Origin of the sequence: Streptomyces sp. NPDC021080 (assembly GCF_044333225.1) — a bacterium.
Lineage (GTDB): Bacteria > Actinomycetota > Actinomycetes > Streptomycetales > Streptomycetaceae > Streptomyces.
Map to the genome: position 1 here is coordinate 1 of NZ_JBIRQM010000007.1, position 56,075 is coordinate 56,075.

A 56,075-nucleotide genomic window follows, 5' to 3' on the forward strand; every position below is an offset into this window, starting at 1 on the left:
TCCCGCGGCGCCCGCAACGCGGTGTGCAGCACCGCCCGGTCCTCGGTGACGTTGATCCTCTCGCCCCGGAACATCGCGTCCCGCAGACCGGACACACCGGTGGCGACGGCGAGTTCCTGGAGCAGGGCCAGGGTCTCGTCGGTGATCAGGTGCTTGGAGTAGTCGACGTGCAGATCGCCGACCTGGAGCGAGTAACCGGAGCCGCGTCCGGGATCGGCCGCGAACAGGTCGCGCAGATGGGTGCCGGCGAGTTCCTCGCGATGCTTGGCCAGAGCGGTCCACTGGGGTGTCTGGTTGAGCCTGGTACGGCTTTCTGCGTTCATCTCGGACTTCCGCCTTCTTTCCTGCCTGTGCGCTTGCGTACCTTGCCCCGCTGCCGGTCCCAACCTAATTGATCAGGGCGGGACGCGAGCTGTCGTAGTGCGTCCACCGGCTCAACAACAGATACGTTCCGCCGACCCGCAGGTGTCAGCGCGATGACGACGAGAGGGGGACGAGAGCGGGCAGTGCGTGCGCGAACAGGGCCGGCGCAGTCGGCCCGCGGGCCGCGCCGTGCCCGCCTCCGGGGCAGGGCGCGGGGCAGGGCACACGGCAGGACGCCGAGCGTGGCTCCGGGGCCGCGACCGCGCGGATCGCCCGGCCAGCGGGGCCGGCGCGAATTCCGGCCCGCACTGCTGCATCGGCGTGACCGGGCCGCCACTCCGCCCCGGCTCCCCACCGCACGGCACCGGGTGGCACCGCACGGCACCGGCCTGCGGAGGTGGCACGAGAAGCCCGGCACGGCACCGGGCCGCGGGCGCACGACCGGACTCGGCACGGCACGAGGACACGGGCGCACGACGGGACTCGGCACGCGGCAGGACTCGGCACGCGGCGGATGGACCGGGCCGGGGCACGGGTGTCCGAAGACCGGCGGGCACGGCGGACCGTGCGGGATTCCGGGCACGACGGACCGGCGACGGGGCGGGCGGGATTCCGGCCGCGAGGTCGCCGTGAGACGGTTCCGGCCGGACACCCATGGGATGCCCAGCCGGCTTTCAACTCCTAGATCTCGCCCCGCAGTTTGGCGAGCGCCTCGGCGAGGATCGCCTCGCCGTCCGCGTCGCTGCGCCGCTCCCGCACGTACGCGAGGTGCGTCTTGTAGGGCTCGGTGCGCGGCGGGTCCGGCGGGTTGTCCCGGTCCTGTCCGGCGGGGAAGCCGCAGCGCGGGCAGTCCCAGGTGTCGGGAACCTGCGCGTCGCTGGCGAAGCTGGGCTGCGTCTCGTGCCCGTTGGAGCACCAGAAGGAGATGCGCAGCCGCGGCGCGGACTCGCCGCGCTCGGCCTCGCCCATCGGCCCCGCCCCGACCCGGCTTCCTCGGATCGCGTTGCCACTTGCCACGGTCGTAACTCCCTGCGTGATGGTGCCGCGAAGCGAGTCGGCGTTTCGCTTCGTTGCGAGCGCCTCAGTCTACGTAAGGCCCAACGCGCGTCCAGTGATTGGAGTTACATCCCCACCCCTAGACGCAAGCCCCATGATAGGCGGCGCCTGGAGGCGCGTACCGGACATGGGGCCATACGTGCGGAATGTACTTGCGTGATGTGCAGTTGTGCTGTCGTACCGATGTCGATCGGTGATCAGTTGTTGATCTTCATCAGGACGCCGAGCACGACAATGCACGCGAACCAGAGCAGACCGATCATCAAAGTGATGCGGTCGAGGTTGCGCTCGGCGACCGAGGAGCCACCGACGGACGACTGCATGCCGCCACCGAACATGTCGGAGAGGCCGCCGCCCTTTCCCTTGTGCATCAGCACCAGCAGCATCAGCAGCAGGCTGAAGACGATCAGGGCGATCGAGAACCCCAAAACCACGGCTGGACCAACTTCCTCGGAACTGGATGGACGACGGGGGTCCGGCGCGATGGCACCAGACCCCCGCAAGGGTACGACGAATCGCCGCTACCGCATACTTACTGGTCGCGGAACCGGACGATCTTGACGAACTCGTCGGCGTCCAGCGACGCGCCGCCGACCAGAGCGCCGTCGATGTCGGGCTTCGCCATGATCTCGGCGACGTTTCCGGACTTCACCGAGCCGCCGTACTGGATGCGGACCCGGTCGGCCAGCTCCTGGGAGTACAGCTCGGCCAGCTTGGCGCGGATCGCGGCGCAGACCTCCTGCGCGTCGTCGGCGCCGCAGACCTTGCCGGTACCGATGGCCCAGACCGGCTCGTACGCGATCACGACGGACTCGGCCTGCTCGGCCGGGAGGTCCTTCAGGCCGCCCTCGACCTGCGCGAGCGTGTGGGAGACGTGGTTGCCCGCCTCGCGGACGTCCAGCTCCTCGCCCACGCACAGGATCGGGGTCAGGCCGTGCTTGTAGGCGGCCTTGACCTTGGCGTTCACGATCTGGTCGGTCTCGTTGTGGTACTGACGGCGCTCGGAGTGGCCGACGGCCACGTACGTGCACTTCAGTTTCGCCAGCATCGAGCCGGAGATCTCGCCGGTGTAGGCGCCGGAATCCTGCGCCGACAGGTCCTGGGCGCCGTACTTGATCTTGAGCTTGTCGCCGTCGACCAGGGTCTGCACGGAGCGCAGGTCGGTGAAGGGCGGCAGGACGGCGACCTCGCAGGCCTCGTAGTCCTTGTCGGCCAGGGCGAAGGCGAGCTTCTGGACGTGCGCGATGGCCTCGAGGTGGTTGAGGTTCATCTTCCAGTTGCCCGCCATCAGCGGCGTGCGCGTGCTCATGTAGGTCAGTCCTCCAGTGCGGCGAGGCCGGGGAGCGTCTTGCCCTCGAGGTATTCGAGGGAGGCGCCGCCACCGGTCGAGATGTGGCCGAATGCGTTCTCGTCGAAGCCGAGGGTGCGCACCGCGGCGGCGGAGTCTCCGCCGCCGACGACGGTGAAGCCCTTGGAGTCGACCAGGGCCTGGGCGACCGCCTTGGTGCCCTCGGCGTAGTCGGGGTGCTCGAAGACGCCCATGGGACCGTTCCAGAACACGGTCTCGGCGTCGGCGAGCTTGGCTGCGTACAGGGCACCGGCCTTCGGGCCGATGTCGAGGCCGAGCTGCCCCTCGGGCATCTTGTCCGCGTCGACGGCGGTGTGCTCGGTGGGCGCCTTGGCCTTCAGGTCCGGGAATCCGGGGGAGACCACGACGTCGACCGGGAGCACCAGCTCGACGCCCAGCTTCTCGGCGCGCTCCATGTACTCGGTGACGGCCGGGATCTGGTCCTCCTGCAGCAGCGAGGCGCCGACCTCGTAGCCCTTGGCCTTGAGGAAGGTGAAGGCCATGCCGCCGCCGATCAGGATGCGGTCGGCCTTGCCGAGCAGCTGGTCGATGACGGCGAGCTTGTCGGAGACCTTGGAGCCGCCGAGCGCGACGACGTAGGGGCGCGCGACGTCCTCGGTGAGCTTCTTCAGGACGCCGACCTCGGTGGCGATGAGGTAGCCGGCGTAGTGCGGCAGACGGGCCGGCAGGTCGTACACGGAGGCGTGCTTGCGGTGGACCGCGCCGAAGCCGTCGCCCACGTACACGTCGGCGAGGGCGGCGAGCCGGTCGGCGAACTCGCCGCGCTCGGTGTCGTCCTTGGACGTCTCGCCCGCGTTGAAGCGGAGGTTCTCGACGACCGCGACCTGGCCGGGCTCCAGACCGTCCACGGCCTCGTGGGCGGCGGGGCCGACGGTGTCCTGCGCGAACGCGACCGGCGCGCCGAGGAGTTCACCGAGCCGCTCGGCGGCGGGAAGCAGCGAGAAGGCCGGGTCCGGGGCACCCTTGGGGCGGCCCAGGTGCGAGGCGACGATGACCTTGGCGCCCGCGCCGGCCAGCGCCTTGACGGTGGGCAGGACGGCGCGGATGCGGCCGTCGTCGGTGATGAGGCCGCTCGCCAGCGGCACGTTCAGGTCGGCGCGGACGAATACCCGCTTGCCGGCCACTCCTTCGGCGAGAAGCTCGTCGATCGTCTTCATGAAAGGGACTCCTGGGGGAAGGCTCTTCGGATCCGCGAGGGGTGACCGATCCGGGCTGATCGATCACTACGTGGCACAGGGCCCGGGCAGCGCGGCGTCGCGCTGCCCGAGCCCTGGCTCACATCGAGGTGCCTGCTCTGGTGATCAGAGCTGGCCGCCGACGAAGACCGTGAGGTCCACGAGGCGGTTGGAGTAGCCCCACTCGTTGTCGTACCAGCCGAGGATCTTCACCGTGCTGCCTTCCTGGACCATGGTCAGGGAGGAGTCGAAGGTGCAGGAGGCCGGGTCGCTGACGATGTCCGAGGAGACGATCGGGTCCTCGGTGTACGCCAGGAAGCCCTTGAGGGGGCCGTCCTCGGAGGCCTTCTTGAACGCGGCGTTGACCTCGTCCTTGGTGACCTCGCGCTGGAGCGTGACGACCAGGTCGGTGGCCGAACCGGTCGGGACCGGGACGCGCATGGCGATGCCGTCCAGCTTGCCCTTGAGCTGCGGGAGGACCAGGGCGGTGGCCTTGGCGGCACCGGTCGTGGTCGGGATGATGTTCTCGGCGGCGGCGCGGGCGCGGCGCAGGTCCGAGTGCGGGAAGTCCAGGATGCGCTGGTCGTTCGTGTACGCGTGGACCGTCGTCATCAGGCCCTTGACGATGCCGAAGTTCTCGTCGAGAACCTTGGCCATCGGCGCCACACAGTTGGTGGTGCAGGAGGCGTTGGAGATGATGTCGTGGTTCGCCGGGTCGTACTGGTCCTGGTTGACGCCCATCACGATGGTGATGTCCTCGTCCTTGGCCGGAGCCGAGATGAGGACCTTCTTGGCGCCGCCGGCGATGTGCTTCTCGGCGTCGGCCTTCTTCGTGAAGATGCCGGTCGATTCGACGACGATGTCGACGCCCAGCTCGCCCCACGGGATGTCGGCGGGGTTGCGCTCGGACAGGACCTTGATGGTGTGCCCGTCGACGGTGATCGTGTCGGCGGTGTGGGACACCTCGGCCTTGAGGCGGCCCAGAATGGTGTCGTACTTGAGCAGGTGGGCGGTGGTCGCGGTGTCACCCAGGTCGTTGACAGCCACGATCTCGATGTCAGCACCCTGCTCCAGCAGCGCGCGGAAGTAGTTACGACCGATGCGGCCAAAGCCGTTGATGCCTACGCGGATCGTCACGAACCGATCTCCTCGTTAGGTACGCCGACTCAAGTGTCGGCGAGTTTGTATGGGATGTCCCCGACCGCCTCCGACCCTACCTCCCCCAAGGCCCCTGAGTGACATCGACCACGGCCATACACGACAGGGCGATCCGTACCCGTCAGTAGGGGTACGGATCGCCCGTTCTGTTCATGCGATGGTCACGCTCGGTCAACCGTCGATTGCCGAAAGCGCCTTTCCGATCAGGGCCGCACGGTCGGCCGCCGTACCGACGTGCTCCAGGCCGAAGCCCAGCAGCACGGTGTCGTCCGTGGTGACCGCCCCGTACGTCCTGAAGAGTTCTCCGGTGCGCGCCCAGTCACGCAGGACGGCCGGGCTGCCCGCGGGCGGACCGGCGACGCTCCAGGGACCGAGGGAGGACTCGAAGTCCGCCGTGTCCACGGCGTTGCCGCCGGCCACGAGCGAGGTGTCGTCGAGAAGGAGGCCGTGACCGCCCGTGCTCGGGTCGGTGATGTAACTGAACGAGACCTCGATCGACTTGCCCGCGTACGCGCTCAGGTCGAAGGCGACCGGCTGCCAGCCGCTGGACGCGCCCGTGAAGCTGTTCCACCGTCCGCTGGAACCCGTGGCGGTGCAGCCCGCCGCGCTCACGGTCAGGTAGTGCTTGATCCACGGGTGTTCCTGCGCGAGGAAGCCGGCCTCGCACTCGGCCGGGACCGCGGCCGAGGTGGCACCGCCCGCCTCGGGGAGCGTGGTCCAGTCGTCGGCGCCGGTCGTGTGGACCTCGAGGACCACGTGGTCGTAGCCGGGCTCGGTGTCCCAGAGCATCTGGGAGCGCAGCGTCGGCTTGTCGGCGGCTGTGACCCCGGTGAGGTCGACGGTGCGGGTGAGGCGCTTGTAGGCGTCGTCGGTGTGCACCGCGGCGGCCATGTACGAGCCCCCGTACGGTCCGTACGGGTTCGCGGTCCCGCTGAACCGTCCCGCTCCCGCGCTGGAGGCGAACTGCGGGTACTGCGCCCCGGCGAGCGAGTCGGCGGTGACGCCGTAGGTGCCCGCCGCGTTCAGCGGGTTGCCCGGCGCGTCGCCGAGCGTTCCCGTGGCGCCGTCGAGTCCGCCGGAGCCGGTGAAGCCCTTCGCGCCGGGCGTGGACGTGCGGGAGTAGGCGCCCAGGTAGTACTGGCTGAAATCGTTCGAGAGGGTGCCGCCGCCGAGGTCGACGCTGCCGCCGGCCAGTTCGCCCGCCTCGACCAGCTTGCCCCCCTCGTTGAGGAAGGCCCGCAGCTGGAGCTGGGTGGCGTTGCCGGGCCGCAGGGCACCGGTGTAGTGGACGACCGTGCCGAAGTGGCCGAGCACGCCGAGCGCGTCCGGGGCGCCCTGGGTGGCGACGTCCCAGACCAGGGCCTTCCTCCCGGCGGCCTTCAGCGCGTCGACGTAGGTCTGCGCCTGCGTGGCGGCCGCGCCCTCCTCGGCGACCACGAGCACGTCGGCACGGGGCCGCTGGGCCACGGTGTACGTGAAGTGGCTGCTGGAGGTGGGCTTCCCGCTCCTGGTCCCGCCGGTGAACCAGACCTCGACCTTGGCGCCCGGCCCGCCGTCGCGGACCTTGGCGCGGTACTCGTCGAAGTAGAGGTTGTCCGTGCCGCCGTAGGTCTCGCCGCCCCGCCAGGGCCTGAGCGCCACCTCGTGCGTACGGCCGCCGTCGACGCGGTACTTGAGCCGCTTGTCACGCACGGACCTGCGGACGACGACGGAGACCTCCTGGTCGGCGCCGCGGGAGTACGACGTCGTGAAGGCGGCCGGGGTGAAGTCGGGCGCGTCGAGGCCCACCGAGGAGGACGGCCGGTCCGGGTGGGCCGCGGTCTCGGCGACGGAGAGCGCGAACGGGACGTTCTTCTCGAACTCCTGCTCGATCAGCTTCTCGTCGTCCGGGAAGGTGAACACCGAGGCACAGTCCGCCGCGTTCCAGGCGTCGTTCGGGTCGAGGTCCGAGGCGGTCTGACAGGTCGACATCTCGGGGGTGAACATCGCCATGCCGTTGACGTTGCCGGCATGGCCGTCCGCCTCGCCGTTGGTGGTGTAGAGCTCCGAGGAGACCTGAGGGTGGTAGCCCGGGATCGCGGATTTCTCCGGGGTGCCGGCGAGCGCCTTGTAGAGCACGTCGTCCGGGGTCGGCGTCGCCACCTGCCAGCCCACTCCGTAGAGCAGCAGTTCGGCGGCCGAGTGGTAGTTGATCCCGTACGTGAAGCCGACGCGCTTCTCGAAGGCGTCGAGCGCCCTGGTCTCGGGCTCGGACTCCGGGCTCGCGCCCCGGTAGGTCTCGCTGGTGGGGCTGGGGGACGAACCCTCGTCGTCGTAGCCCCACTTGTAGGCGAAGTTGCGGTTGAGGTCGACTCCGTCACCGGTGGAGATGACGCCGTCGCCGTTCACGTCCCGCAGGTTCTTGCGCCACTGGCGGGTGTCGGCGTCCTTGAAGGTGTAGTCGTAGCCGTCGGGGTTGGCCGACAGGACGAACCACAGCTCGGTGGAGTCGACGATCTTCTTGACGCGCTTGTCCGTGGCGTAGTTGTCCAGGTAGTAGTGCATCAATCGCCGGGTCATCTCGGGCGTGATCCACTCGCGTGCGTGCTGGTTGGACATGTACAGCACCGACGGCTTGGAGCCGTCCTTGGTCTTCCGCGCGCCCTTGGTCAGTTTGAGCGCGAGGATGTCCTGGCCGTTCAGGGTCTTGCCGATGGAGACGACCTTGGTCAGGCCGGGGTTGGCCTGACCGGTCCTGATGATCTCCTCCTCGAGGTTGCCCTTCCCGCTGTACGGGCGGAACACCCCCTGGGCGGCGGACGCGACCCGGTTCTCGGCCCTGGCGGAGAGCGTGTGCTCGGTGAGGTCGACGCCCTGCTTCTCCAGCTTCTTCGCCTGCTGGTCGGTGACGTAGACCTCGACCGTGCTCCTGCCGTTCTTCCAGGTCGTGTCGCCGAGTTCGTGGCTGTCCTGGCCGGCCGCGAGCAGCAGGGGTACCTGCTGTTTCGTGACCTCCGCGCGGAACACCTTCACGGCGTTCGCGTCGGGCTTGGGTGAGCCGCCCTCCTGCGCCCGGGCGACCGGCGCCACGGCCGCACCGCCCAGCAGGAGCGCGCCGGTAGCGAGGATCGCACTCGCTCTTCGTCTCATGAGTCCCCTTTGCACGAGTCCGCCACAGCAGCGAACGGATGCCAGGCTCATGACACTTCAAGGTCAAGTCAAGGGTGCCTCGCGGGCCGAAACGAACCGGTGCCGACCTCCCAAGTGGGCGTCGGCACCGGCATGGTGAGTTTCCGTCAGATAATCTCGCACGTCTTTCGCACCGCCCCGCGGATCCGGGTCAGCCGGCGAGGTTGTCCGCCATCTCCTCGGACAGGCTCGACTCCGTCCCCGGGATCCCGAGGTCCTGCGCCCGCTTGTCGGCCATCGCCAGCAGCCGGCGGATACGGCCCGCGACGGCGTCCTTCGTCAGCGGCGGGTCGGCGAGCGCGCCCAGCTCCTCCAGGGAGGCCTGCTTGTGCTCCATGCGCAGCCGTCCGGCGGCGGCCAGGTGCTCCGGCACCTCGTCCGCGAGGATCTCCAGGGCGCGCTGGACACGGGCCCCGGCGGCGACCGCGGCGCGCGCCGAACGGCGCAGGTTGGCGTCGTCGAAGTTGGCGAGCCGGTTCGCCGTGGCGCGGACCTCGCGGCGCATCCGCCGCTCCTCCCAGGCCAGCACCGACTCGTGCGCGCCGAGGCGGGTCAGCAGCGCGCCGATCGCGTCGCCGTCGCGGACGACCACCCGGTCCACGCCGCGCACCTCGCGGGCCTTCGCCGCGATCGAGAGCCGGCGGGCGGCGCCGACGAGCGCGAGCGCGGCCTCCGGTCCCGGGCAGGTCACCTCGAGGGACGAGGAACGGCCGGGCTCGGTGAGCGAGCCGTGGGCCAGGAAGGCCCCGCGCCAGGCGGCCTCGGCATCGCAGGTGGCCCCCGAGACCACCTGCGGCGGCAGTCCGCGGATCGGGCGTCCCCGCCCGTCCACGAGGCCGGTCTGGCGGGCCAGCTGGTCACCGCCCGCGACGACGCGCACCACGTAGCGCGAACCGCGGCGCAGCCCGCCGGGCGCCATCACGATCAGTTCGGAACTGTGGCCGAAGATCTCCAGAATGTCCCGCTTCAGGCGGCGCGCCGCCATCGCTGTGTCCAGCTCCGCCTCGATCACGATCCGGCCGCTCACCAGGTGAAGGCCGCCGGCGAACCGCAGGATGGCGGAAACCTCCGCCTTCCTGCAGCAGGTCCGGGTGACGGGGAGCCGGGAGATCTCGTCCTTCACCGCTGCCGTCATCGCCATGGGCCGATCCTTCCATGCATCCGAAAAATACGGTCGTACGCGGCGGCCAACAGCTCCGGATCGTGCCGCGGAGATCCGTCGGTCCTGGCCACCGGCGCCAGCTCGACCGCGGCACCGAACCGCTGGGCGGCGTCGGCGAGAGATTCGCGGTCGGGCACGGCAGCCTCGTCGGCCAGCACCACGTCCAGGGCGAGTTTAGGGGCGTGTCGCCCCAAAACCTCCAAATGACGCTGCGGGGAGAAGCCTTCGGTTTCTCCGGGCTGCGGTGCGAGGTTCAGGGAGAGTACCCGGCGCGCCCTGGTCTGGCTGAGGGCGTCCAGGAGTTCGGGCACCAGAAGATGCGGAATCACCGACGAGAACCAGGATCCGGGTCCGAGGACCACCCAGTCCGCGTCGAGGACCGCGGCCACGGCCTCGGGCACGGCCGGCGGGTCGTGCGGTACGACGTGCACGGACTGGACCTCACCGGGGGTGAGCGCCACGTTCGCCTGGCCCCGGACGGTGCCGACCTCGTCGGGCCGGTCGGGGTCGTGCCCCTTGACCAGGGCCTGGAGCTCCAGCGGCACGGCGGACATGGGCAGCACCCGGCCGTGCGCGCCGAGCAGCCTGCCGACCAGGTCGAGCGCCTGGACATGGTCGCCGAGCTGCTCCCACAGGGCGACGATCAGCAGATTGCCGACCGCGTGTTCGTGCAGCTCGCCCTTGGACTGGAAGCGGTGCTGGATGACGCGGGCCCAGGTCTGGCCCCAGTCGTCGTCCCCGCACAGCGCGGCCAGCGCCTTGCGCAGGTCGCCGGGCGGCAGGACGCCCAGCTCGTCGCGCAGACGCCCGCTGGAGCCGCCGTCGTCGGCCACGGTGACGACGGCCGTGAGGTCGCCGGTGATCCGGCGCAGCGCGGCGAGCGAGGCGGACAGCCCCATGCCGCCGCCGAGGGCGACGACCTTGGGCTGCGCGCCGCGGCGGCGCGGCCTGGCGCCGCGCGCCGCGGCCGGCTGAGCCCGGTACCCGGGGGTCTCCCGGCGCAGCCGGCTCAGCCGCAGGGTGGTACGTCCGGTCACTCGCGCCCCATGTCCCGGTGGACGAGCACGGTCTCCACGCCCTGGGAGGCGAGGCGGGCGGCGAGCTTCTCGGCGGTCGCGACCGAGCGGTGCTTGCCGCCGGTGCAGCCGACCGCGATGGTCACGTAGCGCTTGCCCTCACGCCGGTATCCGGCGGCGATGAGCTGGAGCAGCTCGGTGTAGCGGTCGAGGAACTCCTTGGCGCCGGGCTGGCTGAAGACGTACGCCGAGACCTCCTCGTTCAGGCCGGTGAAGGGGCGCAGCTCCGGGACCCAGTGCGGGTTGGGCAGGAAACGCATGTCCACGACCAGGTCGGCGTCGACCGGGAGGCCGTACTTGAAGCCGAAGGACATGACCGTGGCCCGCAGCTCGGGCTCCTCCTCGCCCGCGAACTGGGCGTCCATCTTGGCGCGCAGCTCGTGCACGTTCAGGCTGGAGGTGTCGATGACCAGGTCGGCGTCACCGCGCAGCTCGCGCAGCAGCTCGCGTTCGGCGTCGATCCCGTCCACGATGCGGCCGTCGCCCTGGAGGGGGTGCGGCCGGCGCACCGACTCGAAGCGGCGCACCAGGGCCTCGTCGGAGGACTCCAGGAAGACGATCCGCCGGGTGACGTTGCGGGACTCCAGGTCGGCGAGGGACTCGCGGAGGTTGTCGAAGAACCGCCGGCCGCGTACGTCGACGACGACGGCGATCCGTGCCACGTTGCCCTGGGAGCGGGCGCCGAGCTCCACCATGGTGGGGATGAGGGCGGGCGGCAGGTTGTCGACCACGAACCAGCCCAGGTCCTCCAGACATTTGGCGGCCGTGGACCGGCCGGCTCCGGACATGCCGGAGATGATCACCAGCTCGGGGATGACGGCGTCCGGGACCCCTGTCCCGGCCGTCTCGATGCCCGTACCCACCTGTGCTCCGTCTTCCCGTGGCGCTTCACGCGTCGCGTGAGTCTCGCTCGCCTCGCTGTGTGTTTCCTGTGTCTCCCGACCCTGTGCCGGGCGTTCCTCTTCGTGCGCGTCGTTCTCGGTCATGTCTCCTGCCCCCGTCGCTCGTCCGAGGCGCCCGCGGTCACGGGCTCCTCCGCGGGGCCCGCCGTCGTTTCGGGCGCCGCGTGTTCGTCGTCTTCCATGATCTCTCCAGTGGCCGTGTTCACGGCGGGGGCGGCGGGAGCCGCCTGGGCGAGGGCCGCGGCGATGGTCTCCGCCGTCTTGCGCCCGACGCCGGGGACCTCGCAGATCTGGTCGATCGTCGCGGACCGGAGCTTCTTCACGGAACCGAAGTGTTTGATCAGTGCCTGCTTGCGGGACTCGCCCAGGCCCGGCACGTCGTCCAGCGGGCCCGACCGGAAGCGTTTGGCCCGCTTGACGCGCTGGTAGGTGATCGCGAAGCGGTGGGCCTCGTCCCGGACCCGCTGGAGGAGGTACAGACCCTCACTGCTGCGCGGCAGGACCACGGGGTCGTCCTCGCCGGGCAGCCACACCTCCTCCAGGCGCTTGGCGAGTCCGCATACGGCGATGTCGTCGATGCCGAGTTCGTCGAGGGCGCGCCGGGCGGCGGCGACCTGCGGACGGCCACCGTCGACGACGACGAGCTGCGGGGGGTAGGCGAAGCGTCTGGGCCGGCCGTCGTCCTCGGAGAAGGTGCTCAGGGAGACGGCGGTCCCGTCGTCGGAACCGGCCGTCCCGGATCCGGCGGTCTCCGCGCCGACGGGCGAGGCGCCGGTGGCGGCGGTCCCGGCGTGTGACGTGCCCGGGCCTGCCGTCCCGGCCTGCGAGGCGTCGGCCACCGGCGTCCGCGGGGTGCCCGAGGCGGCGTCCTCGCCGTCCGTCCACTCCCCCGTCCTCTCCTTCTCGACGAGGTAGCGCTTGAAGCGGCGGGTGATCACCTCGTGCATGGAGCGGACGTCGTCCTGGCCGGCGAAGCCCTTGATCTGGAAGCGCCGGTACTCGCTCTTGCGCTGGAGCCCGTCCTCGAAGACCACCATCGAGGCCACCACGTCGTCGCCCTGGAGGTGCGAGATGTCGTAGCACTCGATCCGCAGCGGCGCGCTGTCCAGGTCGAGTGCCCCGGCGATCTCCTCCAGGGCACGCGAGCGTGTGGTCAGGTCGGAGGCGCGCCTGGTCTTGTGCAGGGCGAGAGCCTGGAGCGCGTTGCGCTGCACGGTCTCCATGAGGGCCTTCTTGTCGCCGCGCTGCGGTATGCGCAGCGACACGTTCGAGCCACGGCGGGCGGTGAGCCATTCCTGGACGGGCTCCGCCGGTTCGGGCAGCGCCGGGACGAGCACCTCCTTGGGGACGGAGTCGCCCGTCTCCTCGCCGTAGAGCTGCTGGAGCGCGTGCTCGACGAGGTCACCCGTGGTGACCGCCTCCACCTTGTCCGTGACCCAGCCGCGCTGGCCGCGCACGCGCCCGCCGCGCACGTGGAAGATCTGTACCGCGGCTTCCAGCTCGTCCTCGGCGACGGCCATGAGGTCGGCGTCGGTCGCGTCCGCGAGGACGACCGCGCTCTTCTCCATGGCCTTCTTCAGGGCCTCGATGTCGTCACGCAGCCGGGCCGCGCGCTCGTACTCCATCTCCTCGGCGGCGTTCATCATCTGCTGTTCCTGGCGGCGGATGTACGTCCCCGTACGCCCCGCCATGAAGTCGCAGAACTCCTCGGCCAGCTCGCGGTGCTCCTCGGGCGACACCCGGCCGACGCAGGGGGCCGAGCACTTGCCGATGTACCCGAGGAGACAGGGCCGGCCGGTACGGGAGGCGTTCTTGAAGACGCCGGCGGAGCAGGTGCGGACCGGGAAGACGCGCAGCAGCAGGTCGACGGTGTCGCGGATGGCCCACGCGTGACCGTAGGGCCCGAAGTAGCGCACGCCCTTCTTCTTGGCGCCGCGCATCACCTGTACGCGCGGGTACTCCTCGTTCATCGTCACGGCGAGGTGGGGGTAGCTCTTGTCGTCGCGGTACTTGACGTTGAACCGGGGGTCGTACTCCTTGATCCAGGAGTACTCCAGCTGAAGGGCCTCGACCTCCGTGGACACGACCGTCCACTCCACCGACGCGGCCGTGGTGACCATCGTGCGGGTGCGCGGGTGGAGATTCGCCAGGTCCTGGAAGTAGCTCGCCAGGCGCTGACGCAGGCTTTTCGCCTTTCCGACGTAGATCACCCGGCGGTGCTCGTCGCGGAATCTGTACACCCCGGGGGAGTCCGGGATCTGTCCCGGCTTGGGGCGGTAGCTGGAGGGGTCGGCCATGCCACACACCCTACTGGCGCGGGCCGACAGCGCGGCCGGCTCCCTGCACGCCTGTGGAAAACCCCGCGGAGTCAGCCGCGGCGTCGGCGCAGGGCCCGCGAGACGCTGAGGACGAGCGCGACGAGGGCTCCCGCGCCGGCCGCCGCGGACGCCACCACGACGAAGGGGTCCGCCGGGTCACCGCCGGTTCGGGCCCGGCCGGTCCCGTCCCGCCCGGCGCCCTGGCCCCGGCCCGGATCCCGGTCGTCCGCGCGCTCCCCGCGAACCACTCGGAATGCGCCGTATCCGGCCGGCCGGACCGCGTCGTGCCGGGCCGCCGCGGGGAACGAGGCGGAGGGGGAACCGGGGACCCTGTCCACGTGCGCGGCCGTGCCCGCGCGGCCGGCGCCGGGGGCGACGGGCGCGGTCGCCGGGGCGGCCCCCAGGACGGCCAGAAGGGCTGTGAGAGCGGCAAGTCGTCGAGTGCGGCGCATCGTGTTTGCTCCCGAGTGGGGGTCGAGAAGGGACGGAGCGCGTCCAGGGGGCTGCGGTGAGCCATGTTGAGCATCAGGTGTTGTCGGGACTTGGTCAACACGCTTCAATGCGGGGGAACTCGGGGCGTGAACGGCGAACCCCGCGCGTGTACAGCCCCCGCGCGCCCACCGGGCGGCGCCGATGAACCGCTCCGACGGCCTGACCAGCCGTAGTGAGCATCCACAGAAAGGCCCCTGCATGCGGACCGTCACACAGCACGCGGACCTCGCCACGGCGGAACTGGAAACGGCCCTGCGGGGCGGCCCCTTCCATGTCGCACTGCGCGCAGCGATCAACGCCCGCGGGCTGCCGCTGCAGCGCGTCCAGCACCATCTGTCGAGATACGGCGTCAGAGTCGGGGTGACGAGTCTGAGTTACTGGCAGCAGGGCGCCCGCCGTCCCCAGCGCCCCGAGTCGCTGCGGGCCGTCCGCGCCCTGGAGGAGATACTCCAGCTCCCCGACGAGTCCCTGATCAGACTGCTGGCCGAGGCCGAGGAGCGCTCGGATCCGGAGCGTCCCACGGGGCGTTCCTACCGGTCCCTGATGGAAGCCTCCGGTGTCCTGGAGCGGCTGCTGGCCGAACTGGAGTCCCCGCTCGACGGCGGTCTGCACACACTCGGCCATCACGAGCGGGTGCGCATCGGCGCCCGCCGCGAACTGCTGGGCCGCGAGTCGCACCACATCGTGCGCGCGCACAAGGACGGTGTGGACCGCTATGTGGCCATCCACCACGGCGACCCCGGATGCGCGCCGGAGCGGACGACGGTCCGAGCTCTGGAGAACTGCCGTACGGGCCGGATGCGCTGGCACCGCGACACCGGCGTGCTCGTCGCCGAACTTCTCTTCGACACCCGGCTGCGGGCGGGCGAGACGTTCCTCTTCCGCTACGCCTTCGAGGACGGCACGGCCGGGGCGTCCAGCGAGTACGTCCGCGGCTTCGGGTTCGCGGGCGGACAGTACGCGCTCCAGGTGCACTTCGCCGAGGACGCGCTGCCGGTGCGCTGCCACCGCTTCACCCAGCACTCGGCCGCCGCGCCCCGCAGCGGCCGCCAGGAGCTGGCCCTGAGCGGCCACCACCGTTCGGTGCACCTGGTCGAGCCGCGCGTGCGGTCGGGAATCGTCGGGATCGGATGGGACTGGGAGTGACCGCCCTCCTGGCGCGGTTCCCGGCCGGGCCGGGGACCGCGCCCGGGTTCAGGCGCCCGGTCCCGCCACGATCTTCCCGTTCTTCTCCTCGACGGACAGCGCGTGGAGCGGCACGGTGGCCGGCGCCCGCAGCACCTTGCCGGTCTCGGCGTCGAACTCGCTGCCGTGACACGGGCACACGAGGGTCGTGCCCTGAAGCTTGTTGATGGCGCACCCGGCGTGGGTGCAGATCGAGCTGAACGCCTTGAGCGAACCGTCCTCGGCTCGGCTGACCACGACGTTCTGGTCCTGGTAGAGCTGAGCGCCGCCCTTGGAGACCTTGCTCCCCGCACCGAGGGTGACGGGAGCGGTCGGCGTGGCGGGGGCTCCCCCGCCACCGCTGCCGCCGGAGCACGCCGTGAGGCCGAGCCCGGCGACCGGGGTGAGCGCCGCTCCCCGCAGGACGGTACGACGGCTCGCGGACGGACGGCCGGACATGGCGACTCCACTGGTCGAGGGCGCCCGCGGGCACTCCGCCGGCGGCGACAGGGCTGAACGCGGCAGGGGTACCGCGCTCCGACGATACCGGTACAGATCATTCCGCTCGTTGCGGGGCGAGCCCGCGCGACCCAGGACGTAAACGCTTGCGCAAGCGTATGCGTAAGCGTTTACGCGTACCGACGCATGGGATACGTTCACCTGCGGGCGACCGGGTTCCGGGAGGGAGCGCCATGGTGACGATGACCGATGTGGCCCGGCGGGCGGGTGTGTCCATCGCGACCGTCTCGCACGTCCTCAACGGCACCCGGCCGGTACTGCCCGCGACACGCCAGGCCGTTCTCGAGGCGATCGACGAGCTGGGCTACACCCCCAACACCCTCGCCCGTTCGCTCGTCACCTCCCGCACGCGGTCCATCGGGCTCGCGGTGTCGGCGATCAGCAACCCGTACTTCACGGAGATCCTCCAGGGCGTCGAGGCCAAAGCCCTGGAGCACGGCTACGGCCTGCTGATCGCCGACCCGCACGACGACCCCGGACACGAGCGCAAGGCCGTCCAACTGCTGCACGAGAGACGCGTGGACGGAATGATCATCGCGCCGTCGGCGGCTCCGGACGCGCTCCTCGGCTACCTCGGGCAGCACGGCGTACCCACCGTCTTCCTGGACCGGCTCGTGACCGCTCCCGCCGGGAGCGATTTCCGCCACGACCAGGTCTGCTCCGAGAACACCGCCCCCATGGCGAGCCTGGTGACGCACCTCGCCGGGCGAGGGCACCGGCGCATCGGACTGGTCGCGGGCCTGCCCGGACTCAGCACCACGGCGGAGCGGATCACCGGCTACCGGCACGGCCTCGCGCAGGCCGGACTTCCCTACGCCGAACGGCTCGTGGCCCGCGGCGACTCCCGGACGAAGACGGCCGAGGAGGCCACCCACCGGCTGCTGTCGCTCGGGGCACCGCCGGACGCGCTCGTCACCGGCGACAACGCCATGACCGTCGGCGCATTGCGGGCCCTGCGCGACCGGGGCCTGTCCGTGCCCGGCGACCTGGCACTGTGCTGCTTCGACGACTTCTTCTGGGCGGATCTGTTCACGCCCCGGCTCACCGTGATCGCCCAGCCGAGCAAGGAGATCGGTGCCACGGCCGTCCGGCTGCTCCTGGAACGGCTGGCGTCGCCGCGGCTGGAGAACCGCACCGTCCGGCTGCCCTCCGCCTTCGTCCATCGCACCTCGTGCGGCTGCCCCGAGGGCGCCGCACCCACCGAAAGTCCCGGGACCGGGATACCGAGGAAAGGACCCGAGTCGTGATCGTCGTCGCCGGTGAGGCCCTGATCGATCTGGTGCCGCAGGACTCCGGCGCACTGGCGGGACTGCTGCCGCGCCTGGGCGGCGGCCCCTACAACACGGCGGTGGCGCTCGGCCGCCTCGGCTCCCCCACCTCCTTCTGCTCCCGCGTCTCCCACGACGCGTTCGGCGAGGCCCTTCTGGACGGGCTCGTGGACGCGGGCGTCGACGTGTCGTCCGTACAGCGCGGCGGCGAACCGACGACCCTGGCCGTCGCCACGATCGGCACGGACGGTTCGGCCGCGTACTCCTTCTACGTCGAGGGCACGGCGGACCGTCTCTTCACCGCCCCGGACCGGCTCCCCCACGAGGCGCGGGCGGTGTCCTTCGGCACCTGCTCCCTCGTCCTGGAACCGGGCGCGAGCGCGTACGAGGAACTGCTGCGGGCCGCCGCCGCACGCGGGGTCTTCACGGCGCTCGACCCGAACATCCGCGCAGGTCTGATCCCCGACCCGGACGCCTACCGTGCCCGGTTCAAGAGCTGGCTGCCGTCGGTGTCCCTGCTCAAACTGTCCGAGGAGGACGCCCGGTGGCTCGGCGGCACCCCGCGCGAGTGGCTGGCCGCCGGTCCCTCGGCGGTCGTGATCACCCGGGGCGGCGACGGTCTGACCGCCTTCACCCGGGACGGCTCGGTGCATTCCGTGCCGGGCGAACCGGTGGACGTGGTGGACACCATCGGTGCCGGCGACACCGTGAACGCGGCGCTGCTGCACGGTCTGGCCGTCCGTGACGCGCTGTCCCCGACCGCGTCGGCGGAACTGGGCCCCCAGGGCTGGACCGGACTCCTGCGCTTCGCGGCCCGCGCGGCAGCCGTCACCTGCTCCCGCGCCGGAGCCGAACCGCCGTACGCCCACGAACTGGGTGACCTGTAGGAACCGCTCCGGGCAGGCGCCCCTCCGAAGCATGACGGGCGGGGCAGCCCGCTTCTCGAAGACGGCGCCCCGCGGGGAGTTCCCACGGGGCGCCGTCTTCGAGGCATCGCCGGTCCGACGCTCCGGACCGGTCGGGGCCGGCCTGCCGAACCGGCAGGGTCGGACCCGCCGAACCGGGAGGGTCAGGACTTCCGGGTCGGCGTGGCCTTCTTCGCGGGGGTCGCCTTCTTGGCGGCCGCCTTCGTGACGGTCTTCTTCGCGGCGGCCGCCTTCTTGGTGGCCGTGTTGTCGACGGTCTTCGTGGCCGTCTTCCGGGCCGTCGCCGCGGTGGCGACCGTCTTCTTGGCGGCCGTCTTGCGGGGTGCCTTCACGGGAGCGGCGTCGCTGATCCGGTCGGCGCCGAGGATCTCGCGCAGGAACTTGCCGGTGTGGCTGGCCGGAACGCCGGCGACCTCCTCGGGCGTGCCCTCGGCGATCACGAGACCGCCGCCGTTGCCGCCCTCGGGGCCCATGTCGATGACCCAGTCGGCGGTCTTGATGACATCGAGGTTGTGCTCGATGACGATGACCGTGTTGCCCTTGTCGACCAGACCGGACAGCACCGTGATGAGCTTGCTGATGTCCTCGAAGTGCAGGCCGGTGGTCGGCTCGTCGAGGACGTACACGGTGCGGCCGGTGGAGCGCTTCTGGAGCTCGCTGGCGAGCTTGACGCGCTGCGCCTCACCGCCGGACAGCGTCGGCGCGGACTGGCCGAGCCTGACGTAGCCGAGGCCGACGTCGTTGAGCGTCCTGAGGTGACGGGCGATCGCCGGCACCGCCTCGAAGAAGCCGAGCGCCTCCTCGATGGGCATGTCCAGGACCTCGGAGATGGACTTGCCCTTGTAGTGGACCTCCAGGGTCTCCCGGTTGTAACGCGCCCCGTGACAGACCTCGCAGGGGACGTACACGTCCGGCAGGAAGTTCATCTCGATCTTGATGGTGCCGTCGCCGGAGCAGTTCTCGCAGCGGCCGCCCTTGACGTTGAAGGAGAAGCGGCCGGGCAGATAGCCCCGCACCTTCGCCTCGGTGGTCTCGGCGAACAGCTTGCGGACGTGGTCGAAGACTCCGGTGTACGTCGCCGGGTTGGAGCGGGGCGTACGGCCGATGGGCGACTGGTCGACGTGCACGACCTTGTCGACGAGGTCGTCGCCGTCCACGCGCGTGTGGCGCCCCGGCACGTTCCTGGCGCCGTTCAGCTCGCGGGCCAGGTGCGTATAGAGGATGTCGTTGACCAGTGTCGACTTGCCGGAGCCCGATACGCCGGTGACGGCGGTGAGGACTCCCAGCGGGAAGGACACGTCGATGTCCCGGAGGTTGTTCTCGCGGGCGCCGTGCACCGTGAGCCTGCGGCCGGGGTCGGCGGGGCGGCGGACGTCCGGGGTCGGGATCTGCCGCTTGCGCGACAGGTACTGCCCGGTCATCGACTCGGCGTTGTCGAGGAGTTCCTTCAAGGGGCCGCTGTGCACGACCTTGCCGCCGTGCTCGCCCGCGCCGGGACCGATGTCGACGACCCAGTCGGCGACCTTGATGGTGTCCTCGTCGTGCTCGACGACGATGAGCGTGTTGCCCATGTCGCGCAGCCGGACGAGGGTCTCGATCAGCCGGTGGTTGTCACGCTGGTGCAGACCGATGGAGGGCTCGTCGAGGACGTACAGGACGCCGACGAGTCCGGAGCCGATCTGGGTGGCCAGGCGGATGCGCTGGGCCTCGCCGCCGGAGAGCGTGCCGGCCGCGCGGTTCAGCGACAGGTAGTCGAGGCCCACGTCGACCAGGAAGCGCAGCCGTTCGTTGACCTCCTTCAGGACGCGCTCGGCGATCTTCTTGTCGCGCGCGTTGAGCTTCAGCTCCCCCAGGAAGTCGGCGCAGTCGCTGATGGACATGGCGGCGACCTCGGCGATGGACTTCTCCATGACCGTGACCGCGAGGACCAGCGGCTTCAGACGCGTGCCCTGACAGGTGGGGCAGGGCACCTCGCGCATGTAGCCCTCGAAGCGCTCGCGGCTGGCGTCGCTCTCGGACTCGCTGTGCCGTCGCTTGACGAAGGGGACGGCCCCTTCGAAGGGCGTGGTGTACACGCGCTCGCGTCCGTACCGGTTGCGGTAGCGGACCTCGATCTGCGTCTTGTGGCCGTAGAGCAGGGCCTTCTTGGCGCGCTGCGGCAGCCCGGCGAAGGGGATGTCCGTGCGGAAGCCCAGCGCGTCGGCGAGGGCACCGATCAGCCGGCCGAAGTAGTCCTTGGTGTGGCCGTGCGACCAGGCGTGGATGGCACCCTCGTCGAGGGACTTGTCCTCGTCCGGGACGATCAGCTCGGGGTCGACCTCCATCCGCGTGCCGATGCCGGTGCACTCGGGGCAGGCGCCGAACGGCGAGTTGAAGGAGAAGGAGCGGGGCTCCAGCTCCTCGAAGGACAGGTCGTCGTACGGGCAGTACAGGTGCTCCGAGTACATCCGCTCGCGCTCGGGGTCGTCCTCGGGGAGGTCGACGAAGTCGAGCACGACCATGCCGCCGGCCAGTCCGAGGGCGGTCTCCACGGAGTCGGTGAGACGGCGCTTGGCGGAGTCCTTCACCGTGAGGCGGTCGATGACCACCTCGATGGTGTGCTTCTCCTGCTTCTTCAGCGTCGGCGGCTCGCTGAGCTGGATCGTCTCTCCGTCGACCCGGGCACGGCTGTAGCCCTTGGTCTGCAGGTCGGCGAAGAGGTCGACGAACTCGCCCTTGCGCTCGCGCACCAGCGGCGACAGGACCTGGAAGCGGCTCCCCTCCGGGAGTTCCAGCACCTTGTCGACGATGGCCTGCGGCGACTGGCGCGAGATGGGACGGCGGCACTCGGGGCAGTGCGGCTTGCCGATGCGCGCGAAGAGCAGCCGCAGGTAGTCGTAGACCTCGGTGATGGTGCCGACCGTCGAGCGCGGGTTGCGCGAGGTCGACTTCTGGTCGATGGAGACGGCCGGGGAGAGACCTTCGATGAAGTCCACGTCCGGCTTGTCCATCTGGCCGAGGAACTGCCGGGCGTACGAGGAGAGGGACTCCACGTACCGCCGCTGGCCCTCGGCGAAGATCGTGTCGAAGGCGAGGGAGGACTTGCCCGACCCCGACAGGCCCGTGAAGACGATGAGCGAGTCGCGCGGGAGGTCGAGCGAGACATTCTTCAGGTTGTGCTCGCGCGCTCCACGGACGATGAGACGGTCGGCCACGCCGGTCCGTACCTTTCTTGAGAGAAGTGACAGGGGCCGCGGGCCCCCGTCTTCTCAGACTAGGGCGAGCCACTGACAGCGCCGGTTGCTTTCGCTGGTTCACAACAATCCCGGGGCCATCCAGCATGCCCGACGCCGCCACCGAGCCTATAGCACGCATATTCGATTTAGGCGGGTGGTCGACCAGCTTCACCCGATCGTGTGGCGGAGCTAGGGTCGGCCTCATGATTGATCATGTGCGCGACCTGGCGTCTGTACGTGACGCCACCGAACGACTGCTCACCGCAGCCGCCGAACTGGACAACGCCGCCGTGGCCGAGCCGTCACGGCTTCCCGGCTGGAGCCGCGGGCACGTGCTGGCCCATCTGTCCCGCAACGCGGACGCCCTGGTGAACGTCCTGGAGGGGCGCCCCATGTACGCATCCGCCGGCACCCGGGACGCCGACATCGAACGCGACGCGCCGCGCCCCCTGGACGTACAGCTGGCGGACCTGCGCGAGAGCGCGGCCCGCTTCGCGGCGACGGAAGCCGCCCCCGCCGACTGGTCCCGCACGGTGGAGCTGCGCAACGGGGTCACCGACTCCGCGGCCCGGGTGCCGTTCCGGCGCTGGGTCGAGGTCGACCTGCACCACGTGGACCTGGGCATCGGGTACGAGCTGGAGGATCTGCCGGAGGAGTTCACGGCCCGGGAGATCGACTTCCTCGCGGAGCGGTTCGCCGGCCACAAGGACGTTCCCGCCACGACCCTGGACGCCGGCGACGGCCGGGCGCGGACCACGGGCGGGGGCGCCGGGGGCGGGCCCGTCGAGGTGCGCGGAACGGCGGCCGATCTGCTCGGCTGGCTCTGCGGCCGCCGCGACGGCGCCGGTCTGACGGTTCGCGGCGGCCCGCTTCCGGCCCTGCCTCCGCTATAGGCTGCCGTCATGACGTACAGCGGAGCGGTGACGGTCGGCGGCCCGGCCGACGTGCACGAGCTGCAGGACCTGATGATCTCCAAGGTCGCGGTCGGTCCCATGGACAACAACGCGTATCTGCTGCGCTGCCGGGCGACCGACGAGCAGCTGCTGATCGACGCGGCGAACGACGCCTCGACGCTGCTCACCCTGATCGGTGACGACGGCATCGCGTCCGTCGTGACCACCCATCGGCACGGCGACCACTGGCAGGCGCTCGCCGAGGTCGTGGCCGCCACGGGCGCGCGCACCTACGCGGGCGGCGACGACGCCGACGGCATCCCGGTGCCGACCGACGTCCCCCTCCGGGACGGCGACACGGTCCGGGTGGGGAACGTCGAACTCACCGCGCGCCACCTGGTCGGGCACACGCCGGGTTCGATCGCCCTCGTCTACGACGACCCGCACGGGCACCCTCACGTGTTCACGGGCGACTGCCTCTTCCCCGGCGGCGTGGGCAACACGTTCAAGGACCCGGAAGCCTTCGCCCGTCTCCTCCACGACGTCGAGACGAGGATCTTCGACGTACTGCCGGACGAGACGTGGGTGTATCCCGGCCACGGCGACGACACGACGCTGGGCGCCGAGCGCCCGCATCTGCCGGAGTGGAGAGCCCGGGGCTGGTGATCCACCGGCACCGGAGCGGGGCCGCCCGTTCGGGACGGCCCCGCTCCGGTCTCGGAGCGCCGAGGCCGCGCGAGACGGCTGCGACGCAGGTGTTCACGCGACTGCAACACACGTTCCCACCATGCGGACAATTACCGCTGTGACCTGGACAAACGACTGCTTCGCTGCCACTCTCCCGCCATGTACCGACCCCAACGCGCCCTGCGCCCCGCCGTATCCGCCTGCACCGTCGCCCTGCTCGCTCTCGCCGTGGGCTGTGCCCCGCAGCCGCAGAGCGAGGCGTCCGGCAAAGCGTCCGGGGGCACCGCCGAGAGCTGCGCCAAGGGCTCGTTGGACACCCGGGCCTCCGGCAAACTCACCGTCGCCACCGACGAGCCCGCGTACGAACCGTGGTTCAAGGACGACAAGCCCGCCAACAAGAAGGGCTTCGAGTCGGCGGTGACGTACGCCGTGGCGCAGCGGCTCGGCTTCGCCGACGGCGATGTCGTCTGGCAGAGCGTGCCCTTCAACAAGGCCTTCGCCCCCGGTGCGAAGACCTTCGACTTCGACATCAACCAGGTGTCGATCAGCGCCGAACGCAAGAAGGCCGTGGACTTCTCGTCCGGCTACTACGACGTGCGCCAGGCGGTCATCGCGCTGAAGAACTCCAAGGCCGCGAAGGCGACGAGTCTCGCGGACCTCAAGGGCCTGAAGCTGGGCGCACAGGTCGGCACCACGAGCCTTGACTACATCGACGACGTGGTGAAGCCGACCCGGGAGGCGGCCGCGTACGCGAAGAACGACCAGGCCAAGTCCGCCCTGAAGAACGGCCAGGTCGACGCCATCGTCACCGATCTGCCGACCGCCTTCTACATCACGGCCGCCGAGGTGACCGACGCGAGGATCGTCGGGCAGTTCGAGAACAAGGGCGGCACGCCTGAGCAGTTCGGGCTCGTCCTCGACAAGGGCAGCGCGCTGACCTCCTGCGTGACGAAGGCCGTGGACGCCCTGCGCGCGGACGGCACGCTCGCGAAGATCGAGAAGCAGTGGCTGTCCGAGGCCGTCGACGCCCCGGTGCTCAAGTGACGGCGACGAGCGAGCAGTCGGGAGAGGACGCCCCGGCGAAGAGACGTCCGCGGCGAGCACGCCCGGCGGGGGCGTGCTCGAAGCGGAGGCGCCCGACGAGGACATGCCCGAACGCGGCCTGCCCGGTGAAGCGGTGCCCGGGCGGAGCGAGGCGTACGTCCCGTCGCGGCGGAGGATCGAGCGCGAGCGCCACAAGCGCGGCCGGGCCCGCCGTTCGGCGGCCGTGGCCGCGCTCTCCACGCTCGTCACGGCCGTCGTGCTGTACGCCGTCGTGGTCGACGCGCCGGGCTGGCCGCGCACGAGGGAGACGTTCTTCGACGCGTCGTACGCGCGCGAGGCCCTGCCCAAGGTCCTCGACGGTCTCTGGCTCAACCTCAGGCTGTTCGCGGTGTGCGGTGCCGTGGTGCTCCTGCTGGGCACCCTGACAGCCGTGGCCCGCACGCTGAAAGGGCCGGTGTACTGGCCGGTCCGTGCCCTCGCCACCGCGTACACCGACTTCTTCCGCGGCCTGCCACTGATCATCTGTCTGTCGATCGTGGTGTTCGGCGTCCCCGCGCTCCGGTTGCAGGGCGTCACCACCGATCCCGTCCTTCTCGGCGGCGCGGGCCTGGTGCTGACGTATTCGGCGTACGTCGCCGAGGTCGTCCGCGCCGGCATCGAGTCCGTGCACCCCTCGCAGCGGGCCGCGGCACGCTCACTGGGCCTCACCACGCGGCAGACCCTTCGTCATGTGGTGCTGCCCCAGGCGGTACGCCGTCAGGTCCCGCCGCTCCTGAACGACATGGTGTCCCTCCAGAAGGACACCAGCCTCGTCTCGATCGGCGGCGCGGTGGAGGCGATGCGTTCCGCGGACGTCATCGTCGGCCGCAGCCTCAACTACACGGCCTACATCGTCGCGGCGCTGCTGTTCGTGGCCCTGACCATCCCGATGACGCGTTTCACCGACTGGGTCACCGCCCGCATGGACCGGCGCCGCGGCCAGGGAGGCACCGTATGAGCACGGCACCCGTACCCGGCGGTCCGCTGCTGCGGATGGAGTCCGTCCGCAAGACCTTCGGAGACTCGGTCGTCCTGCGGGACGTCGATCTGGAGGTCGCCCCGCACACGGTCACCACGCTGATCGGCGCCTCCGGCTCCGGGAAGTCCACGCTGCTGCGCTGCGCCAACCTCCTGGAGGAGGTGGACGACGGGGCGATCTGGCTGGACGGCGAGGAGATCACCGACCCGCGGACCGACCAGGACGCGGTGCGCCGGCGCATCGGCGTCGTCTTCCAGTCGTACAACCTGTTCCCGCACATGACCGTCCTGGAGAACATCACCCTCGCCCCCCGCCGCGTGCACGGGGTGGGCCGCGCGGACGCCGAGGCACACGCGCGTGAACTGCTCGAACGGCTCGGGCTCGGCGCCAAGGCGGGCGAGTACCCGGACCGGTTGAGCGGTGGCCAGCAGCAACGGGCCGCGATCGTGCGCGCCCTGGCCGTGCGCCCGAGGCTGCTCCTCCTCGACGAGATCACCGCCGCCCTGGACCCCGAGCTCGTGGGCGAGGTCCTGGACGTGGTCCGTGATCTGAAGGAGGACGGCATGACCATGGTGCTGGCCACCCACGAGATGGGCTTCGCGCGCGAGGTCTCGGACCAGGTCTGTTTCCTGGAGGACGGGGTGGTCCTGGAGCGCGGCACGCCCGAGCAGGTCTTCGGCGACCCGCGGCAGGAGCGCACGCGGCGCTTCCTCCGACGGATCGTGGACGCGGGACGCCTGTGACCGCGGGCGGACACGCGCGGCCGGACGTCCACGGCTTCACGTGTCCGCCCGCTCCGCCCTGGTCCGGTCCCGGGCCTGGACCTCGGGCTCAGGTGTCCGCCCGCCCCGTTCCCGCGAGGGCGGCCACCCGCTCCACCGCGAACGCGTACCCCTGCACACCACAGCCCGCGATGACCCCGTCGGCCCGCAGCGAGACGTACGAGTGGTGCCGGAACTCCTCGCGCTGGTGGATGTTGGAGATGTGGACCTCCACCACAGGAAGTCCGTCACAGGTGTTGAGCGCATCCAGGATGGCGATGGAAGTGTGCGAGTAGGCGGCCGGGTTGATCACGATCCCGGCATGGCCGAGGCGGGCCTCGTGGATCCAGTCCACCAGCTCGCCCTCGTGGTTGGACTGCCGGAAGTCCACCGTTCCCCCGTGCGCGGCCGCGGCCTTGGCGCACAGCGCCTCGACGTCCGCCAGCGTGTCGGAGCCGTAGATCTCCGGCTGCCGCTGCCCGAGGAGGTTCAGGTTGGGGCCGTTGAGAATCATGATCGGGGCGTTGGCCAGGGTGCGGGGCACGTTTCCTCCGGTCCTTCGGGTCTGCCGGCCCGTCAAGGACCGCTGCTCGGACCCGGTTTATCACGATGCACCGAAAGGGTGACGACTCGTACGCTCTCGCCATGACGACGCCCTCGTACCCTCCCAAGCCCGTGCCCGGTGACCGGATAGCCGTGATCTCACCGTCCAGCGGTCTGCCCGGCCTCTTCCCGCTTCCGTACGAACTGGGGCTGGAGCGGCTGCGGGAGGAGTTCGGTCTGGAGCCGGTCGAGTACCCGGCGACCCGGAAGACGGGGTCGACGCCGCGGGAACGGGCCGACGACATCCACGCGGCGTTCGCCGACCCGACCGTCAAGGCGGTCATCGCGTCCATCGGCGGCGACGACCAGATCACCGTGCTGCCGCTGCTGGACCGCGCATTGATCCGGGCGAACCCGAAGCCGTTCTTCGGATTCAGCGACAACACGAACTTCCTCGTCCACCTGTGGAACGCCGGAATCGTCGGCTATCACGGCGCGACGGTGATGTGCGAGCTCGGCCGGCCGGGTGCCATGGACCCGCTGACCGCGCAGTCGCTGCGGGCGGCCCTGTTCACCTCCGGCCCCTACGAGCTGCGTCCCGCCGACCATTTCCGCGAGGTCGACGTTCCCTGGGAGGCGCCGGAGAGCTTCCTCGCCGAGCCGCGGACCGAGCCGGCCTCGGGCTGGACCTGGATCCGTCCGGACCAGGTGGTCGAGGGCCGCTCCTGGGGCGGCAACATCGAGATCCTGTCGTGGCTGCTGATGGCCGACCGCGAGATCGCCCGTGATCCTTCCGTGTACGACGGTCACGTGCTGTTCCTGGAGACCTCGGAGGACATGCCCGCGGCCGACGACGTCTTCTGGATCCTGCGTGCCATGGGCGAGCGCGGCCTGCTGCGGCGCTTTCCGGCGCTGCTCATGGGCCGGCCGAAGGCGTGGTCGTTCCGGCGGCCTCTCGAACCGGAGGCCAGGGCCCGATACGCCCGGGACCAGCGCGAAGCGGTCCTGCGTGCCGTCGATGCCTACGCCCCGGACATGACGGTCGTCTTCGACGTGGACCTCGGTCACACCGATCCGCAGATCGTCATTCCCTACGGAGGGACCGTCCGGGTCGACGGCCCGGCCCGGCGCATCACCGTCACCTACTGACGCACGCCGCGCTCCCGTGCGCCCCCGTAACCGCCGATCACTGTGGGTAGTTGATCCGGTATGCACGATGTACGCACCGTAAGAACGCCTTCCATGCTGCGGCTCGCGGCCGCCTCGCTCACCGGGACGGCCATCGAGTTCTACGACTTCTTCGTCTACGGGACGGCCGCGGCGCTGGTGCTCGGACCGCTGTTCTTCCCGACGTTCTCGCCGCTGGCGGGGACGCTGGCGGCCTTCGCGACGTTCGGCGTCGGTTTCGTCGCCCGCCCGCTGGGCTCGGTGCTGTTCGGACACATCGGGGACCGGCGCGGTCGGCGGCCGGTGCTGCTGGCCTCGCTGCTGCTGACCGGCGCGGCGACCGTCGCCGTCGGCTGTGTTCCGACGTACGACCGGATCGGTTCCGCGGCTCCCGTGCTGCTTCTGGTGCTGCGTTTCCTCCAGGGCCTCGGACTCGGCGGCGAATGGGGCGGGGCGGTACTGCTGACGGCCGAGCACGCGCCCGCCGGGCGGCGCGGGCTGTGGTCGAGTTTCCCCCAGATCGGCCCCTCCCTCGGATTCGTGCTGGCCAACGGGGTGATGCTGGCGCTGTCGTCCACGCTGTCCGACGCGCAGTTCGCCCAGTGGGGCTGGCGGGTGCCGTTCTGGGCGGCGGGGGTGCTCGCGGCGGCCGGGCTGTGGCTGCGCGGTTCGCTGGAGGAGAGTCCGCGGTTCCTCGAACTGGGGGACCACGCGCGCGTGCCGCTCGCCGAGGTGGTGCGTGACCACTGGCGGCTCGTCCTGCTCACGGCCGGCGGACTCGCCGTCGGATACGCCGTCTTCTACGCGGTGACGACGTGGGCGCTCGCCTACGGCATCGGACGGCTCGGCGTGAGCCGCGCCGTCATGCTCGCCTGCATCATGGCCGCCGTCGTGGTGCAGGGAGCGCTGACGCCCCTGGTGGCCCTCCTGGGGGACCGCTACGGGCGACGGCCCCTGTGCATGGCCGGCTGCGCGGGCGTCGCGCTGTGGATGTTCCCGATGATCGGCCTGCTGTCGACCGGCGAACCGCTGCTGATGTTCCTCGGGTTCCTGGTGGCACTCATCGCGTTCGTCACCATGTTCGCGGTGATCGCCGTGTATCTGCCGGAGCTGTACGAGCCGCGGGTGCGCTGCACGGGCGCGGCCGTCGGCTACAACCTCGGCGGGGTCCTCGGTGGCGCGCTCACGCCGCTCGTGGCGACGGCGGTGGCGAGCGGAGAGCGCGTGCCGTGGGGCGTGGCCGCCTATCTGACGGGGATCGCGCTGCTGAGCCTCGGCTGCTTCGCGCTGCTGCCGGAGACCCGGCCGGTGCCCAGGCTGACGGTCGTCCCCGTGACGGAGTGACTGCCGGTCAGGGGTTGATGGCCAGTTCCAGATAGGCGGCGAACACGACGAGATGCACGCCTCCCTGGAGCGGGGTGGCCCGCCCGGGAACGACCGTCAGGGAACTCACGACGACGGTCAGCGCGAGCAGCACCATCTCGGTGGCGCCGAGGCCGAGAACGAGAGGCCCGGAGAGCCAGACCGAAGCCAGGGCGACGGCGGGGATGGTCAGTCCGATGCTGGCCATCGCGGATCCGAGAGCGAGGTTGAGGCTGGTCTGCACCCGGTCCCTGCGGGCGGAGCGCAGTGCCGCGATGGTCTCCGGGAGCAGCACGAGCAGGGCGATGATCACACCGACCACGGAGTGCGGCATACCGGCCGCCTCGACCCCGGACTCGATGGTGGGCGACACACCCTTGGCGAGGCCGACCACACCGACGAGGGCCAGCCCGAGGAGCCCGAGGCTGAACCCTGCCTCGCGGGCGGAGGGGGCGTCGGCGTGCTCGTCCACGTCGATGATCTTGCCCTGCTGGGTGATCGGCAGGAAGTAGTCACGGTGCCGGACGGTCTGGGTCGCCACGAACAGGCCGTACAGCACGAGGGAGGCGACCGCGGCGAAGGTGAGCTGTGCGGTGGAGAACTCGGGGCCCGGCTTGCTGGTGGTGAAGGTCGGGAAGACGAGGCTGAGCGTGGCGAGCGTGGCAACGGTCGCCAGGGCGGCTCCGGTTCCCTCGGCGTTGAACACGGCGAGGCCGTGGCGCAGTGACGCGACGAGCAGACACACGCCGACGATCCCGTTGCAGGTGATCATCACGGCCGCGAACACGGTGTCGCGGGCCAGGGTCGAACTCTTGGCGCCGCCGTCCGCCATCAGGGTCACGATGAGGGCGACTTCGATGATCGTGACCGCGACGGCGAGGACGAGGGATCCGAAGGGTTCCCCCACCCGGTGGGCGACCACCTCGGCGTGGTGCACGGCGGCGAGCACGGAACCCGCGAGGACCAGTGTCACCAGGACGACGACCGCGCCCGGCAGGTGGCGCCCCCAGGTGAGGGCCAGCAGCACCACCGCGATCACGGGCACCACGGCGGTCCACCGCGTCACGAGTGACCTGAGCCGAACGATCATGCCGCGATCGTCGCAGCCGGAGGCCTGCCCCGCACTCCGGCGGCTCGGGGTGCGCCCCGGAACCGCGGAGGACGGGTCCGGGCGGGCACCGGGAACGGTGCCCGGGTGCCGTCCGGTACCGGGAGCGGTGACCGGCGATGCTCCACGCACCGCTCCCGGGGGTGACCGTCGCCGCGTCCCGCGCGGTCAGGCGTCAACGCTCTCCTTCGAGTCGCTTTCGGTCCGATCGCGCGCCGCCTGCTTCCTGGTGGCGGTCAGGCTGGTGATCGTGGTGACCACGAGGACCGTACAGATCACGCCGAGCGAGACCGGGATGGATATCTCGGGGACATGGACGCCGGACTCGTGCAGGGCGTGCAGGACGAGCTTGACGCCGATGAACCCGAGGATGACCGACAGGCCGTAGCTGAGGTGGACCAGCTTCTTGAGCAGGCCGCCGATGAGGAAGTACAGCTGCCTCAGACCCATCAGCGCGAAGGCGTTGGCCGTGAAGACGATGTACGGGTCCTGGGTCAGGCCGAAGATCGCGGGGATCGAGTCGAGCGCGAAGAGCACGTCGGTGGTGCCGATCGCCAGCATCACGACCAGCATCGGCGTCATGACGCGCTTGCCGTTCCGCCGGATCCACAGCTTGGTGCCGTGATAGCGGTCGGCCACGCCGAACCGCTGCTCAGCGGCCTTGAGCAGCCTGTTCTCCTCGAACTCCTCGTCGTCCCCGTCAGCCCGGGCCTCCTGGATCAGTTTCCAGGCGGTGTAGATGAGGAACGCGCCGAAGATGTAGAAGACCCAGGCGAAGTTCGCGATGATCGCGGCACCGGCGGCGATGAACGCCGCGCGCAGGACGAGGGCTATCAGGACACCCACGAGGAGCACGCGCTGCTGGTACTTCGAGGGCACCGCGAACTTCGCCATGATCAGGACGAAGACGAAGAGGTTGTCGACGCTCAGCGACTTCTCGGTGATGAAGCCGGCGAAGAACTCTCCGGCCGGCTGTCCGCCGGCGAAGAGGAGCAGTCCGAGTCCGAACAGCCCGGCGAGGGCGATCCAGACGACGGTCCAGATTCCGGCTTCCTTGATCGATACGTCGTGCGGCTTGCGGCCGATGAAGAAGTCGACCGCGATCAGTGCGGCCAGCCCCACGATGGTCAGGACCCACAGGGTCAGGGAAACATCCACTGCGCCTCCGGTAGTACGTAACGGCAGTTTTCAGCATCGTTCGCCACCGGAGGTCTCTTCCGCCCGAGGCCGCCCGGGGCGCTCGAAGCGCCCCGGAGTCTGCGGGCCGACGTCCCGGGATCCGACTCGATCCGTATTGACGGGTACGCCGCAGCAGGTAGGGAGTACTCCCCTCCGAATGGAAAAAGAGTACCCGAATCACCAAGGAAAGGTAAAGGGATGAGTAAAAGAAGTTCCAAGTTCGCTGGTTAGAGAGCTTTACTGTTGCTTGGTGAAGCTGTTTGACCTCTCAGGCCGGCAGGTTCACGAGGATCCGGAAGGGCCGGGGCGGGTCGGCCCGGGCAGGCGGCTGGGGCGTCGGTCGGCCGGGTGGGTCGGCTGGAGTCGGCCGGTCGGGTCGGGGTCAGCGGTTCCACGACCGGCGGGCCGCCGCCACCTGAGCGAGGACCTGCTGCAGCACCTGGCTGTTCGCGGGCACGAGCGAGGGCTCGTACGTCCACGCGTGCCCGACCCAGGGGTCGGCGAGATGGTCGTCGGGCACCGGTGTGATCCGCAGCAGCGACCGCCAGAGCGGGTCGAGCAGGGGTCCGTACTCCGCCGCGTCCTCCCGGTCGGCCACCATCATCAGATGGACACCGACGGCCGGCCCCTCGTCCGCCAGGTAGCGGAGCTGGGTGACGGCGCGGTCGTCGAAACCGTGCGGGAAGTCGTTGACGATCAGCAGCTGCTCGGCTGTGTCGAGGCCCGGCGGCAGCGAGTCCGCCGCTCCCCCGCGCAACGCCATCTGCACCAGGTCGACGCGCTGGGTGAGGCGGTTCAGCACGTCCGCCACGCCCGCGGCACCCGCGGCCGGAGGGCCGGCGAGCACGCCGGACTGCGTCAGGGGCGCCAGGGCCGAGGCTCCGGAGCCGGCCGGGTCGATGACCTGCACGGTGAACTCACCCGCGGGATACACGGCGAGCAAACGGGCGGCGTGCGCGACGGCGGTGTCCAGGGCGAGGCGGCGTACGTGGTCGGAATCGGCGAGCGTGCCGTCCAGAGAGGTGCGCCCGCTGTCGATCCACAGGCCGCGCTCCAGCGGCAGTCGCACGAGCATCGGGATGCTCAGGTTCTCGGTCTCGGGCAGACGGAGGTCGCCGAGCCGCAGCGCCATGGGTATCTCCATGGGCGCGCGGTAGCCGTGCCAGACCGGGTTGTCCCAGCTCGCGTAGGCCATCGGCAGCGCGGGCTCCACCACCTCGGCCTCGGCGGTGAGCTGGGCGAGGTCCCGGTCGAGAGCGGCTCTGGCCTGGTCGACCAGCTGCGCGTGTTTGGTGCGGGCGGCCTCGCGAGCGGCGTCGCCCTGCCCCCCGATCCGGCTGCGCGGGTCGGAGAGGACCTGGTCGAGCTCCTTCTCCATGCGGGAGTCGGCGAAGTCGACGGCGCTGCGGTACGCGGCGACGGTCCGGGCCAGGTCCTCGAACATCCCCCAGACCTGGTTGTACAGCCGCTCCTCCATGGACCAGCCGGTCGCGTCTCCCGCGACCGGCTGTGCGGGCTGTCCGGGCTGGGCCGGCGGCGCGGTCGGCGGGGGCGGCGGCGGAGCGGTGGTCTGCCGGCCGGGGTGGCTGTAGTTGATCGTGCCACCGGCGGTGGACGACGACGGCTGGGCGGCCGAGGGCGGGTCGGGCTGTGCGGGACCCCCCGGACGACCGGCCTGGGAAGCCGTGGTTCCCGACGGACCGGGCTGGTACGGGGTGTGCTGCGGCGGAACGGTCCCTGGAGTGCCCTGCGGTCCAGCTCCCGCATAGGGCTGCTCCGGTCCCGGCGCCGAGGCGGCGGCCTGTCGCGACCGGTCCGCGTCCGGGGTGCGGGGCGGGGGCGCCGAGACCGACCGCGCCAGGCCCTGGGCCACCGCTTCGTCGATGCCGGCCGCGAGTTCCCGGGCCTCCGGAAGCCCCTGGTCGGCAAGGAGTTCGGCGAGGCCGCCCGCGTAGCCCTGACCGACCGCCCGCACCTTCCAGGCGCCCTGCCTGCGATAGAGCTCCAGGGCCACGACGGCGGACTCGGCGTCCAGTCCGGTCAGGGTGTAGCTGGCGACCTCGAGGCCGTCGAGGCCGGTGACCGCGACGAAGGGGGCGGCGACGGCGCCGAACCGGACCGGTCCGCCGACACCGGTGGGCAGCGCGAGCAGCACGCTGACCCGGTGCACGGCCTGCGGCAGGGCGTCCAGGTCGAAGGCCAGACGGTGATCGGCCGCCGCCTGCTGAGAGACCTCGAGCCCGGGAAGCGTGGGCGCGCCGGGGTGGGCCACCCACTCGACGCCCCGGACCTTCCCCTGCTCGTCGCTGAGCGTGGCTCCTGCCACGATCGGCTTCCCGGCCGAGATACGGACCTCGAGACGGACCTCGGGGAGCGGGTGGTTCTGCCCCCTGACCAGCTCGGCCGTCATCGTCTTGTCCCCCTGTGTCGTTGTGTGCGTGTGCGCCGGCCGCTCAGAGGTGCGGCAGGATGGTGGGCATCAGGTCCTGGAACGTGCGGCCGTTGGCCGGCGTGCCGAGCGCCGTCATCTGCCAGCCGGTTCCGGAGCGGTGCACCTTGGCCATGATCTGGGCCGTGTACTGGCCGCCGCCCGCCAGGGTGTAGCGGGCGAGTTCCTGGCCGTTGGTCTCGTCGACCAGGCGGCAGAACGCGTTCTGCACTTCCTGGAAGGTCTGGCCCGTGAAGGAGTTCACGGTGAAGACGATCTGGTCGATGTGGACCGGGACGCGCTGCAGGTCGACGAGGATGGACTCGTCGTCACCGCCCTGGCCCGCGCCGCCGACGAGGTTGTCACCGGTGTGCCGCACCGAGCCGTCGTCGCTGACGAGGTGGCGGAAGAACACCACGTCGACGGGCTGCTTGTCCGCGAACAGCACGGCGGACGCGTCGAGGTCGATCTCCCGGGTGCGCGAGCCGAACAGGCCGCGCCGGGGGGCCGCCTGCCAGCCGAGTCCCATACGGACCGCGGTCAGCGTGCCCCCGTCGTTCTTCTGCAGACTGATGGCCTGACCCTTGGTCATGTTGACCGTCACGCGCTGTTCCCCTCTCGAACTGTCCCCTGTTGCCGCGGAATCCGCGGATGAACAGAACCCTACGCAGCGGCACTGACAGCGCCGAACCCTGGGACGGACTTTGTGTCGGTCTTGCAACACACCGCGCGTCGCGCGAGGTCCGGTGCCGTCGACCAGCGTCAGGCGATTCCCGCCTCCTTCATCTGCCGCAGCTCCTTCTTCATCTCGGACACCTCGTCGCGCAGGCGGGCCGCGATCTCGAACTGCAGGTCGGCCGCCGCGGCGCGCATCCGCTCCGTCAGATCCTCGATCTGCTGGGCGAGTTCGGCCGCGGGGCGGTCGGTCGGCACGGCCTCCTTGCCCTTGGCGGACCTGGCGGCACCGGCCGCCTTGCCGCCGAGCGCGGGCACGGGGGCCTTGGCACCCTTGCCGTCCTTCGTCTTGCGGTAGCCGGAACCGAGCAGCTGCTCGGTGTCGACGTCCTCGCGGGCGATCTGCGCCACGATGTCGTTGATCTTCTTGCGGAGGGGCTGCGGGTCGATGCCCCGCTCCTTGTTGTACGCGATCTGCTTCTCCCGGCGGCGGTTGGTCTCCTCGATGGCCTTCTCCATCGCCGGGGTGATCCTGTCCGCGTACATATGGACCTGGCCGGAGACATTGCGCGCCGCGCGGCCGATGGTCTGGATCAGGGAGGTTCCCGAGCGCAGGAAGCCCTCCTTGTCGGCGTCGAGGATCGCCACCAGGGAGACCTCGGGAAGGTCGAGACCCTCGCGCAGCAGGTTGATGCCGACCAGGACGTCGAACTCGCCGGCACGCAGTTCGCGCAGCAGCTCGACGCGGCGCAGGGTGTCGACGTCGCTGTGCAGGTAGCGCACCTGGATGCCCAGTTCCAGGAAGTAGTCGGTGAGGTCCTCGGCCATCTTCTTGGTGAGCGTGGTGACCAGGACGCGTTCGTCCTTCTCGGTGCGCTGCCGGATCTCGTGCACCAGGTCGTCGATCTGGCCCTCGGTGGACTTGACGACCACCTGGGGGTCGACCAGGCCGGTGGGACGGATGATCTGCTCGACGTAGCCGTCCGAGCGGGACAGTTCGTAGGCACCCGGGGTCGCCGAGAGGTAGACGGTCTGGCCGATGCGCTGCTGGAACTCCTCCCACTTCAGGGGGCGGTTGTCCAGGGCGGAGGGCAGCCGGAAGCCGTGGTCGACGAGGGTGCGCTTGCGGGAGGCGTCGCCCTCGTACATCGCGCCGATCTGCGGAACGGTGACGTGCGACTCGTCGATGACGAGCAGGAAGTCGTCCGGGAAGTAGTCGATCAGTGTGTTCGGCGGGGAGCCGGGTTCACGGCCGTCGAAGTGCATCGAGTAGTTCTCGACACCGGAGCAGGAGCCGATCTGGCGGAGCATCTCGATGTCGTAGGTCGTCCGCATGCGCAGGCGCTGGGCCTCCAGGAGCTTGCTCTGCTTCTCCAGCTCGGCGAGCCGCTCCCCCAGTTCCTTCTCGATGTCGTTGACGGCGCGTTCCATGCGCTCGGGACCCGCCACGTAGTGGGACGCGGGGAAGACGTAGATCTGGTCGTCGTCGCTGATGACCTCGCCGGTGAGCGGGTGCAGCGTGGACAGGGCCTCGATCTCGTCGCCGAACATCTCGATGCGGACCGCGAGCTCCTCGTAGACCGGGAAGATCTCGATGGTGTCGCCGCGCACCCGGAACGTGCCGCGGGCGAAGGCCACGTCGTTGCGGGTGTACTGGATGTCGACGAAGCGGCGCAGCAGGTCGTCGCGGTCGATCTCGTCGCCGACCTTGAGGCTGACCATCCGGTCCACGTACTCCTGCGGCGTGCCGAGGCCGTAGATGCAGGACACCGAGGCGACCACGACGACATCGCGGCGGGTCAGCAGGGAGTTGGTCGCGGAGTGGCGCAGGCGCTCCACCTCCTCGTTGATCGAGGAGTCCTTCTCGATGTAGGTGTCCGACTGCGGGACGTACGCCTCGGGCTGGTAGTAGTCGTAGTACGAGACGAAGTATTCGACCGCGTTGTTCGGCAGCAGCTCGCGGAACTCGTTGGCCAGCTGGGCGGCCAGCGTCTTGTTCGGTGCCATGACGAGCGTGGGGCGCTGGAGCTTCTCGATCATCCACGCGGTGGTGGCGGACTTGCCGGTGCCGGTCGCGCCCAGCAGGACGACATCCTTCTCACCTGCGCGGATGCGCCTTTCCAGGTCGGCGATGGCCGTGGGCTGGTCACCGCTCGGCTGAAAGTGGCTGACGACCTCGAAGGGCGCCACCGAACGTTCGATCTTGGATACGGGCCGCATGGATCCACCGTACGGCCCTGCACTGACAACCGGGCCGGATCAGCGGCTCTGCGGGGTCCGCGAGCGGCGGTGGGGGCGTTCCCGCATGGGCTGGACGGCCGGTCGGCGGCCGGCGCGCACGGGGCCGGAATGGGCCGGAACGCCCGGTCGCCTGATCTCCGCGGGACGCCGGTCGGGCTTGCCCACGACCATCTGCGGATCGAACATCACGACGACGCCCGCCAGACAGAGCAGGGCCAGGGGGCCGATCATCATGGGCGCCAGCAGCGCGGCCGCCGAGTCCCCGGCGGGGGTGCCGTCGACCGGGCCGTGCAGATGCACGCTGAGCGCCGCCATACCCGTGTAGTGCATGCCGCTGACGGCCAGCCCCATGACGAGACTCGCGCCCACGCTCCAGGTGAATCCACGCACCTGCCCGGCAGCCCAGAGGGCCGCGATGGCGGCCACGACGGCGATGACGACCGAGGCGGTGACGGTGAGGGTGTTGTAGGCGAGCGTTCCGTTGAGGCGCATCCCGGCCATGCCGAGGTAGTGCATCGAGGCGATGCCCAGGCCGGTGACGGTCCCTCCGGTGAACAGCGCCGGTCCGGTGGCGCCCTGGTAGCCGACGATGAAGATCCCGGCGCCGACCATCAGGACGGCGACGCCGAGGCTCGCGAACGTCGTCGGCCGGTCGTAGTGGACGGGGCTCTGCTCGACCGTGAATCCCATCATCGCGATGAAGTGCATCGTCCAGATGCCGGAGGCGATCGCGACCGAGCCGAGCGCGAGCCAGCCGGCCCGCCACGAGCCGGCGACGAGCATGGATCTGGTGGTGCAGCGAAGGCCGAGCGCCCCGCCCAGGCAGGCCATGAAATACGCCACCAGCGGTGTGACGAGCCCGTAGGTGAAGCCGTCGACCGTGCCTCGCATGCGCGGCTGCCTTTCCCGCCCTGTTGCCCCTGGAACCGTCCGAAACACCCCCGCGGTCCGGACCGCCGGAGCAGACCGGTTGAGGCAGAGAGTACGACCACCACCGGAATGGTCGAACGATAATCCTGCAAACAATCACGACCTCTCCCCAGTTGTGCGCCTGCCGCGAGCGGACTTGGACAACTCCATTCAATCGGTGGTCATCTCACCTCCCCCCTCCGTCGACTCTCTGCTGTCAGTCTTGTACCGTCCGTGATCGTCCGACGCGAGGAGAACGCATGCACGCGCGCGTTGCCGCCGCCACGACCGCAGCGCTTCTTGGGGGAGCCGTTCTGATACTGCCCGGCCCGCACGCCAAGGCCGGCGGCCGGATCACGACGCCGCTGGTCGTCGCCCACCGAGGCGCCTCGGCCTACGCTCCGGAGAACACCCTGGCCGCCGTGGACCGCGCGGCCGAGCTGGGGTTCGACTGGGTCGAGAACGACGTCCAGCGCACCCGTGACGGCCAGTTGGTGGTCCTCCACGACGCCTCGCTGGCGCGCACGACCGACGCCCGGGCGGTCTATCCCGACCGCAGCCCCTGGAAGGTCAAGGACTTCACCGCGGCCGAGATCGCCCGCCTGGACGCGGGGAGCTGGTTCGGCCCGCGGTTCGCGGGCGCGAAGGTTCCGACGTTGCGGGAATACATGGAACGCGTCTCGCGCAACCACCAGAAGCTCGTCCTGGAGATCAAGAACCCCGAGCTGTATCCGGGCATCGAGCGGCAGACGCTCGGACTCCTGAGCAACGAGGGCTGGCTCGATCCGGTGCACCTGCGCGACAGGCTGATCGTCCAGAGCTTCAGCGCGGACAGTGTCCGGACCGTGCACCGGCTGCGGCCCGGCATCACGACGGCCCTCCTGGGAACGCCCCCGGTCGCGCGGCTGCCCTCGTACGCGCGGTTCACCGACCAGATCAACTCCGATCACCGGTCGCTGTCGCCCGAGTACGTCTCGGCGGTGCACGCGCTCCACGGTCCGCACGGCCCGATGAAGGTCTTCGCCTGGACCGTGGACGACGCGGTCACCGCGCGACGTCTGGCGGGCTTCGGCACGGACGGCGTCATCACGAACACACCCGACGTGATCCGCGCGGCTCTGCGCTAGCCCGCCGTCGTCCGGAGCGCGGAACGGTGCCGGGCGCGCGGAACGGTGCCGAGCGGGGGAACCGGTGCCGGACGCGTGCCCCGGGTGTTGTCAGTGGCGGGCCGTACGGTGGAGCGCATGGACAGCCACGCGCGGTACGAGCAGCAGATCGTGTGGTCCGTCGTCGGCACGGACATCGGTCCACTGCTCCTCGCCGCGACGCCTCACGGCCTGGTCAACGTCGTCTTCCACGCCTCGGACCCGGTGCGCGACAAGGCGCTCGGCCGGCTCGCGTCCCGTCTGGGCGGCGAGCCGGTCGAGGCACCCGACTCGCCGCTGCTGGCCGAGGCGATACGCCAGGTCGAGGCGTACTTCGCGGGCGAGCGGCACGACTTCGACCTGCCGCTCGACTGGTCGCTGGTCTCGGGGTTCAATCGCCAGGTGCTGCGCGAACTGGACTCGGGCGTCCCGTTCGGTTCCGTCGTGGCCTACGGCGACCTGGCCGGACGGGTCGGCGCGCCCGGGGCGGCCCAGGCCGTGGGGGTGGCCATGGGCTCGAACCCGCTGCCCGTCGTGGTGCCCTGCCACCGGGTGGTCGAGAGCGACGGCGGCATCGGCGGTTTCGGGGGCGGTCTGGAGACCAAGCGGAAGCTGCTGGCTCTCGAAGGCGTCCTCCCGGAGCCGCTGTTCTGAGATGGCGGCCGGGCCGACGGCCCGGGTGTGCGGTGGGGTGTCCGCTCCGCGGATCGTCAGAGGCTGATGTGGTACGCCTTGCGCAGCGTCTCGTGGACGGTCCATGTCGTGCGGTCGCCCTCGCGCAGGAACGCCGCGTCGCCGGGGCCCACCTCGATGACGTCGCCGCCCTCCACCTCGATGGTGGCGCGGCCGCTGACGACGACGAAGAGTTCGTCGGCCTCGGTGTCGGTCACCACACCGGGCGTGATCTGCCAGATGCCGCGCAGCTGCTTACCGTCCGCGGACTCCCACAGCACCTTGCCCGTCACGACGGGGTCGCCGGAGACGATCTGGGCCGGGTCCAGCGGCTCGGGATCGAGATCGGCATCGGGAATGTGCACGGCGAACGACGGCGTGGCCTGGGAGTTCGTGTTCATGAGCGGAACCCTAAGGGCTTGCCCGCCGCCCGGGACGAGGAGGGTCGCCCCGCCGGACCGCCGTACACCGCGGGCCGTGAGGGTTTGGCCGGGCGCGCCGCTCGCCAGAGATCCAGGGACGGGAACGTCGACCGACGACAGGAGGCAGACGCGTGATCGTGACGTCCGAAGAGGTGCGGGAGGCGCTCGACGCGCGGCGGCCGGTGGTGGCCCTGGAGTCCACGATCATCGCCCACGGACTGCCCCGCCCGCGCAATCTGCAGGTGGCCCTCGAACTGGAGGAGATCGTCCGGCAGGAGGGCGCCGTACCCGCGACGATCGCCGTGCTCGACGGCCGTCCTCATGTCGGCCTGGACAAGGACCGGCTGGAGCGGATCGCGAACGAGGACGGCATCCGCAAGCTGGGCCACCGCGACCTGCCGCTCGCGGTGGCCGCGGGGGCGAGCGGGGCGACGACCGTGTCCGCGACGGCCCTGCTGGCGGCCCGCGCGGGGGTACGGGTGTTCGCGACGGGCGGGCTCGGCGGTGTGCACCGCGAGTGGACGGTGACCCAGGACGAGTCCGCCGATCTGGGCCTGCTGGCGCGTACCCGGATCACGGTGGTGTGCGCGGGCGTCAAGTCGATCCTGGACGTGCCCGCGACACTGCAGCGGCTGGAGACGCTGGGCGTGGCGGTGGCCGGGTACGGCACGGACCGGTTCCCCGGCTTCTATCTGTCCGACTCGGGACACCCCGTGGACTGGACCCTCGACTCGCCCGAGCAGGTGGCGGAGGTGATGCGCGCCCAGGACGCCCTGCACGCCCCCGACTCCTCGCTCGTCGTCGCGAACCCCGTCCCCGAGGAGGAGCAGCTCGATCCCGGGCTGCACGCGCGCGTGCTGGCCGAGGCACTGCACGCGTGCGAGGCGGAGGGGGTGACGGGACAGGCGGTGACACCGTTCCTGCTCGCCTATCTGGTCCGGCACACGGACGGTGCCTCGCTCGCCGCCAATCTGGCGGCGGTACGCGGCAACGTGCGCCTCGCAGGACGGATCGCGGCGGCCTGGGCGGAGGCGTGAGCGATACGGGCCGGGGCGCCCGGGCAGGCAGGGCCGGATCGACGGATCGTGGCGGCCTCGCCGAGGGTGCTCTGCTCGTCGTCGGGGACGTGGTCACGGATGTCGTCGCCCGGCATCATGGACCGCTGGCGGCCGGTACCGACACGGTCGCCGCCATCCGGACCGTACCGGGCGGCGCGGGCGCCAATGTCGCGTGCTGGGCCGTGCACGGGGGCTGCGACGACGTGCGGCTGCTCGGCCGGGTGGGCCGCGACGCCGCGGCGTGGCACGAACGCGAACTCATAGCGAGCGGCGTACGGCCTCTCCTGGTGACCGATCCGACGACGCCCACCGGAACGGTGATCTGCCTGGTGGACAGCGGCGCGTCGGCGGAGCGCACGTTCCTCACGGACAGCGGGGCGTCACTGCGACTGGCACCGGACGACTGGTCGCCCGCACTGCTCGACGGGGTCGCGCGGCTGCATCTGTCGGGCTACCTGTTCTTCTCGGAGCCGAGCCGGGCACTGGTGTCGGTGGTGCTGGAGTCGACGCGCGCGCGTGGTGTGCCGGTGAGCCTCGACCCGGCGTCGGCGGGATTCCTCGCCGGGCTGGGCGTGGACCGCTTTCTCGAACTCTGCGCGGGCGTGGACGTCCTGCTGCCCAGTCGTGACGAGGCCTGTCTGCTGACCGGACTGCCCGATCCGGCCGACGCGGCCGCCAAGCTGAGCCGGCACTTCCCCCTGGTCGTCGCCAAGCTGGGAGGCGACGGGGCCCTGGTCGCCCGTTCCGGATCCGTGCGATCCCGTGTCCCGGCGCTGCGGGCGACGCCGCACGACACAACGGGCGCCGGTGACGCGTTCACCGGCGCGTTCCTCGCGGCGCTGCTCGCGGGCACCGGCCCCGAGGAGGCGGCGACGGCGGGGTGCGCGGCCGGGGCGCAGGCGGTGGAAGGCATCGGAGGAAGACCGCCCACTAGACCTCCCCGGAGAGGCTGAGAAGGGGCTGAGGAGAGGCGCGGGGGACCTGCGGACCGAACTCGACGGATTCGGCCACGGCCGCTCAGCGCCTCCACGGCTCCACGGCTCCACGGCTCCACGGCTCCACGGCTCCACGGCTCCACGGCGAGGGGATGTCCGTAGGGACCCCTGCCCGGCTCTTCGCCTCTCGTCTCGTGCTCGCTCAGTTCTTGCGCCCCCAGGCCGAGATCATCGGCGCGGTGGCCAGGTCCATGGACCCGGCGGCGACGTTCGCGAGGTGTTGTTCGATCTCCTCCTGGGTGGCCAGGCCGGCGGTGACGAGCTGGTCGCGGATCTGACGGACCGTGGCGGCCTCCAGTGCCGAGCAGGCGGGTGAGGTGACGGGGAAGTACGCGTCGGCCTCCACACCCGTGAGCCCCGCGTCCCGGAGCAGCCGCGGGAGTTTGCGTCCGTAGGCGAGGTCGGCACCGCGATCGGCGAGCAGTTTGCGGAAGCCCTGGCGCAGCCGGTTCGCGAGCTGCTGCTCGGGGCCGTAGTCCTCGGGGCAGAGCAGCGGCTGCAGGGCGGGATCCGCGTCCTCGACGAGGAGCCGGCCGCCGGGCCGCAGCGCCTTGATCATCGACCGCAACGCACGTTCCCGGTCCGGTACATGGACCAGTACGAGCCGGGCGTGCACGAGGTCGAAGCCCTCCCCCGGCGGTTCCTCGGCACCCACGTCGTGGACGCGGACCTCGACGGGCGAGCGTGCCACGGAGGCCGCCCATGAGGTGTCGATGTCGGTGGCGACGACCTGCCCCGTCGGACCCACCTTCTTGGCGAGCCAGGACACGACGGACGTGCCACCCGCCCCGACCTCCCAGCAGCGCCAGCCGGACCCGACGCCGAAGCGCTCCATGTGCCGGAACGTCGTGGGGTCGAAGAGCGTGGCGAGGGCCTCGAAACGCCGCCCCGCCTCCGTCTGCCGGTTGTCGAGGAGATAGCCGTCGGCTCGCGTCATGAGGAGATCATCCCAGCCGACCTGCCTGCCGTGGATCGTCGACGCTCCCGTTGCCCGTACGGGCGTGATGCGAGACGTCCGTCCGGCCCACCAGCCCGCTTACCGCCTGCCCGCCTACCCACCCGCCCACAAGGCGGAACGGAATGTTCCGTTCCCACAGTCTTTTCCGGTGTCCGACCAGGCCTGGCAGACTGGCGCGCCAGGCGCAAAGTGCGGCCCGAGGAGATCCACGCGAGGAGATCCAGATGTCCATGGCAGGGAATTTGCGGAAGGTGACGGCTCTCGGCGCGGTCGACGGCCTCCGCAGAGTGGCACGGCTGACACGACGGAGCCGTCGTGTCGACCTGAGTCACCCCGCCCGGTCGCCGCTGGGCTCCGCGGTGGTGAACTGCGTGGCGTACCGGGACGGCGTGCGGATCCCCGAAGGCCGCGATCTGGTCGACACCGTGCAGCGGATCCGCAAGCGCGACGAGGGGTTCGTCTGGCTCGGCCTGCACGAACCGACCGACGTGGAGTTCGCGGGCATCGCGGAACTCTTCGACCTGCACCCCCTGGCCGTCGAGGACGCGGTCGAGGCGCACCAGCGTCCGAAGCTGGAGCGGTACGACGACACATTGTTCGCGGTGTTCAAAACCGTCTGCTACGTGGAGCACAAGGAGCTGACGGCAACCAGCGAGGTGGTGAACACCGGCGAGATCATGGTGTTCGTCGGTCCTGACTTCGTCATCACCGTGCGGCACGGACGGCACGGCTCGCTGGGTCCGCTGCGCGAGGAACTGGAGTCCGACGCCCGGCAGTTGTCGAAGGGACCGGCCGCGGTCCTGCACGCGATCGCGGACCATGTGGTCGACGAATTCGTGAGCGTCACGGACTCGGTCCAGGCGGACATCGACCAGGTCGAGGCGGATGTGTTCGCCGAGAACGGCGCACGCGCCGACGCGGGCCGCATCTACCAGCTCAAGCGTGAACTCCTCGAACTCAAGCGGGCCGTGGTCCCCCTCGCCCGGCCCGTCCAGGAGCTGGCGGCCCGGCCGGCCCGTGTGGTCGACCCGGAGATACAGGCGTACTTCCGTGATGTCTCCGACCATCTTCTGCGGGTCACCGAACAGATAGCCGCCTTCGACGAACTGCTCAACTCGATCCTGCAGGCGCATCTCGCACAGGTGACGGTGGCGCAGAACGAGGACATGCGGAAGATCACGGCATGGGCGGCGGTCATCGCGGTCCCCACCATGGTCTGCGGCGTGTACGGCATGAACTTCGACAACATGCCGGAACTGCACTGGAGGTTCGGCTACCCCATCGTCATCGGTCTCATATCCATCGGCTGCTTCGTCCTCTACCGAGGATTCCGGCGCAACGGCTGGCTCTGACACCTCACTCACCCGGCACGGCCGGCGGCCGAACCGGGGCGGCCCGCGGGAACGGGGCGGCCGGGTCAGCCCATCGCGCTGCTCGCGCCCCTCGCGTAGACGCTCTCGACCCAGGCGGCGAGTTGTTCGTCGCTGACGTGCTGGGCGAGGTCGGCCTCGCTGATCATGCCGACCAGTCGCTTGTCGTCGATCACCGGAAGCCGGCGGATCTGGTGCTCCTTCATCTCCTGGAGCACTTCGCCGACATCGGCGTCGGCCTCGATCCAGCGCGGTGTGCCCTGAGCCATCTCGCCCGCGGTGACCCGGGCGGGATCATGGCCCATGGCCACACAGCCGACGACGATGTCGCGGTCCGTGAGAATGCCGCAGAGGCGTTCGTTCTGGTCGCTGATGGGCAGCGCGCCCACGTTGAGGTCGCGCATGAGCTGGGCGGCGCGGTCCAGGGTCTCGTGAGCGGGGATCCACTGGGCACCACGGTGCATGATGTCTCCGGCGGTGGTCATGGAGTACCTCCCGGTGCCGGACGGCCGGCGCGGCGCGGAACACACCGCTAGTCCCGGCGCCCTTCATTCTCGCCGTGCCCCAGGGGCCACGCACCTGGAGATACGGCCACCGCGGCAAGCCTTTTCCCGCCCGGGGCCAGCCGTTCCCGCCCGAGGTCAGCCGTTCCAGGCCGGGTGGCGGGGATCGTCGGCCCGGACCAGGACGTCTGCGGCGGTGTCCGGACCGATCTCGCTCTCGTAGCGGGCGAACGCGGGGAGACTCCAGTGCTCCGCATCGGGAGTACGGCGGCGCAGCGCGCCCGGGGAGAGGAGCACGTGAACGCTGAGGTCGAACGGGAACCAGTGGCGCAGCAGGAGGGGGCCATGGAGCAACAGGATTCCGCCGGGCGGGAGTTGGACGTACGGACTGCGGGTGGCCCGGTCGGTGACGGGGTCCCGGAGGTCGGGCAGGATCCTGCCGTCGCCGTCGGCTTCGAGGGGACCGAAGACCTCGCGCCACAGAGCGCCGGTGTCGAACCATCCGTCGTAGTAGGCCTCGACATCCTGGCGACCGTGTTCGAGCCGGAGCGAGGCGGAACGCAGGAAGCCCTCCGTGCCGACGACCAGCGCGGGACGGCCGCGTACGCGCAGCGCCTCGAAGACGCGCTGCGCGAGTTCGCCGGGGCGCGCGGCCGGTGCTCCGTCGAAGGCGACGCGTGGCCAGGGGCTGCCGTCCTGCGGCTTCAGGTCGAGCAGACGCTCGGCGAGCTGGTCGCCGAGCCGTTCCCAGGTGATCGCTTCGAGTCGCACGGAACCCATGATGCCGCGTGCGTGCAGGCACCTGGCCGGCGCGGCGGGCCGCGACCGGGCGGGGAGGGCATCCGGCCGCGGGGGTGTGGGCCGTGCCGGGGCAGCCGACCGCCAAAGCGTGACCGGCCAGGGCTTCGGGCCGCGGGGCGTGAACCGTGCCGGCGCATCGCCCGGCGACGTAGATGGGGCGCCGGTCCGGGGAAGGAACCGCGTATGGCACCGATCGCTGATCCCCCGCAACGGAACGGACCGCTCGTCGTCCAGCCGCTCAAGAAGCGCCACTGTGTCGAGTGCCGGAACGGGCCGCTCCCGCTGCTGGTGCTGGAGGAGGGGTCGCCTCGGTGTCTGGACTGCTCGGATCTCGGGCACCTGGTGTTCCTGCCGCGTGGCGACACCGCGCTGACGCGCAGATCGCGGGAGGGCAGCGCGCTGTCGGCCGTGGTGGTGCGGTTCAACCGGCGTCGGGGCCGCTACGAGCGGCAGGGGGTCATGGTCGAGGAGGCCGCGCTCGCCCTGGCCGAGGAACGGTGCCTGGCGGACGCGGAGGCGCGACGGCGGCGCCGGGCACGGGACGCACGGCGCCGGGAAGCGGAGGACGTCCGCTTCACGGAGGCGTTCGCACGGGAGATAGCCAGGCTGTTCCCGCACTGTCCGGCCGGCCGGGCACGAGCGATCGCCGCGCATGCCTCGGTGCGCGGCAGCGGGCGGGTCGGACGGAGCTCGGCGGGCCGCGCGCTGTCCGAGGCGGCGGTGACCGCGGCGGTCCGTGCGTCGGTACGGCACACCGAGACCCCGTACGACCAACTGCTGATGAGCGGTGTTTCGCGCTACGAGGCACGCCGTCGGATCGCGGCTGCGGTGGACGCGAGGCTGTGGGAATGGCGCGACGGCATCACCGCGCGGGCGTGAGGGGCCCGGCGGAGGGAGCGTGAGGGCCCCGCGGCGGCGTGTGGAGAGGTCGCGCATGGGTGTGCGTCGCTCGGCCACGGCCGTTGTCGGCGTGGGGGATTTCGCTTGTGGTGGCCGACGCTGTGCAGGATCTTGGGTTCGGCCGGTTCGACACGGGAGTGGACATGATCGATGGACCGTATTTCGTGCTGACTCTGCTGGGGGTGCTCGGCTGCGGGCTGGTGGCCGGGGTGTTCTGCGGGTTCTCGACCTTCGTGATGCGGGCGCTGGCCCAGTTGCCGCCGTCGCAGGGGGTCGCCGCGATGAACGCGATCAACGTCGCCGCGGTCCGCCCCCCGTTCATGCTGGTGTTCGCCGGATCGGCGGTGCTGTGCTCGGTGCTGGCGGTGGTGACGTTCGTGCTGCTGCCGCACGACGGGACGGTGGAGCTGCTGCTCGGCAGCGCGCTGTATCTGTTCGGGGCGTTCGGGGTGACCATCGCGGCGAACGTCCCGCGCAATGACGCACTGCTGAGGCTGGACCCCGGGACACCGGAGGCCGCCGCCTACTGGCCCACCTATGTACGCCAGTGGACGATGTGGAATCACGTCCGCACCGCCGCGTCGGCCGCGGCGGCGGTGTCGTACGCACTCGCCCTCACCTGAGCCGTAGCTCCTGCCACCGGCCCTGCCCATGATCGTCCTCGTCCGGAGCGGCGGCCCGCTGTCGTCCGGGGCGGCGGTGTGCGCGAGGGCGACGTATCGTGGCGGGAAAGGAGTGCTGCCCGGATTCCGTGGCCGACGAGGGCCGACGGCCCGGTGGCTCCGACCCCGTACGCGTACATGAGGGAGACGGCCATGGCCGATCCCAAGGGTTTCATGACCACACCGCGCCAGGAGTATCCGCGCCGGCCCGTCGGGGAGCGGGTGCGGGACTGGAACGAGGTGTACGTTCCCGGAGGCCTGCTGCCGATCATCGAGAAACAGGCCGACCGTTGCATGGACTGCGGCATCCCCTTCTGTCATGACGCGTGTCCCCTGGGCAATCTGATCCCCGAGTGGAACGACCTCGTCTCGCGCCACGACTGGCGGGCGGCGAGCGACCGGCTGCACGCCACGAACAACTTCCCCGAGTTCACCGGACGGTTGTGCCCCGCGCCGTGCGAGGCGGGCTGCGTGCTGGCGATCAACCAGCCGGCGGTCACCATCAAGAACGTCGAGGTCGCCATCGCCGACCGCGCCTGGGAGGACGGGTTCACACCGCCGCGTCCGCCGGACCGCCTCTCGGGGCGGACGGTCGCGATCGTCGGGTCGGGGCCTGCCGGACTCGCCGCGGCGCAGCAGTTGACCCGGGCCGGTCATACGGTGGCCGTGTACGAACGGGCCGACCGGATCGGTGGTCTGCTGCGGTACGGGATCCCCGCGTTCAAGATGGAGAAGCGGCATCTCGACCGCCGGCTGGCGCAGATGCGCGCGGAGGGAACCAAGTTCCGCACGTCGACGTCGATCGGCACCGACATCGGGGCGGCTGAGCTCAAGGCCCGCTACGACGCCGTGATCCTGGCTCTCGGCGCCACCGCCTGGCGCGAACTGGACGTACCGGGACGGCAGTTGTCCGGCATCCATCAGGCGATGGAGTACCTTCCGCTGGCCGACCGGGTGTGCGAGGGGGATCTGGAGGTCTCCCCGCTGTCCGCGGCGGGCAGACATGTGGTGATCGTCGGCGGCGGCGACACCGGCGCCGACTGTCTGGGGACGGCGGTGCGCGAGGGCGCCGCTTCCGTGACCCAGCTCGACATCTACGCGCAGCCGGAGACCGAGCGCGACGAGGACGCCGAGCCGTGGCCGACGTATCCGAAGATCTACCGGCTCTCCGCCGCGCACGAGGAGGCCGGCGCGCTGGGTACGGCGCCCGCCGCCGACGCGGACGCCCGGCTCTTCGCCGCCTCCACGCTCCGGTTCGACGGGGACGCGGACGGCCGGGTGACCTCGCTGCGTCTCGTCGAGGTCGACGAGCGGCGCCGCCCGACCCCCGGTTCCGGGCGGGCCCTGCCCGCCGACCTCGTCCTGCTGGCCCTCGGCTTCCTGGGCCCCGACCGGCACGACGGCCTGATCGACCAACTGGGTCTGGAGCTGGAGCCACGCGGCACGATCGCCCGCGGCACCGACTTCGCCACGAACGTCCCCGGGGTGTACGCCGCCGGGGACGCGGCGCGCGGGCAGTCGCTCGTCGTGTGGGCGATAGCCGAGGGCCGGGCCGTCGCCTCGGCGGTGGACCGGGCACTCAGCGGGGCGGCCCGCTCCCGGCTGCCGGCGCCGATCGGACCGTACGACCGCCCCATGACCGCGTAGGCCGCCCGGCGCCGCGCCGGCCACCCCATGGCCGCCTGTCCGCATGGACCGGCCCATGCAACTCTCGTAGAAAATCTACGGTTTGCGTCCCACCGCCCCGTACCCGGGGATGACCCCGTCGTCCTGTCCCGGGACGGGCTCGCCCAGTTCCGGGTGCCACTCGTGGACGACCGCGACACCCGGCTCGACCAGGTCGAGGCCGTCGAAGAAGCGCGTGAACTCCGACCGGGAGCGCAGCGCCAGGGTGACGCCCGCCGCCTTGAGCTTCTCGATCGCCGCCGCCGACTCCTCGGGAGTGAAGTCGGCGGTGGCGTGGGTCATCATCAGAAAGCTGCCGGAAGGCAGTTCGGACAGCAGCCGGCCGACCAGGGCATGGGCGCCGTCCTCGTCGGAGACGAAGTGCAGCAGCGCCACGAGGGAGAGCGCCACGGGCCGACCGAAGTCCAGGACCTTCCTCGCCCCGTCGAGGATGGCGTCCGGGTCCCGCGCGTCGGCCTGCAGGTACTCGGTGGCTCCCGCGTCCGAGCTGCGCAGCAGCGCTGCCGCGTGGGCCAGCACGATCGGGTCGTTGTCGCAGTACACGACCCGGGCGGCGGGCGCGACGGCCTGGGCGATCTGGTGGAGGTTCGGTTCGGTCGGGATGCCGGTGCCGATGTCGAGGAACTGCCGCACGCCGTTCCGGGCCAGCCAGCGTGTGGCCCGGTGCATGAAGGCGCGGTTGACCCGGGCCATCACCGGCACCCTCGGATCGAGGGCGAGCATCTGGCGGCCCATCTCCTCGTCGACGGGATAGTTGTCCTTGCCGCCGAGATACCAGTCGTACATCCGTGCGGGATGCGGTTTGCCGGTGTCGATTCCGGTCGGGGGCTGCCCGGTCATGACGGTCTCCGTAGGTCCGCGTCGTAGTAAGTGAGCAACTCAGAGCCAAATTCAGGAAAGTCGTGGAAAAGAGAAAGCAAGTCGTTCAGGAGAGAAGGAAGTCCGCCTCTCCCGCTTTCGCACCTTGGATGAACGCGGTCATCTCGCCGGGCGTGTAGATGAGGGCGGGACCGTCCGGGTCCGCCGACTGGCGCACGGCGATACGGCCGTCGGCGAGTTTCATCGCCTCCAGGCAGTTGCCGCCGTTGCCGCCGCTCCACGGTTTGTGCCAGCCCTCGCTGCCCAGTTCACGGGCGGGCATTCCGTTGTAGATGCGCACGTCGCCTATTCGCGGGTTGATGCGTTCCGGCGTGATGCGTTCCATTCACAGCTCCTTGCGGAGATCCCGGAGGATCTCCTTCGTGCGATGTGCCGTGGCGGCTTGGGCCGCCATGCGGTCCATGACCTCCAGGTGGGTCGCCACCTCGGAGCGCGAGTCCAGGTAGACGGCGCCGGTCAGGTACTCGCTGTAGACCATGTCCGGAAGCTCCGGCATGGCGAATCGGAACAGCACGAAGGGCCCGTACGTGCCGGGGTGCGGGCCCGAGGAGAACGGGATCACCTGCAGCGTCACATGGGGCAGCTTCGTGGCCTGAAGCAACTTGTCGATCTGGGCACGCATCACCTCGGGGCCGCCGATGGTGCGGCGCAGCACCGTCTCGTCCATCACCGCCCAGATCCGGGGCGCGTCCTCGCGCGTCAGCAGTTCCTGGCGCTGCATGCGCAGCGCCACATGGCGTTCGATGTCCTCGGGCCTGGTCTGCCCGATGGCTCCCGCCTCCAGAACGCCGCGCGCGTAGTCCTCGGTCTGCAGCAGGCCGGGAATGAAGTGCGGCTCGTAGGAACGCAGCAGGGAGGCGGCGCCTTCCAGGCTGACGTGCATGGAGAACCAGTCGGGCAGGATGTCGTGGAACCGCTGCCACCAGCCGGGCTTGTTGGCGTCCTCCGCGAGCTGGACGAAGGCTTCGGCCTCCAGGTCGCCGACGCCGTACGACTTCAGCAGAAGCTGGAGGTACGGGATTTTGAGGGAGACCTCGGCCATCTCCATACGGCGGACCGTCGCGGGGGCGACACGCAGGATCCGCGCGGCCTCCTCGCGCTTGAGACCCGCGCGTTCCCGCAGGTCCAGCAGGCGCCGTCCGAGAACGACCTGACCGACCGTCGGCGCGGACCGCGGTTCGCTCACGCCCCACCTCCACTGAGTCCGGGCAGCCCGGTCGGCGCCGTCCGGGTTCTTCCTCGTCTGCCTCGACGATCCCAACTGGCGCCGCTCGGCTTGCTGTTGCCAGCAGTGTGCCACGCGCCCCCACAGCGTCACACGGCACTCTGCATTTTTCAGAGTGAGTCTTGCCAAGTGTTCGCGGCGCCGCGATAGTGGCAAGCGTGATTCCGTCCGCGCCGTTAGGAACAGACGCCGCCGAAGACCGGTCCGGTCTCCGTGCCGCCATGGGACAGCACCCCGGCGCGGCCGCCGATCGCCGGTTCCGCTTCGAGCTGGCCGCACACCCGGGCTCCGTGGCCCGGGCGAGACGCCTGAGCCGGTCCCGCCTGTCCGGATGGGCGGTGTGCGAGGACGACTGCGACACGGCGGAACTCGTGGTTTCGGAACTGGTCACCAACGCGATCGTGCATGCCGCCGGGCGACGTGTCGTCTGCGAACTGCAGGACGCCGGCGACCTGGTGCGCATAGCCGTGTGTGACGAGGGGTGCGCTCCCGGCGAGCCGCACCCCTCCCCGCGCCGGCCCGACGAGGAGCACGGGAGGGGATTGCTTCTCGTCGCGGCAGTGTCCAGGGCCTGGGGGGCCCAGGACACCGGGCCCGGCCTGCTGGTGTGGGCGGAGATCGCACGCTCCGCAGGCCGGGCCGAAAACATCGCCGGCGCCGTCCCGGAGACCCGGCCGGACGCGGGCGGCCCGGACGTCCGGAACAGTCCGGCCGTCCCGGCGGTTCCGGACGGCCCGAACGACCGGAACGGCCTCGGCGACCGGGGCGGCCCGGACGGCCGGCATGAACCGGACGCGCTCGGCGCCGGATTCGGGGACGGGCCGCGAACGGCGCCGCCGGGCCGGCTCCGCGAGGTCCGCCGCGACGCGGGTTCGCCCGACGTGGGCAACGGCCCTCGGGCGGATCTCGGCTGGAGCGCGAAGAAGCCCCCGAACGACGGTCGGGGCACGGGGGCGGAGGGATTCTGGGGGGCGGGAACCGTGGGGAACCCCCAGCCTCCCTCCGCCCGGGGCGGGAGTCAGGACCGCGATCCGCATCGGAGCGGGAACCCGTATCGAGACGGGGACCCGCGTCAGGACCGCGACCCGCGACGGGACCAGGGTCCGCGGCAGGCACGGGATCGGGATCGGGAGAGCCTGTGAGCCGTACGTCTGCGGCGGGGCCTGCGGCGCGGGTCCTGAGCCTGGACACGCTGGTCCGCGTGAACCGCGGACGGCGACAGCCCGGGCCGCCGAGGCGTCTCCCCGTTCCCGAGGACATGAGCGTGCCGTTGGGCTGCGACGCGGTGTCGGTACCCGCCCGGTTCGGACCGCTGCTGCTGGCGCGGCTGCCTCGTGTGGGCTGCATATACGCCGACGGGGCGCACTGGTGGTGGATCGTTCCTTCCGACTCCGATGTCGCCCTGGAGTGGCCGGCGCCCGCCCACTACGCCACGGGGGCGGTCGTGCCGGACTCACCTCGGATTCCCGGGCTCATCCACAAACCGGACGGCACGATTCCGTACACCCCGCCGATCCCCCTCTATCTGGCCCTGTGCCAGGTCACGGGGACGACACCCGCCTGGTCGCGCCCGATCAGCGCGTGACCCGCACGCCCTCACTCGACGCCGTCGGCACCGCCCACGACGACCAGGAACGCGTCGGAGGCGAGGTCCATGACGACCTCCGCCGCCTGCCCCTCCTGGCGGCGCGCCTGCGCGAACTCCTCCGCGGGCCACGACCCGCGCGGTCCACCGGCGGGAAAACGCTCCAGCACCCTTCGCCCGTTCACCCTCTACCTCCATGTCGCACTGCTGTGGAGAGTTAAACGCCTGTCAGGGGGTGAACGGCTCTGGCGGTGACGGTACTGAGACGAAGTCGACACCGGACAGCAGAACCACCGCGACGGAACCGGCCACATGTGCCTCCGGTGTCGCACCGGCCGGAACAGGTCACATGCGCCCCCGGCGTCACACCTCGACGGGACCGGCCGCACGCGCCCTCGGCGTCACACCGCGACGGGAGGCGTGGGCGCCGTCCGGAGACCCGCCCGTTCGCGCCGCTCGGCCAGTTCGCCGAGGAGTTCGGCGATGCGCTCGGTGTGCCGGGGCGTGAGCCTGCCGGTGTCGTCCAGCTGCACGGCACACGCCGTGGTCGTGTCGACGAGCCGCTCCAGAGTGGCCGCGACCGCGTCCGTGCCCACGGAGTGCCGTGCCAGGGCGGGGAGTTCGGCCGCGGCGAGATCGATCGCGGCGCGGGCCTCGGCGAGCGCTCGATAGGCCTCCCGGCGCAGGACCCAGCGGCCCGTACGGTCATCGGCCGTACCGTCGCCCAGGACATGGGCGAGATAGACGTCCGCCGCCTGCTCGGCCCGGGTGAGTCTCGCCCGCACGGTCCCGCCCCGCTGTCCGAGGGGCGGCAGGTGTCCGACGAGCAGGACGATCGCGCAGGCCAGCAGGGTCTCGACGATCCGGTTCCAGGAGGCCTGCGGCTCGCCGCCGACCATGACCAGAGCGAGGACGAGGACCGTGACGACGGCGGTCTGGGTGGCGAAGTGCCGGGTGGCCACGGGGATGAGGGCGCCGCTGACGGCGACCAGGGCGACGAACCCCTCCGGCCGCGGCAGCAGAAGGGCGAGCCCCGCGAAGACGACCGCGCCGAGAACGGTCCCCGCCGCCCGGCACAGCACGCGGGAGGCGAGCGGTCCGAGATCGGGCTTGACGAGGAAGACGGCGGTCGCGGGAAGCCAGTACCAGTGCGGGTGGTTGCCGTACCAGCGCGCGTGATGCAGGGCCTGTGCCACCGCGACGCTCGCGCCGAAGCAGAGGGCGACCCGGAGGCCGTACTCGCGTCCCGCGGCACCGAGCACGGTGCGGACGATGGAGCCGACGGTACGCCGCCGGCTGTGCAGGGCGTTCCCGGAGCCCCGGTCGAAGGTCTCGGCGGCGTGCAGCAGGGCGTCGTGCAGGGCGCGCAGCGCGGGTACGACGGGTGTGCTCCCGAGCGGGCCGGACCGGGCGCCGGGGACGGCGGGCGCCGGCAGCGGCCCGGTGGGGGCGCCCGTGCGGACGGCGGCCGCGAGCCGCCGGGGGCCCTCCGCGGCCCGTGCGGGCACTCTCTCGCCCGCCCAGGCGAGCGCGGTCGCCGCCTCGGCGAGCGGCAGGGCGGCGGCGTACTGGGCGTGCAGTCGGCGCTCGGCCGCCGAACTGGCGTACCGCCGCAGCCGGGGTCCGTCGAGCGCGTCCTGCGCGTGGTCGAGGGCCGCGGTCAGCGCGACGCGCCGCCGGGTCGCCTCGGGCCCGCCCACGGCGAGCAGCAGCGCGGCGATGGCGTCGTACACACCGGCGACGGCGTCCCGCTCCCCGTCGAAGCGGTAGTCGCCGGTGTTCACCGCGGTCGTCGGCAGCGCCAGCCGCAGCGCGAGCAGCCAGCCGGCCCCGCCGAGGAAGAGCAGCGCGCGCACCCACCCCGGTTCGGGCAGCGGCATCCCGGCCCCGATCGCCGAGGCCACCAGCAGCTGGGTCCCGGCACCGGAAGCCACGGGTCCTACGGCGCTGACGGCTCCGGCGAGCAGTCCGAGCCCGGTGAGGAGCAGGGTGAGCGCCACCGCTTTGGTGTGCTGTCCGGCGTACGAGCCGATGAGCAGACCGGCGGCCCCGGCGAGGGCCGGTACCCCGAGCCGTTCGACGGCGACCCGGCGGCTGCCCGGCCGGTCGTTGATCCCGGTCAGCATGGCGCCGAGGGCGGCGATCACTCCGAGTGGGGTACGGCCGCTCAGTACGGCCACGAGCAGCAGCGGCCCGGCGGCCAGCGCACCCCGTACGACCGCGTTCCAGGGAACCGGTCCGCGCTGGGCGCGCAGGGCGTGGGCGAGCCAGGGCGGGACGGCGGCGCGGTGGATGAGACGCACAGGGCTCCAGTCGGGCGAGGGCGGGGTGCCTTCGGGCGACGTCGGCCGGGCTCGTGTCGTTGCCAGGGTAGTGCGCACCGCCCGCGGACGACGAACGCGTTGATTTCCGCGGCGTGACATTTCACGGGACGGACGAGCAGAGCGTGAAAAGGGAGGGAGGGCGGGAGGAGGAGCGGGTCCGAGGGCGTAGCCGGCCCCCGGACCCTGGGGATGCCGCCATGTCGCACGCCGGCACGCTTGAGGACCCAGGTCAGTCGTTATGTCGCCGCGTCCTGCCTTTGGACCACCACGCATCGAGCTGCGCGGACTGGACTTGAACCAGCATCTCGGCGTACTGGGGCCTGGGCCCGGTCGATCCGGCGATCGGCGGCGAATACTGAGTCTGGAGCAATAGTCTGAGATTGATCACGGTCTGCCTCTGCCGAATTGGGCTACCGCGGCGCGTGGGCACTCCGTGGATCCGGAGTGCCGCTGGTGCCGCGGGGAGGGCTCGAACCTCCACTGGAACCGTGCATTCACGACAAGCTTCAGGTTCAGCTTGCGCTCCTCGCGCACCCCGGCCGTGGTGCGTTGTGGCCGGGGAGTTCAGAGGCTACCCCTGGGCGAACAGGTAGCCGAAAACAGCGTCGCCGACGCGCTGGTCGACGACGTCCACGCCGTTGGCCTCCTCGCGGGCGAACTTGACCGCCTGCTGCAACTTCTCCACGCGGTCGAGGAGTTCGTTCACGCGCCGCGCGGGCAGGGCGCCGGAGAACTTGACGGTCGTCCAGTAGCCGACGGGGATGTCCTCGTAGTACACCTCGACCTGGGCCGGGTGCTTCTCGGTGGCCTCGGCCTTGACGTGGTTCCGCGGGACCTTCTTCGTACGAAGGGTCCGCACCGGCTCGGTCTTCCAGGCGTCGGTGGACGGATCGCGCACCCAGGACTCGGAGGCGTCGAGGACGGGCAGCTTCCGTACGAAGGTGTTGAGATCGGTGAGCTGCTTCTCGAGGAAGAGCAGATAGGACACCGGCACCGCGGCGACGAGCACGCGCCCGTCCACCTTCACGTCGGCCGTCGCGGCACAGTTGGCCCAGTCCTTGGTGGCGGTCACGTCGAACAGCCGGGTCAGGGTCGCCGCGGTGTCCCGCAGCACGTCCTCGGCCTGCACCTGGACCCGGGTCGACTCGGGCGGCAACTGCTCGCCCTCCTCGTCCTTCGGCTGGTACGTCCGCGAGATGCCCGCGAGCAACGCAGGCTTCTGCAGGCCATGATGAGCGGCCGTCAGGTCCTGATGGGACTTGGACTTGATGCCCTTCTCCACTGCGATGATCTGATTGAGTTTCGCCACGTCGGTGACCGTAGCAGCGTCGGCGGGGATCACTCGACGCATTATTCGCCGGACCGGGACCGCACCCCGCGTGTCCGTCGCGCTGTTCGCCCGCGACGGGGACGGCACGCCGTGTGTCCGCGTGTCCGTGCGGCACACCCCGCGCGCCGTCGACGGTAATGGGGATGCACGGTAATGGGGATGCGCGGGCCCGCCTCGGACCCGCATCATCGGCAGGTTGTCCCTCACTCCGTCG

Annotated in this window: 50 protein-coding genes and 1 pseudogene; 20 read left to right on the forward strand and 31 right to left on the reverse strand. The window is 70.8% G+C overall.

The features are described 5' to 3' along the window. From ACH4S8_RS18285 to ACH4S8_RS18340, 12 genes and pseudogenes are all read right to left on the reverse strand, one after another. Positions 1-323 (reverse strand): annotated as a pseudogene (locus ACH4S8_RS18285) (glucose-6-phosphate isomerase); the annotation flags it as partial. A 721-nt stretch (positions 324-1,044) separates the two neighbouring features. Continuing rightward, the gene (locus ACH4S8_RS18290; protein WP_003957010.1) at positions 1,045-1,380 is read right to left on the reverse strand and encodes an RNA polymerase-binding protein RbpA; all 336 of its coding nucleotides are present in this window, start codon (positions 1,378-1,380) and stop codon (positions 1,045-1,047) included. 236 nt (positions 1,381-1,616) lie between these two features. Then, complete coding sequence (secG, locus tag ACH4S8_RS18295; RefSeq protein ID WP_261703385.1) at positions 1,617-1,853, reverse strand: preprotein translocase subunit SecG; 237 nt, start codon at positions 1,851-1,853, stop codon at positions 1,617-1,619. A gap of 98 nt (positions 1,854-1,951) precedes the next feature. Beyond that, positions 1,952-2,728 carry a triose-phosphate isomerase gene (gene tpiA, locus ACH4S8_RS18300; protein ID WP_398395092.1) on the reverse strand — a complete coding sequence of 259 codons (777 nt, stop codon included), beginning with the start codon at positions 2,726-2,728 and terminating at the stop codon, positions 1,952-1,954. A gap of 5 nt (positions 2,729-2,733) precedes the next feature. Beyond that, the gene (locus ACH4S8_RS18305; protein ID WP_398395094.1) at positions 2,734-3,945 is read right to left on the reverse strand and encodes a phosphoglycerate kinase; all 1,212 of its coding nucleotides are present in this window, start codon (positions 3,943-3,945) and stop codon (positions 2,734-2,736) included. 144 nt (positions 3,946-4,089) lie between these two features. Next, positions 4,090-5,100: a type I glyceraldehyde-3-phosphate dehydrogenase gene (gap, locus tag ACH4S8_RS18310; protein ID WP_398395097.1), complete on the reverse strand. Its 1,011-nt coding sequence runs from the start codon at positions 5,098-5,100 to the stop codon at positions 4,090-4,092. A 192-nt stretch (positions 5,101-5,292) separates the two neighbouring features. Beyond that, entirely contained in the window at positions 5,293-8,250 is a 2,958-nt protein-coding gene (locus ACH4S8_RS18315) for a M14 family zinc carboxypeptidase (RefSeq protein WP_398395099.1), read from the reverse strand. Between the two features lie 190 nt (positions 8,251-8,440). Next, positions 8,441-9,430 (reverse strand): DNA-binding protein WhiA, encoded by a 990-nt coding sequence (whiA, locus tag ACH4S8_RS18320; protein WP_037624822.1) that lies wholly within the window; start codon positions 9,428-9,430, stop codon positions 8,441-8,443. After that, positions 9,421-10,488, reverse strand: coding sequence for a uridine diphosphate-N-acetylglucosamine-binding protein YvcK (gene yvcK / locus ACH4S8_RS18325; RefSeq protein WP_398395102.1), 1,068 nt, complete (start codon positions 10,486-10,488; stop codon positions 9,421-9,423). Before yvcK ends, whiA begins: the two co-directional genes overlap by 10 nt. After that, positions 10,485-11,513 carry an RNase adapter RapZ gene (gene rapZ, locus ACH4S8_RS18330; protein ID WP_398395104.1) on the reverse strand — a complete coding sequence of 343 codons (1,029 nt, stop codon included), beginning with the start codon at positions 11,511-11,513 and terminating at the stop codon, positions 10,485-10,487. Before rapZ ends, yvcK begins: the two co-directional genes overlap by 4 nt. Beyond that, positions 11,510-13,756, reverse strand: a complete 2,247-nt coding sequence (uvrC, locus tag ACH4S8_RS18335) for an excinuclease ABC subunit UvrC (RefSeq protein ID WP_398395888.1) — start codon at positions 13,754-13,756, stop codon at positions 11,510-11,512. The genes rapZ and uvrC overlap by 4 nt, the downstream gene beginning before the upstream one ends. Before the next feature lie 41 nt (positions 13,757-13,797). Beyond that, on the reverse strand, positions 13,798-14,199 hold the full coding sequence (locus ACH4S8_RS18340; protein WP_398395106.1) for a hypothetical protein: 402 nt from the start codon (positions 14,197-14,199) through the stop codon (positions 13,798-13,800). 238 nt (positions 14,200-14,437) lie between these two features. Here ACH4S8_RS18340 and ACH4S8_RS18345 point away from each other — a divergent pair, with 238 nt between their 5' ends. After that, the gene (locus ACH4S8_RS18345; protein ID WP_398395108.1) at positions 14,438-15,385 is read left to right on the forward strand and encodes a hypothetical protein; all 948 of its coding nucleotides are present in this window, start codon (positions 14,438-14,440) and stop codon (positions 15,383-15,385) included. A 48-nt stretch (positions 15,386-15,433) separates the two neighbouring features. Here ACH4S8_RS18345 and ACH4S8_RS18350 read toward each other — a convergent pair whose 3' ends face one another. Continuing rightward, positions 15,434-15,862, reverse strand: a complete 429-nt coding sequence (locus ACH4S8_RS18350; RefSeq protein WP_398395110.1) for a Rieske (2Fe-2S) protein — start codon at positions 15,860-15,862, stop codon at positions 15,434-15,436. Between the two features lie 233 nt (positions 15,863-16,095). Between ACH4S8_RS18350 and ACH4S8_RS18355 the strand changes: the two genes are divergently transcribed. Both ACH4S8_RS18355 and ACH4S8_RS18360 read left to right on the forward strand, forming a co-directional pair. Beyond that, complete coding sequence (locus tag ACH4S8_RS18355; protein ID WP_398395112.1) at positions 16,096-17,169, forward strand: LacI family DNA-binding transcriptional regulator; 1,074 nt, start codon at positions 16,096-16,098, stop codon at positions 17,167-17,169. Beyond that, entirely contained in the window at positions 17,166-18,077 is a 912-nt protein-coding gene (locus ACH4S8_RS18360) for a carbohydrate kinase (protein ID WP_398395114.1), read from the forward strand. The genes ACH4S8_RS18355 and ACH4S8_RS18360 overlap by 4 nt, the downstream gene beginning before the upstream one ends. 182 nt (positions 18,078-18,259) lie before the next feature. On the opposite strand, the gene uvrA is transcribed toward ACH4S8_RS18360, so the two are convergent. Then, positions 18,260-21,310, reverse strand: coding sequence for an excinuclease ABC subunit UvrA (gene uvrA, locus ACH4S8_RS18365; protein ID WP_398395116.1), 3,051 nt, complete (start codon positions 21,308-21,310; stop codon positions 18,260-18,262). A 224-nt stretch (positions 21,311-21,534) separates the two neighbouring features. On the opposite strand from uvrA, the gene ACH4S8_RS18370 reads away from it, so the two are divergent. The 5 genes from ACH4S8_RS18370 (at position 21,535) to ACH4S8_RS18390 (ending at position 25,716) form a co-directional block, all read left to right on the forward strand. Beyond that, positions 21,535-22,224 carry a maleylpyruvate isomerase family mycothiol-dependent enzyme gene (locus ACH4S8_RS18370; RefSeq protein ID WP_398395118.1) on the forward strand — a complete coding sequence of 230 codons (690 nt, stop codon included), beginning with the start codon at positions 21,535-21,537 and terminating at the stop codon, positions 22,222-22,224. A gap of 9 nt (positions 22,225-22,233) precedes the next feature. Continuing rightward, positions 22,234-22,890 carry an MBL fold metallo-hydrolase gene (locus ACH4S8_RS18375; protein WP_398395120.1) on the forward strand — a complete coding sequence of 219 codons (657 nt, stop codon included), beginning with the start codon at positions 22,234-22,236 and terminating at the stop codon, positions 22,888-22,890. A 180-nt stretch (positions 22,891-23,070) separates the two neighbouring features. Continuing rightward, positions 23,071-23,955: an ABC transporter substrate-binding protein gene (locus ACH4S8_RS18380; RefSeq protein ID WP_398395122.1), complete on the forward strand. Its 885-nt coding sequence runs from the start codon at positions 23,071-23,073 to the stop codon at positions 23,953-23,955. A gap of 103 nt (positions 23,956-24,058) precedes the next feature. Beyond that, a complete protein-coding gene (locus ACH4S8_RS18385) occupies positions 24,059-24,952 on the forward strand; it encodes an amino acid ABC transporter permease (protein WP_398395890.1) in 894 nt (297 codons plus the stop codon). Next, positions 24,949-25,716, forward strand: a complete 768-nt coding sequence (locus tag ACH4S8_RS18390) for an amino acid ABC transporter ATP-binding protein (RefSeq protein ID WP_398395124.1) — start codon at positions 24,949-24,951, stop codon at positions 25,714-25,716. The genes ACH4S8_RS18385 and ACH4S8_RS18390 overlap by 4 nt, the downstream gene beginning before the upstream one ends. Before the next feature lie 88 nt (positions 25,717-25,804). Here ACH4S8_RS18390 and aroQ read toward each other — a convergent pair whose 3' ends face one another. Beyond that, entirely contained in the window at positions 25,805-26,278 is a 474-nt protein-coding gene (aroQ, locus tag ACH4S8_RS18395) for a type II 3-dehydroquinate dehydratase (protein ID WP_398395126.1), read from the reverse strand. A gap of 101 nt (positions 26,279-26,379) precedes the next feature. On the opposite strand from aroQ, the gene ACH4S8_RS18400 reads away from it, so the two are divergent. Both ACH4S8_RS18400 and ACH4S8_RS18405 read left to right on the forward strand, forming a co-directional pair. Next, entirely contained in the window at positions 26,380-27,426 is a 1,047-nt protein-coding gene (locus ACH4S8_RS18400) for a S66 peptidase family protein (RefSeq protein WP_398395128.1), read from the forward strand. 60 nt (positions 27,427-27,486) lie between these two features. Next, on the forward strand, positions 27,487-28,788 hold the full coding sequence (locus ACH4S8_RS18405) for an MFS transporter (protein ID WP_398395130.1): 1,302 nt from the start codon (positions 27,487-27,489) through the stop codon (positions 28,786-28,788). 7 nt (positions 28,789-28,795) lie between these two features. On the opposite strand, the gene ACH4S8_RS18410 is transcribed toward ACH4S8_RS18405, so the two are convergent. From ACH4S8_RS18410 to ACH4S8_RS18435, 6 genes are all read right to left on the reverse strand, one after another. Continuing rightward, a complete protein-coding gene (locus ACH4S8_RS18410; RefSeq protein ID WP_398395132.1) occupies positions 28,796-29,896 on the reverse strand; it encodes a calcium:proton antiporter in 1,101 nt (366 codons plus the stop codon). A gap of 186 nt (positions 29,897-30,082) precedes the next feature. After that, the gene (locus ACH4S8_RS18415) at positions 30,083-31,072 is read right to left on the reverse strand and encodes a TerC family protein (RefSeq protein ID WP_398395134.1); all 990 of its coding nucleotides are present in this window, start codon (positions 31,070-31,072) and stop codon (positions 30,083-30,085) included. Between the two features lie 403 nt (positions 31,073-31,475). Beyond that, positions 31,476-33,503, reverse strand: coding sequence for a TerD family protein (locus ACH4S8_RS18420; protein WP_398395136.1), 2,028 nt, complete (start codon positions 33,501-33,503; stop codon positions 31,476-31,478). Positions 33,504-33,546: 43 nt separating this feature from the next. Then, a complete protein-coding gene (locus ACH4S8_RS18425) occupies positions 33,547-34,125 on the reverse strand; it encodes a TerD family protein (RefSeq protein ID WP_398395138.1) in 579 nt (192 codons plus the stop codon). Between the two features lie 158 nt (positions 34,126-34,283). Then, complete coding sequence (uvrB, locus tag ACH4S8_RS18430) at positions 34,284-36,416, reverse strand: excinuclease ABC subunit UvrB (RefSeq protein ID WP_398395140.1); 2,133 nt, start codon at positions 36,414-36,416, stop codon at positions 34,284-34,286. Between the two features lie 39 nt (positions 36,417-36,455). Then, complete coding sequence (locus ACH4S8_RS18435; RefSeq protein ID WP_398395142.1) at positions 36,456-37,328, reverse strand: MHYT domain-containing protein; 873 nt, start codon at positions 37,326-37,328, stop codon at positions 36,456-36,458. Positions 37,329-37,606: 278 nt separating this feature from the next. Here ACH4S8_RS18435 and ACH4S8_RS18440 point away from each other — a divergent pair, with 278 nt between their 5' ends. After that, complete coding sequence (locus ACH4S8_RS18440; RefSeq protein ID WP_398395144.1) at positions 37,607-38,473, forward strand: glycerophosphodiester phosphodiesterase; 867 nt, start codon at positions 37,607-37,609, stop codon at positions 38,471-38,473. A 117-nt stretch (positions 38,474-38,590) separates the two neighbouring features. Continuing rightward, entirely contained in the window at positions 38,591-39,145 is a 555-nt protein-coding gene (locus ACH4S8_RS18445; protein WP_398395146.1) for a methylated-DNA--[protein]-cysteine S-methyltransferase, read from the forward strand. 56 nt (positions 39,146-39,201) lie between these two features. On the opposite strand, the gene ACH4S8_RS18450 is transcribed toward ACH4S8_RS18445, so the two are convergent. After that, positions 39,202-39,564, reverse strand: a complete 363-nt coding sequence (locus ACH4S8_RS18450) for a cupin domain-containing protein (RefSeq protein ID WP_398395148.1) — start codon at positions 39,562-39,564, stop codon at positions 39,202-39,204. A 152-nt stretch (positions 39,565-39,716) separates the two neighbouring features. Here ACH4S8_RS18450 and ACH4S8_RS18455 point away from each other — a divergent pair, with 152 nt between their 5' ends. Together ACH4S8_RS18455 and ACH4S8_RS18460 are read left to right on the forward strand one after the other, a co-directional pair. Then, positions 39,717-40,622, forward strand: a complete 906-nt coding sequence (locus ACH4S8_RS18455) for a pseudouridine-5'-phosphate glycosidase (protein WP_398395150.1) — start codon at positions 39,717-39,719, stop codon at positions 40,620-40,622. Positions 40,623-40,693: 71 nt separating this feature from the next. After that, a complete protein-coding gene (locus ACH4S8_RS18460; RefSeq protein ID WP_398395892.1) occupies positions 40,694-41,596 on the forward strand; it encodes a carbohydrate kinase family protein in 903 nt (300 codons plus the stop codon). Between the two features lie 184 nt (positions 41,597-41,780). Here the strand turns inward: ACH4S8_RS18460 and ACH4S8_RS18465 are convergent, their stop codons facing one another. Then, the gene (locus ACH4S8_RS18465) at positions 41,781-42,575 is read right to left on the reverse strand and encodes a methyltransferase domain-containing protein (RefSeq protein ID WP_398395152.1); all 795 of its coding nucleotides are present in this window, start codon (positions 42,573-42,575) and stop codon (positions 41,781-41,783) included. A 245-nt stretch (positions 42,576-42,820) separates the two neighbouring features. Here ACH4S8_RS18465 and corA point away from each other — a divergent pair, with 245 nt between their 5' ends. Next, positions 42,821-43,948 carry a magnesium/cobalt transporter CorA gene (corA, locus tag ACH4S8_RS18470; RefSeq protein ID WP_398395154.1) on the forward strand — a complete coding sequence of 376 codons (1,128 nt, stop codon included), beginning with the start codon at positions 42,821-42,823 and terminating at the stop codon, positions 43,946-43,948. 65 nt (positions 43,949-44,013) lie between these two features. Here the strand turns inward: corA and ACH4S8_RS18475 are convergent, their stop codons facing one another. Both ACH4S8_RS18475 and ACH4S8_RS18480 read right to left on the reverse strand, forming a co-directional pair. Continuing rightward, entirely contained in the window at positions 44,014-44,451 is a 438-nt protein-coding gene (locus ACH4S8_RS18475) for a CBS domain-containing protein (RefSeq protein ID WP_398395156.1), read from the reverse strand. Between the two features lie 156 nt (positions 44,452-44,607). Further along, complete coding sequence (locus ACH4S8_RS18480) at positions 44,608-45,249, reverse strand: uridine kinase (RefSeq protein WP_398395158.1); 642 nt, start codon at positions 45,247-45,249, stop codon at positions 44,608-44,610. A 204-nt stretch (positions 45,250-45,453) separates the two neighbouring features. Here ACH4S8_RS18480 and ACH4S8_RS18485 point away from each other — a divergent pair, with 204 nt between their 5' ends. The 3 genes from ACH4S8_RS18485 (at position 45,454) to ACH4S8_RS18495 (ending at position 48,479) form a co-directional block, all read left to right on the forward strand. After that, complete coding sequence (locus tag ACH4S8_RS18485) at positions 45,454-46,149, forward strand: DUF2293 domain-containing protein (RefSeq protein ID WP_398395160.1); 696 nt, start codon at positions 45,454-45,456, stop codon at positions 46,147-46,149. A 164-nt stretch (positions 46,150-46,313) separates the two neighbouring features. Next, entirely contained in the window at positions 46,314-46,793 is a 480-nt protein-coding gene (locus tag ACH4S8_RS18490) for a DUF1772 domain-containing protein (RefSeq protein ID WP_398395162.1), read from the forward strand. A gap of 192 nt (positions 46,794-46,985) precedes the next feature. Next, positions 46,986-48,479, forward strand: coding sequence for a glutamate synthase subunit beta (locus ACH4S8_RS18495; protein WP_398395164.1), 1,494 nt, complete (start codon positions 46,986-46,988; stop codon positions 48,477-48,479). Between the two features lie 75 nt (positions 48,480-48,554). Here ACH4S8_RS18495 and ACH4S8_RS18500 read toward each other — a convergent pair whose 3' ends face one another. From ACH4S8_RS18500 to ACH4S8_RS18510, 3 genes are all read right to left on the reverse strand, one after another. Next, positions 48,555-49,358 (reverse strand): SAM-dependent methyltransferase, encoded by an 804-nt coding sequence (locus tag ACH4S8_RS18500; RefSeq protein WP_398395166.1) that lies wholly within the window; start codon positions 49,356-49,358, stop codon positions 48,555-48,557. An 85-nt stretch (positions 49,359-49,443) separates the two neighbouring features. After that, positions 49,444-49,722 (reverse strand): DUF397 domain-containing protein, encoded by a 279-nt coding sequence (locus ACH4S8_RS18505; protein WP_037624764.1) that lies wholly within the window; start codon positions 49,720-49,722, stop codon positions 49,444-49,446. After that, positions 49,723-50,583, reverse strand: coding sequence for a helix-turn-helix transcriptional regulator (locus ACH4S8_RS18510; protein WP_398395169.1), 861 nt, complete (start codon positions 50,581-50,583; stop codon positions 49,723-49,725). It abuts the gene before it with no gap. 260 nt (positions 50,584-50,843) lie between these two features. Between ACH4S8_RS18510 and ACH4S8_RS18515 the strand changes: the two genes are divergently transcribed. Next, positions 50,844-51,764, forward strand: a complete 921-nt coding sequence (locus ACH4S8_RS18515; RefSeq protein ID WP_398395171.1) for an ATP-binding protein — start codon at positions 50,844-50,846, stop codon at positions 51,762-51,764. Then, on the forward strand, positions 51,761-52,207 hold the full coding sequence (locus ACH4S8_RS18520) for a hypothetical protein (protein WP_398395173.1): 447 nt from the start codon (positions 51,761-51,763) through the stop codon (positions 52,205-52,207). Before ACH4S8_RS18515 ends, ACH4S8_RS18520 begins: the two co-directional genes overlap by 4 nt. A gap of 11 nt (positions 52,208-52,218) precedes the next feature. On the opposite strand, the gene ACH4S8_RS18525 is transcribed toward ACH4S8_RS18520, so the two are convergent. From ACH4S8_RS18525 to ACH4S8_RS18535, 3 genes are all read right to left on the reverse strand, one after another. Then, the gene (locus tag ACH4S8_RS18525) at positions 52,219-52,392 is read right to left on the reverse strand and encodes a hypothetical protein (RefSeq protein WP_167347429.1); all 174 of its coding nucleotides are present in this window, start codon (positions 52,390-52,392) and stop codon (positions 52,219-52,221) included. A gap of 216 nt (positions 52,393-52,608) precedes the next feature. After that, a complete protein-coding gene (locus ACH4S8_RS18530) occupies positions 52,609-54,510 on the reverse strand; it encodes an FUSC family protein (RefSeq protein ID WP_398395175.1) in 1,902 nt (633 codons plus the stop codon). A 592-nt stretch (positions 54,511-55,102) separates the two neighbouring features. Beyond that, on the reverse strand, positions 55,103-55,840 hold the full coding sequence (locus ACH4S8_RS18535) for a hypothetical protein (protein ID WP_398395177.1): 738 nt from the start codon (positions 55,838-55,840) through the stop codon (positions 55,103-55,105). Between the last annotated feature and the right edge of the window lie 235 nt (positions 55,841-56,075).

What these genes read in the sequence shown, in the direction of transcription:
- tpiA (WP_398395092.1), bottom strand. Translation starts at nt 2,728, where the DNA reads ATGAGCACGCGCACGCCGCTGATGGCGGGCAACTGGAAGATGAACCTC.
- ACH4S8_RS18305 (WP_398395094.1), bottom strand. Translation starts at nt 3,945, where the DNA reads ATGAAGACGATCGACGAGCTTCTCGCCGAAGGAGTGGCCGGCAAGCGG.
- ACH4S8_RS18315 (WP_398395099.1), bottom strand. Translation starts at nt 8,250, where the DNA reads ATGAGACGAAGAGCGAGTGCGATCCTCGCTACCGGCGCGCTCCTGCTG.
- whiA (WP_037624822.1), bottom strand. Translation starts at nt 9,430, where the DNA reads ATGGCGATGACGGCAGCGGTGAAGGACGAGATCTCCCGGCTCCCCGTC.
- rapZ (WP_398395104.1), bottom strand. Translation starts at nt 11,513, where the DNA reads ATGACCGAGAACGACGCGCACGAAGAGGAACGCCCGGCACAGGGTCGG.
- ACH4S8_RS18340 (WP_398395106.1), bottom strand. Translation starts at nt 14,199, where the DNA reads ATGCGCCGCACTCGACGACTTGCCGCTCTCACAGCCCTTCTGGCCGTC.
- ACH4S8_RS18345 (WP_398395108.1), top strand. Translation starts at nt 14,438, where the DNA reads ATGCGGACCGTCACACAGCACGCGGACCTCGCCACGGCGGAACTGGAA.
- ACH4S8_RS18350 (WP_398395110.1), bottom strand. Translation starts at nt 15,862, where the DNA reads ATGTCCGGCCGTCCGTCCGCGAGCCGTCGTACCGTCCTGCGGGGAGCG.
- ACH4S8_RS18355 (WP_398395112.1), top strand. Translation starts at nt 16,096, where the DNA reads ATGGTGACGATGACCGATGTGGCCCGGCGGGCGGGTGTGTCCATCGCG.
- ACH4S8_RS18370 (WP_398395118.1), top strand. Translation starts at nt 21,535, where the DNA reads ATGATTGATCATGTGCGCGACCTGGCGTCTGTACGTGACGCCACCGAA.
- ACH4S8_RS18375 (WP_398395120.1), top strand. Translation starts at nt 22,234, where the DNA reads ATGACGTACAGCGGAGCGGTGACGGTCGGCGGCCCGGCCGACGTGCAC.
- ACH4S8_RS18380 (WP_398395122.1), top strand. Translation starts at nt 23,071, where the DNA reads ATGTACCGACCCCAACGCGCCCTGCGCCCCGCCGTATCCGCCTGCACC.
- ACH4S8_RS18385 (WP_398395890.1), top strand. Translation starts at nt 24,059, where the DNA reads ATGCCCGAACGCGGCCTGCCCGGTGAAGCGGTGCCCGGGCGGAGCGAG.
- ACH4S8_RS18390 (WP_398395124.1), top strand. Translation starts at nt 24,949, where the DNA reads ATGAGCACGGCACCCGTACCCGGCGGTCCGCTGCTGCGGATGGAGTCC.
- ACH4S8_RS18400 (WP_398395128.1), top strand. Translation starts at nt 26,380, where the DNA reads ATGACGACGCCCTCGTACCCTCCCAAGCCCGTGCCCGGTGACCGGATA.
- ACH4S8_RS18405 (WP_398395130.1), top strand. Translation starts at nt 27,487, where the DNA reads ATGCACGATGTACGCACCGTAAGAACGCCTTCCATGCTGCGGCTCGCG.
- ACH4S8_RS18410 (WP_398395132.1), bottom strand. Translation starts at nt 29,896, where the DNA reads ATGATCGTTCGGCTCAGGTCACTCGTGACGCGGTGGACCGCCGTGGTG.
- ACH4S8_RS18420 (WP_398395136.1), bottom strand. Translation starts at nt 33,503, where the DNA reads ATGACGGCCGAGCTGGTCAGGGGGCAGAACCACCCGCTCCCCGAGGTC.
- uvrB (WP_398395140.1), bottom strand. Translation starts at nt 36,416, where the DNA reads ATGCGGCCCGTATCCAAGATCGAACGTTCGGTGGCGCCCTTCGAGGTC.
- ACH4S8_RS18435 (WP_398395142.1), bottom strand. Translation starts at nt 37,328, where the DNA reads ATGCGAGGCACGGTCGACGGCTTCACCTACGGGCTCGTCACACCGCTG.
- ACH4S8_RS18440 (WP_398395144.1), top strand. Translation starts at nt 37,607, where the DNA reads ATGCACGCGCGCGTTGCCGCCGCCACGACCGCAGCGCTTCTTGGGGGA.
- ACH4S8_RS18445 (WP_398395146.1), top strand. Translation starts at nt 38,591, where the DNA reads ATGGACAGCCACGCGCGGTACGAGCAGCAGATCGTGTGGTCCGTCGTC.
- ACH4S8_RS18450 (WP_398395148.1), bottom strand. Translation starts at nt 39,564, where the DNA reads ATGAACACGAACTCCCAGGCCACGCCGTCGTTCGCCGTGCACATTCCC.
- ACH4S8_RS18465 (WP_398395152.1), bottom strand. Translation starts at nt 42,575, where the DNA reads ATGACGCGAGCCGACGGCTATCTCCTCGACAACCGGCAGACGGAGGCG.
- corA (WP_398395154.1), top strand. Translation starts at nt 42,821, where the DNA reads ATGTCCATGGCAGGGAATTTGCGGAAGGTGACGGCTCTCGGCGCGGTC.
- ACH4S8_RS18475 (WP_398395156.1), bottom strand. Translation starts at nt 44,451, where the DNA reads ATGACCACCGCCGGAGACATCATGCACCGTGGTGCCCAGTGGATCCCC.
- ACH4S8_RS18480 (WP_398395158.1), bottom strand. Translation starts at nt 45,249, where the DNA reads ATGGGTTCCGTGCGACTCGAAGCGATCACCTGGGAACGGCTCGGCGAC.
- ACH4S8_RS18485 (WP_398395160.1), top strand. Translation starts at nt 45,454, where the DNA reads ATGGCACCGATCGCTGATCCCCCGCAACGGAACGGACCGCTCGTCGTC.
- ACH4S8_RS18490 (WP_398395162.1), top strand. Translation starts at nt 46,314, where the DNA reads ATGATCGATGGACCGTATTTCGTGCTGACTCTGCTGGGGGTGCTCGGC.
- ACH4S8_RS18495 (WP_398395164.1), top strand. Translation starts at nt 46,986, where the DNA reads ATGGCCGATCCCAAGGGTTTCATGACCACACCGCGCCAGGAGTATCCG.
- ACH4S8_RS18500 (WP_398395166.1), bottom strand. Translation starts at nt 49,358, where the DNA reads ATGACCGGGCAGCCCCCGACCGGAATCGACACCGGCAAACCGCATCCC.
- ACH4S8_RS18505 (WP_037624764.1), bottom strand. Translation starts at nt 49,722, where the DNA reads ATGGAACGCATCACGCCGGAACGCATCAACCCGCGAATAGGCGACGTG.
- ACH4S8_RS18515 (WP_398395171.1), top strand. Translation starts at nt 50,844, where the DNA reads ATGGGACAGCACCCCGGCGCGGCCGCCGATCGCCGGTTCCGCTTCGAG.